The 55,829-nt window shown below is 71.1% G+C and carries 52 protein-coding genes (2 of these 52 running past the window's edge); 17 read left to right on the top strand and 35 right to left on the bottom strand.

The window, feature by feature from the left end:
• The 5 genes from ASG53_RS01540 to ASG53_RS01520 form a co-directional block, all read left to right on the top strand.
• Positions 1-246, top strand: the 3' portion of a protein-coding gene (locus tag ASG53_RS01540; RefSeq protein ID WP_056127541.1) for a polysaccharide deacetylase family protein. The gene continues 657 nt to the left of window position 1, outside the view; the window shows 246 of its 903 coding nt (coding positions 658-903); the start codon falls outside the window, past its left edge; its stop codon occupies positions 244-246.
• Positions 243-1,199, top strand: coding sequence for an SDR family NAD(P)-dependent oxidoreductase (locus ASG53_RS01535; RefSeq protein WP_235533796.1), 957 nt, complete (start codon positions 243-245; stop codon positions 1,197-1,199). The genes ASG53_RS01540 and ASG53_RS01535 overlap by 4 nt, the downstream gene beginning before the upstream one ends.
• Positions 1,196-2,293 (top strand): ketopantoate reductase family protein, encoded by a 1,098-nt coding sequence (locus tag ASG53_RS01530; protein WP_056127539.1) that lies wholly within the window; start codon positions 1,196-1,198, stop codon positions 2,291-2,293. Before ASG53_RS01535 ends, ASG53_RS01530 begins: the two co-directional genes overlap by 4 nt.
• A 67-nt stretch (positions 2,294-2,360) precedes the next feature.
• Positions 2,361-3,986 (top strand): ABC transporter substrate-binding protein, encoded by a 1,626-nt coding sequence (locus ASG53_RS01525; RefSeq protein WP_056127536.1) that lies wholly within the window; start codon positions 2,361-2,363, stop codon positions 3,984-3,986.
• A gap of 123 nt (positions 3,987-4,109) precedes the next feature.
• Positions 4,110-6,764: a zinc-dependent metalloprotease gene (locus tag ASG53_RS01520; protein WP_056127533.1), complete on the top strand. Its 2,655-nt coding sequence runs from the start codon at positions 4,110-4,112 to the stop codon at positions 6,762-6,764.
• 70 nt (positions 6,765-6,834) lie between these two features.
• On the opposite strand, the gene ASG53_RS01515 is transcribed toward ASG53_RS01520, so the two are convergent.
• Positions 6,835-7,437 (bottom strand): TetR/AcrR family transcriptional regulator, encoded by a 603-nt coding sequence (locus ASG53_RS01515; protein ID WP_056127530.1) that lies wholly within the window; start codon positions 7,435-7,437, stop codon positions 6,835-6,837.
• A 333-nt stretch (positions 7,438-7,770) separates the two neighbouring features.
• On the opposite strand from ASG53_RS01515, the gene ASG53_RS01510 reads away from it, so the two are divergent.
• Both ASG53_RS01510 and ASG53_RS01505 read left to right on the top strand, forming a co-directional pair.
• Positions 7,771-8,337: an NADPH-dependent FMN reductase gene (locus tag ASG53_RS01510; RefSeq protein WP_056127529.1), complete on the top strand. Its 567-nt coding sequence runs from the start codon at positions 7,771-7,773 to the stop codon at positions 8,335-8,337.
• Between the two features lie 244 nt (positions 8,338-8,581).
• Positions 8,582-9,565 (top strand): ABC transporter substrate-binding protein, encoded by a 984-nt coding sequence (locus ASG53_RS01505; RefSeq protein WP_056127526.1) that lies wholly within the window; start codon positions 8,582-8,584, stop codon positions 9,563-9,565.
• A 28-nt stretch (positions 9,566-9,593) separates the two neighbouring features.
• Here ASG53_RS01505 and ASG53_RS01500 read toward each other — a convergent pair whose 3' ends face one another.
• Positions 9,594-10,724: an SDR family oxidoreductase gene (locus ASG53_RS01500; RefSeq protein ID WP_056127524.1), complete on the bottom strand. Its 1,131-nt coding sequence runs from the start codon at positions 10,722-10,724 to the stop codon at positions 9,594-9,596.
• A gap of 226 nt (positions 10,725-10,950) precedes the next feature.
• Between ASG53_RS01500 and ASG53_RS01495 the strand changes: the two genes are divergently transcribed.
• The 3 genes from ASG53_RS01495 to ASG53_RS01485 all read left to right on the top strand — a co-directional run bounded on the left by ASG53_RS01495 (position 10,951) and on the right by ASG53_RS01485 (position 14,567).
• On the top strand, positions 10,951-12,276 hold the full coding sequence (locus tag ASG53_RS01495) for an amidohydrolase (RefSeq protein WP_056127522.1): 1,326 nt from the start codon (positions 10,951-10,953) through the stop codon (positions 12,274-12,276).
• Entirely contained in the window at positions 12,273-13,268 is a 996-nt protein-coding gene (locus tag ASG53_RS01490) for an ATP-grasp domain-containing protein (protein WP_056127519.1), read from the top strand. The genes ASG53_RS01495 and ASG53_RS01490 overlap by 4 nt, the downstream gene beginning before the upstream one ends.
• A gap of 69 nt (positions 13,269-13,337) precedes the next feature.
• On the top strand, positions 13,338-14,567 hold the full coding sequence (locus ASG53_RS01485) for a Fic family protein (RefSeq protein WP_056127516.1): 1,230 nt from the start codon (positions 13,338-13,340) through the stop codon (positions 14,565-14,567).
• 142 nt (positions 14,568-14,709) lie between these two features.
• Here the strand turns inward: ASG53_RS01485 and ASG53_RS01480 are convergent, their stop codons facing one another.
• Positions 14,710-15,180 (bottom strand): hypothetical protein, encoded by a 471-nt coding sequence (locus ASG53_RS01480; RefSeq protein ID WP_056127513.1) that lies wholly within the window; start codon positions 15,178-15,180, stop codon positions 14,710-14,712.
• Between the two features lie 129 nt (positions 15,181-15,309).
• Between ASG53_RS01480 and ASG53_RS01475 the strand changes: the two genes are divergently transcribed.
• A complete protein-coding gene (locus ASG53_RS01475; RefSeq protein ID WP_235533794.1) occupies positions 15,310-17,472 on the top strand; it encodes a beta-galactosidase in 2,163 nt (720 codons plus the stop codon).
• A 262-nt stretch (positions 17,473-17,734) separates the two neighbouring features.
• Here the strand turns inward: ASG53_RS01475 and ASG53_RS01470 are convergent, their stop codons facing one another.
• Entirely contained in the window at positions 17,735-19,075 is a 1,341-nt protein-coding gene (locus ASG53_RS01470) for a glycoside hydrolase family 30 protein (RefSeq protein ID WP_056127510.1), read from the bottom strand.
• Between the two features lie 78 nt (positions 19,076-19,153).
• Positions 19,154-20,455, bottom strand: coding sequence for an MFS transporter (locus ASG53_RS01465; protein WP_082543703.1), 1,302 nt, complete (start codon positions 20,453-20,455; stop codon positions 19,154-19,156).
• Between the two features lie 172 nt (positions 20,456-20,627).
• On the opposite strand from ASG53_RS01465, the gene ASG53_RS01460 reads away from it, so the two are divergent.
• Positions 20,628-21,275 (top strand): TetR/AcrR family transcriptional regulator, encoded by a 648-nt coding sequence (locus ASG53_RS01460; protein WP_056127507.1) that lies wholly within the window; start codon positions 20,628-20,630, stop codon positions 21,273-21,275.
• Between the two features lie 66 nt (positions 21,276-21,341).
• On the opposite strand, the gene ASG53_RS01455 is transcribed toward ASG53_RS01460, so the two are convergent.
• The 4 genes from ASG53_RS01455 to ASG53_RS01440 all read right to left on the bottom strand — a co-directional run bounded on the left by ASG53_RS01455 (position 21,342) and on the right by ASG53_RS01440 (position 23,855).
• Positions 21,342-22,061, bottom strand: a complete 720-nt coding sequence (locus tag ASG53_RS01455; protein ID WP_156382628.1) for a hypothetical protein — start codon at positions 22,059-22,061, stop codon at positions 21,342-21,344.
• Positions 22,062-22,216: 155 nt separating this feature from the next.
• Complete coding sequence (locus tag ASG53_RS01450; protein ID WP_056127501.1) at positions 22,217-23,113, bottom strand: ATP-binding cassette domain-containing protein; 897 nt, start codon at positions 23,111-23,113, stop codon at positions 22,217-22,219.
• The gene (locus tag ASG53_RS19965; RefSeq protein WP_235533792.1) at positions 23,110-23,562 is read right to left on the bottom strand and encodes a hypothetical protein; all 453 of its coding nucleotides are present in this window, start codon (positions 23,560-23,562) and stop codon (positions 23,110-23,112) included. The genes ASG53_RS01450 and ASG53_RS19965 overlap by 4 nt, the downstream gene beginning before the upstream one ends.
• Entirely contained in the window at positions 23,556-23,855 is a 300-nt protein-coding gene (locus ASG53_RS01440; RefSeq protein ID WP_200945441.1) for a hypothetical protein, read from the bottom strand. Before ASG53_RS01440 ends, ASG53_RS19965 begins: the two co-directional genes overlap by 7 nt.
• Before the next feature lie 443 nt (positions 23,856-24,298).
• Between ASG53_RS01440 and ASG53_RS01435 the strand changes: the two genes are divergently transcribed.
• Entirely contained in the window at positions 24,299-24,844 is a 546-nt protein-coding gene (locus tag ASG53_RS01435; protein WP_056127492.1) for a hypothetical protein, read from the top strand.
• Positions 24,845-24,873: 29 nt separating this feature from the next.
• On the opposite strand, the gene ASG53_RS01430 is transcribed toward ASG53_RS01435, so the two are convergent.
• On the bottom strand, positions 24,874-25,284 hold the full coding sequence (locus ASG53_RS01430) for a RidA family protein (RefSeq protein ID WP_056127490.1): 411 nt from the start codon (positions 25,282-25,284) through the stop codon (positions 24,874-24,876).
• Positions 25,285-25,400: 116 nt separating this feature from the next.
• Between ASG53_RS01430 and ASG53_RS01425 the strand changes: the two genes are divergently transcribed.
• The gene (locus ASG53_RS01425) at positions 25,401-25,829 is read left to right on the top strand and encodes a winged helix-turn-helix transcriptional regulator (protein ID WP_056130450.1); all 429 of its coding nucleotides are present in this window, start codon (positions 25,401-25,403) and stop codon (positions 25,827-25,829) included.
• A gap of 258 nt (positions 25,830-26,087) precedes the next feature.
• Here the strand turns inward: ASG53_RS01425 and ASG53_RS01420 are convergent, their stop codons facing one another.
• From ASG53_RS01420 to ASG53_RS01350, 16 genes are all read right to left on the bottom strand, one after another.
• Complete coding sequence (locus tag ASG53_RS01420; protein ID WP_056127487.1) at positions 26,088-27,278, bottom strand: FAD-dependent oxidoreductase; 1,191 nt, start codon at positions 27,276-27,278, stop codon at positions 26,088-26,090.
• A 44-nt stretch (positions 27,279-27,322) separates the two neighbouring features.
• Complete coding sequence (locus ASG53_RS01415; protein ID WP_056127483.1) at positions 27,323-28,420, bottom strand: LLM class flavin-dependent oxidoreductase; 1,098 nt, start codon at positions 28,418-28,420, stop codon at positions 27,323-27,325.
• Positions 28,420-29,619, bottom strand: coding sequence for an LLM class flavin-dependent oxidoreductase (locus tag ASG53_RS01410; protein ID WP_056127479.1), 1,200 nt, complete (start codon positions 29,617-29,619; stop codon positions 28,420-28,422). The genes ASG53_RS01415 and ASG53_RS01410 overlap by 1 nt, the downstream gene beginning before the upstream one ends.
• Positions 29,620-29,623: 4 nt before the next feature.
• Positions 29,624-30,364 (bottom strand): GNAT family N-acetyltransferase, encoded by a 741-nt coding sequence (locus ASG53_RS01405; protein WP_235533790.1) that lies wholly within the window; start codon positions 30,362-30,364, stop codon positions 29,624-29,626.
• Positions 30,361-31,713: an LLM class flavin-dependent oxidoreductase gene (locus ASG53_RS01400; protein ID WP_056127478.1), complete on the bottom strand. Its 1,353-nt coding sequence runs from the start codon at positions 31,711-31,713 to the stop codon at positions 30,361-30,363. Before ASG53_RS01400 ends, ASG53_RS01405 begins: the two co-directional genes overlap by 4 nt.
• Positions 31,714-31,922: 209 nt before the next feature.
• Positions 31,923-32,948 carry an ABC transporter substrate-binding protein gene (locus ASG53_RS01395; protein WP_056127475.1) on the bottom strand — a complete coding sequence of 342 codons (1,026 nt, stop codon included), beginning with the start codon at positions 32,946-32,948 and terminating at the stop codon, positions 31,923-31,925.
• A 258-nt stretch (positions 32,949-33,206) separates the two neighbouring features.
• Positions 33,207-33,986, bottom strand: coding sequence for an amino acid ABC transporter ATP-binding protein (locus ASG53_RS01390; protein WP_056127473.1), 780 nt, complete (start codon positions 33,984-33,986; stop codon positions 33,207-33,209).
• Positions 33,983-35,218, bottom strand: a complete 1,236-nt coding sequence (locus ASG53_RS01385; protein ID WP_235533789.1) for an amino acid ABC transporter permease — start codon at positions 35,216-35,218, stop codon at positions 33,983-33,985. The genes ASG53_RS01390 and ASG53_RS01385 overlap by 4 nt, the downstream gene beginning before the upstream one ends.
• Positions 35,219-35,290: 72 nt before the next feature.
• Positions 35,291-35,893 (bottom strand): GNAT family N-acetyltransferase, encoded by a 603-nt coding sequence (locus ASG53_RS01380; protein WP_082543701.1) that lies wholly within the window; start codon positions 35,891-35,893, stop codon positions 35,291-35,293.
• Positions 35,890-36,780 carry a DUF1684 domain-containing protein gene (locus ASG53_RS01375; RefSeq protein WP_082543700.1) on the bottom strand — a complete coding sequence of 297 codons (891 nt, stop codon included), beginning with the start codon at positions 36,778-36,780 and terminating at the stop codon, positions 35,890-35,892. Before ASG53_RS01375 ends, ASG53_RS01380 begins: the two co-directional genes overlap by 4 nt.
• The gene (locus tag ASG53_RS01370; protein WP_056127470.1) at positions 36,777-38,186 is read right to left on the bottom strand and encodes an NtaA/DmoA family FMN-dependent monooxygenase; all 1,410 of its coding nucleotides are present in this window, start codon (positions 38,184-38,186) and stop codon (positions 36,777-36,779) included. Before ASG53_RS01370 ends, ASG53_RS01375 begins: the two co-directional genes overlap by 4 nt.
• Positions 38,187-38,200: 14 nt before the next feature.
• The gene (locus ASG53_RS01365; protein WP_056130444.1) at positions 38,201-39,367 is read right to left on the bottom strand and encodes an LLM class flavin-dependent oxidoreductase; all 1,167 of its coding nucleotides are present in this window, start codon (positions 39,365-39,367) and stop codon (positions 38,201-38,203) included.
• Between the two features lie 897 nt (positions 39,368-40,264).
• Complete coding sequence (locus ASG53_RS19715; protein WP_156382627.1) at positions 40,265-40,561, bottom strand: hypothetical protein; 297 nt, start codon at positions 40,559-40,561, stop codon at positions 40,265-40,267.
• Positions 40,562-40,729: 168 nt separating this feature from the next.
• Positions 40,730-41,047, bottom strand: coding sequence for a hypothetical protein (locus ASG53_RS01360; RefSeq protein WP_156382626.1), 318 nt, complete (start codon positions 41,045-41,047; stop codon positions 40,730-40,732).
• A 1,250-nt stretch (positions 41,048-42,297) separates the two neighbouring features.
• A complete protein-coding gene (locus ASG53_RS01355) occupies positions 42,298-43,359 on the bottom strand; it encodes a hypothetical protein (protein ID WP_056127464.1) in 1,062 nt (353 codons plus the stop codon).
• A 129-nt stretch (positions 43,360-43,488) separates the two neighbouring features.
• Positions 43,489-44,067: a TetR/AcrR family transcriptional regulator gene (locus ASG53_RS01350; protein WP_056127462.1), complete on the bottom strand. Its 579-nt coding sequence runs from the start codon at positions 44,065-44,067 to the stop codon at positions 43,489-43,491.
• 94 nt (positions 44,068-44,161) lie between these two features.
• Between ASG53_RS01350 and ASG53_RS01345 the strand changes: the two genes are divergently transcribed.
• The 3 genes from ASG53_RS01345 (at position 44,162) to ASG53_RS01340 (ending at position 46,082) form a co-directional block, all read left to right on the top strand.
• A complete protein-coding gene (locus ASG53_RS01345; RefSeq protein ID WP_056127459.1) occupies positions 44,162-45,004 on the top strand; it encodes an alpha/beta fold hydrolase in 843 nt (280 codons plus the stop codon).
• 350 nt (positions 45,005-45,354) lie between these two features.
• Positions 45,355-45,870 (top strand): hypothetical protein, encoded by a 516-nt coding sequence (locus ASG53_RS19710; protein ID WP_156382625.1) that lies wholly within the window; start codon positions 45,355-45,357, stop codon positions 45,868-45,870.
• On the top strand, positions 45,867-46,082 hold the full coding sequence (locus ASG53_RS01340; protein ID WP_056127454.1) for a hypothetical protein: 216 nt from the start codon (positions 45,867-45,869) through the stop codon (positions 46,080-46,082). Before ASG53_RS19710 ends, ASG53_RS01340 begins: the two co-directional genes overlap by 4 nt.
• A 160-nt stretch (positions 46,083-46,242) precedes the next feature.
• On the opposite strand, the gene ASG53_RS01335 is transcribed toward ASG53_RS01340, so the two are convergent.
• From ASG53_RS01335 to ASG53_RS01295, 9 genes are all read right to left on the bottom strand, one after another.
• On the bottom strand, positions 46,243-46,503 hold the full coding sequence (locus ASG53_RS01335) for a type II toxin-antitoxin system RelE family toxin (protein ID WP_056127451.1): 261 nt from the start codon (positions 46,501-46,503) through the stop codon (positions 46,243-46,245).
• Positions 46,500-46,748, bottom strand: a complete 249-nt coding sequence (locus ASG53_RS01330; protein WP_056127448.1) for a type II toxin-antitoxin system Phd/YefM family antitoxin — start codon at positions 46,746-46,748, stop codon at positions 46,500-46,502. Before ASG53_RS01330 ends, ASG53_RS01335 begins: the two co-directional genes overlap by 4 nt.
• 111 nt (positions 46,749-46,859) lie before the next feature.
• Positions 46,860-47,795 (bottom strand): glycosyl hydrolase family 32, encoded by a 936-nt coding sequence (locus tag ASG53_RS01325; protein WP_056127445.1) that lies wholly within the window; start codon positions 47,793-47,795, stop codon positions 46,860-46,862.
• A 6-nt stretch (positions 47,796-47,801) separates the two neighbouring features.
• The gene (locus tag ASG53_RS01320) at positions 47,802-48,788 is read right to left on the bottom strand and encodes a carbohydrate ABC transporter permease (protein ID WP_082543699.1); all 987 of its coding nucleotides are present in this window, start codon (positions 48,786-48,788) and stop codon (positions 47,802-47,804) included.
• 1 nt (position 48,789) lies between these two features.
• Positions 48,790-49,755, bottom strand: a complete 966-nt coding sequence (locus ASG53_RS01315; RefSeq protein WP_056127442.1) for a carbohydrate ABC transporter permease — start codon at positions 49,753-49,755, stop codon at positions 48,790-48,792.
• A gap of 57 nt (positions 49,756-49,812) precedes the next feature.
• Positions 49,813-51,084, bottom strand: coding sequence for a sugar ABC transporter substrate-binding protein (locus tag ASG53_RS01310; RefSeq protein ID WP_056127438.1), 1,272 nt, complete (start codon positions 51,082-51,084; stop codon positions 49,813-49,815).
• Between the two features lie 110 nt (positions 51,085-51,194).
• Positions 51,195-52,202, bottom strand: a complete 1,008-nt coding sequence (locus ASG53_RS01305; RefSeq protein ID WP_200945440.1) for a LacI family DNA-binding transcriptional regulator — start codon at positions 52,200-52,202, stop codon at positions 51,195-51,197.
• Between the two features lie 447 nt (positions 52,203-52,649).
• A complete protein-coding gene (purL, locus tag ASG53_RS01300) occupies positions 52,650-54,974 on the bottom strand; it encodes a phosphoribosylformylglycinamidine synthase subunit PurL (protein WP_056127434.1) in 2,325 nt (774 codons plus the stop codon).
• A 132-nt stretch (positions 54,975-55,106) separates the two neighbouring features.
• Positions 55,107-55,829, bottom strand: partial view of a PDDEXK nuclease domain-containing protein gene (locus ASG53_RS01295; RefSeq protein WP_056127431.1) — the 3' portion only. Its footprint extends 336 nt past the window's final position; the window shows 723 of its 1,059 coding nt (coding positions 337-1,059); the start codon falls outside the window, past its right edge; the stop codon is at positions 55,107-55,109.

The raw sequence follows: 55,829 nt of genomic DNA, 5'->3' as shown, positions 1-55,829 counted from the left end.
ATGGCGCGCTACGCCGGGCTCAGGCCGCACACGGCCCCGGCCGCCGTGCTGGGCATCTGGCGGGACGAGTTCCGCGGAGCTCTCGCGGAGGGCGGGGTGTTCCAGCTGACCATGCACCCCGGGATCATCGGGCACCGCTCGCGCCTGTGGGTGCTCGACGAGCTGCTCGCCGAGATCACCGCGTCAGGGCCCGTGTGGTTCGCGACGCACGCGCAGATCGCCGACCACGTGAGGGAGACAGCATGAGCACGCCAGAGAGCAGCCAGACGGCCACGACCAGCGTCGTCGCACCGGGGCACGCAGGCCACGCGGGTCACAAAGGCCACGCGGGTCGCGCAGGCCACGCGCTCGTGACAGGCGCGGGTTCCGGCATCGGGGCGGCGATCGTCCGTGACCTCGCGGCGCACGGCTGGGAGGTCACCGGGGTCGACGTCCGCCGCGACGCCCTCGACGCCGTCCTCGCCGACGTCCGCGAGCGCTCGGGAGCCCCTGTGCACGCCCTCGTGGGCGACCTCGGTGACGAGGCCTTCGCCCGGGACGCCGTGGCCGCCGCGTGGGAGCGTCGACCGCTCGACGCCCTCGTCAACGCGGCGGGGGTGTACCCGGCGATCCCGTTCCTGGAGATCACCCCGGCGCAGTGGGACCGGGTGCAGCACGTCAACGTGCGCGCCGTGCTGCTCGCCACCCAAGAGCTCGGCCGTCGCGCGACCGCCGCGGGCCGGACTCCAGCGGTCGTCAACATCACCTCGGGGGCGGCGCGGGCCGCCCGGCCGGGGACGGCGCACTACTCGACGTCGAAGGCGGCGCTCACCCTGCTCACCCAGGCGAGCGCGGTCGAGCTGGGGCCGTCGGGCATCCGGGTCAACGCCGTCGCGCCCGGTTTTGTCGATGTCGACTCCCCAGTGAACCCGGTGACACCGGAGTACGCGGACGCCGTCCGCCGCAACGTGCTGCCCGGCCGTGCCGAGCCCAGGGACATCGCCTCGGCGGTGCGGTTCTTGCTCGGCCCGGACGCCCGGTGGGTCTCGGGCACCACGCTGTCGGTCGACGGCGGGGCCTCGGGCGGCACGACAGCCCTCCCCCAGCACTGGCCGACGACCACGAGCACCCAGCAGCCCGCCGCGGACGGTCCCGGAGCCGCGCCGACGACCGGCGCCCCGGCCGCCACCTCTCCCCACCTCTCGGAGGTCCCCGCATGAGCACCACGACAGCACGCCCCACGCCTGTCACCGCAGGCGCGCCTGCCCTCGACCCGGGTCGCCCCGAGCGCGCCGCCTACACGGTGGTCGGCGCGGGGGCGATCGGCGGGACCCTCGCCCACGCCCTGGCCCGGGCCGGGCACGCCGTCACCGTGATCGACACCGACGCCGCGCACGTCGCGGCGATCCGCGAGCACGGGCTGACGATCCGCCGACCGGACGGGCGCGACGACGTCGTGCAGGTGGCGGGGGCCTACCTGCCGGACGAGGCGCCCGCGAGCATCGACAGGGCGATCCTGGCGACCAAGTCGCAGCACACGGCGACCGCAGCGGCCTGGGTCGCACCACGCCTCGCGGCCGACGGTCTGGTGCTCTCGGCCCAGAACGGCCACAACGAGCAGACCATCGCCGACGCCGTCGGCGCGGAGCGGGTGCTCGGCGCCTTCGTCAACATCTTCACCGACTACCTGGGCCCCGGCGTCGTGAGCGACGGGGGTGCGGGTGCTGTCGCCGTCGGCCTGCCAGGCGGCGGTGCACCGGACGCCCGTGTCCTGGCCGTCGCCGAAGACCTCCGGGCCTACGGCGACGTCGTCGCGACGGCGAACCTCGCGGGGTACCGCTGGGGCAAGCAGGGCTTCGGCTCGATCCTCGGTCTGACCACCCTCGTCGACGCGCCGATCGCCGACGTGGTCGACAGGTACCGCGACCTCGCGGCGGCGGTCGCCCGGGAGAGCACCGAGGTCGCGATCCGCTCGGGCGTCGTGCTCGAGCGCTTCGACGCCTACGAGCCCTACGCCTTCTCCGACGCCGCCCCGGGCCTCACCCGCGACCGCGCGCTCACCCGCCTCGTCCGGTGGTTGCGGACCCAGCCGAAAGACCGCAGCGGGGTGTTCCGCGACATCGCCGTGCGCCGTCGGCCGCGCGAGACCGGTGGAGACCGCAGCACCTACCCCGAGCAGGCCGCGGCGGTCGGCGTCGACCTGGTGGTCGGGCCGCTCGTCGCGCGGGCCCTCGACGAGGTGGCCGCCGGGACCCGCGACTTCGGGTGGCACACCCTCGACGAGATCCGCGCCGAGCTCGCCGCACACGCCTGACCTCCTGCTCTTCCTTCCCTCCTCCCTCCCCCTCGTCCCCTCCAGTACCTAGAATGCGAGCCCGTCCATGAGACTGTCCCCGTCCCTCCTGCCCGCCGCCGCCGTGTCAGCAGCCCTGCTGCTCTCGGCCTGCGGTGGCGGCTCGACAGCCTCGTCCGGCGGCGAGGGCGCTGCTGCCGGCCCACCCGTCTCGGGCGGCACGCTGCGCTACGGCCTGCAGGCGGACCCGCAGTGCCTCGACCCGCGCCAGGGCGGGCTCACGGTCAGCCTGACGGTCACCCGGTCGGTCGTCGACAGCCTGCTCGACCAGGACCCCGAGACCGGCGAGATCGCCCCGTGGCTCGCCGAGTCGTGGGAGGTGAACGAGGACGCGTCGGCCTTCACCTTCCACCTGCGCGACGACGTGACCTTCTCCGACGGCGAGAAGCTCACCGCGGATCTCGTGAAGAAGAACTTCGACTCGGTCGCCGAGCTCGGGCCGCTCGCCGGGCTGCCGCTCCAGTACCTCACGGGCTACGAGGGCACCGAGGTGGTTGACGAGCACACCGCGACGGTCACCTTCGCGGCCCCGAACGCGCAGTTCTTGCAGGCCGCGTCGAGCATGTCCCTCGGGCTGCTGTCGAGCGAGAGCCTCGACAAGACCCCCGAAGAGCTCTGCACAGGGCAGTACGCCGCGTCGGGGCCCTTCACGATCGAGAGCTACGAGCCGAGCACGAGCGTGGCGATCGTCCGCCGCGAGGGCTACGACTGGGCTCCGGCGCGCGCCGCGCACACCGGCGACGCCTATCTGGACCGGGTCGAGTTCTCGGTCATCCCCGAGGGGTCGGTCCGCACGGGGTCGCTCGTCTCCGACCAGCTCGACGTCATCGGTGACGTGCCCACCCAGGACCTCCCCCAGCTGCAGGCGGGCGCGGAGTACCAGGTGGTCTCGCGGCCCAACCCGGGCAACGCCGGCGGGCTGCTCGTCAACACCACCCGCCCGGTCCTGGGCGACCCGGCCGTCCGGCAGGCCCTGCTCCTCGGGGTGGACCGGGCGACGGTGTCCTCGACGCTGTTCTTCGACGAGGCACCGCCCGCGACGGCCGTCTTGTCGAGCTCGACCCCCGGGTGGAGCGACCTCTCGGACGTCCTCGCCTACGACCCCGACGCCGCCACCGCGGCCCTCGACGACGCAGGCTGGGAGGTCGGGTCGGACGGCATCCGCGAGAAGGACGGCCAGCGGCTCACGGTCGAGGCCACGTGGAACCCGGCGATCGGCTGGGGCAAGCAGGTCCTCGAGCTCGCGCAGCAGGACTACGCGAAGATCGGCGTCGAGCTGACCATCCGCACGATCACCCTGCCCGAGCTCAACCAGGTGCTCGGCGACCGCGACTACGACCTCTTCTACAACTCGCAGACCCGCCCGGACCCCGACGTGCTGTGGGGTAACTTCTCGCCCGCGAACCCGGGCAACCGGCACGGCGGGACCGACGACGAGCTCGCCGCGGTCCTCGACGAGCAGCGCACGACGACAGACCCCGCGGTCCGCTCCCCGCTCGTCGAGACCGCCCAGGAGCTGATCCTCGCGGACGGCTTCACGGTGCCGATCGTCGAGAGCGTGTCGATCCTCGGCGCGGCGTCGACGGTCCAGGGCATCGACTGGGAGGCGTCGTCGAAGCCTGTGTTCTACGACATCTGGCTCTCGCAGGGCTGACCCGCCCAGAGCTGGACGGCACCACCTGCACCACCCGCCCAGGGGGCGCGGCGCCACCATAGGCCCGCCCTCTGGCCCGCACCTACGCTGGTCAGACCACCGACGACGACAGGACCTCACCCCGTGACCTCGTTCCCCACGCTCGTCCCCGCCCCCGCCTCCGAGCCCGTCGGCGAGGCCGGTGTCCCGTACGACGCACCCGGCGCTGACGGCACCGCCCTGCTCTCCGTCCCGAGGTCGGGCGGCCAGCTGCTGCTGCTCACCGGGATCGAGCGCGGCATCGGGTCGAGCGGGCTGTGGCTGGACCGCGGGCAGCCGGGCGACGTGCGGCTCGTGCAGCTGCGCGTGGTCGGCGACCGGGTGCTGCTGGTCCAGGACAACAAGCACTTCACCGTGGTCTCGGACGACCCTGCCGCGGTCCAGGCCGGCGACGACTCCTTCGCGCGGTCGGTGCTGTGGTCGGCGCCCGTCGTCGAGCACCGCGGCGACGGCAGCGTCGTCGTCGACGCCGCGTCCCTCGCGACGAGCGACCTGCTCGCCGTGAGCACGCGACTCGCCCGGGCCGAGCAGGGCGACCTGCGCCTCGACGCCAGCAGGTCCTTCCTCGTGTCGGCCACCACCGGCCCGGGCGGGCCGACCAGCCAGAGCAGGTCGGCCGACGGCAGCACGTCCTCCGGCACCACCACCGGGGACGACCGCCCCCGCACCCCCGGCTCGGTCGAGCTCTCGGCCGTGCTCACCTTCGCCGGGCGCGGCGAGGGTGCGCTGCTCGCGCAGGTCAGCCCGGACCCCGACGTCGTCTCGATCACGCAGCGCGTGAGCCTCGTCCCGCTGCCCTCGGGCTTCGTGCCGCGCCCGTTCCACCCCGGGGCGGGTGGCTACGGCAAGGGCTTCGCCGACCACGCCCTGCCCGGAGGTCGGAGCGTCGACGTGCGGCTCCAGCCCCGCTTCAGGCTCGAGAAGACGACCCCGGGCACCGCGCCGAGCACGGTCCACGAGCCCATCGTGTTCCACGTGGACCCGGCGATCCCCGAGCCGTACCGCAGCGCCGTGATCGAGGGTGGCAGCTGGTGGGCCGAGGGTTTCGAGGCTGCTGGCTTCGTCGACGCTTACAGGGTCGAGCTCCGCGCCGACGACGTCGACCCCTTCGCCGCCCGCACCTCGTCCTTGTGGTGGGTGCACAGGACCAACCGTGGCTGGTCGCAGGGCGCGGCGCTCACCGACCCGCGCACCGGTGAGATCCTCTCGGGCCGCGTGCGGCTCGGGTCCCAGCGCATCCATCAGCTCACCCTGGTCGCCGAGGCGCTGCTCGCCCCGTACGGCCACGTCGACGAGGCACGCCGTCTCGCGGCCGTCGACGAGCTCGTGCTCGCCCGCCTTCGCCAGCTCGCGGCCCACGAGATCGGCCACGCCCTGGGGTTCATGCACAACTACGCCTCGCACCAGCACCCGCAGGCCTCGGTCATGGACTACCCGCACCCGCAGGTCCGGCTGGGCGCGGACGGCGAGATCGACCTCTCCGACGCCTACCCCGTGGGCCTGGGCCCGTGGGACGTCTTCGCGGTCCGGCACGCGTACCAGGACTTCGCCCCCGGCGAGGAGGCCGCCGGTCTCGAGGCGCTGCGCCGCGAGGCCGCCGCGGCCGGTCTCGTCTACCTCACCGACGACGACGGGCACCACGCCGAGGCGGCCTCCCCGGACGCCGTCCCCTGGGTGCACGGCGCCGACCCTGTCGCCTCGCTCGAGAACCTGCTCCAGGTCCGGGCGAAGGCGCTGCGCGACTTCTCCCCGGGCGTCGTCGCACCCGACCGCCAGGCCGGCGAGATCGAAGAGCGGCTCGTCCCCCTCTACCTGCTGCACAGGTACCAGGTCCCGGCGGTCGCGCGGCTGCTCGGCGGTGTCGAGTACGGCTACACGCTGGCCGGGGAGGAAGCGACAGGCAACCGCGTGGTCCCCGGCGCCGAGCAGCGCCGCGCGCTCTCCGTCCTCACCGACCTGCTCTCCCCCCAGGTGCTGGCCCTGCCGTCGTCGGTGCTGCGGACCGTCGTGCCGCCCGCTATCCGGTACGAGCGCACGACCGAGTACCTCACGCCGCGCCGCGGCATCGTCCTCGACCCCTTCACAGCCGTAGGCGCCGGGGCCGGGATCGTCGCCGAGCAGCTCTTCGCCCCGGGGCGGCTCAACAGGGTGGCCTGGCAGGCTGCGGAAGACGCGGCGTCGGCTGTCGGGGCTCGAGGGGCCGCTGGGCCTTCCGAGGGTTCTGAGGGCTCCCAGGCTTCCGAGGCTGCCGAGGGTGGCAGCCAGCGGGCGTTGGCAGCGGCCAGCGCAGACCGGGTGCCGACGGTCTCCGAGATCGTCGCGACGGTCCTCGACGCCGTCTGGGACGCCCCCGGCACGGGTGACGCCCTCTCTGAGGCGGTCCGGCAGCAGGCGGCGTGGACCGTGCTCCAGCACCTCGTCGCCACGCTCACCGGCGGCGGTCTGCATCCCGCCGTCGCGGCGTCCGTCGCGACCTCCCTCGCAGACGCCGCCGACAGGCTGGACGAGAAGCTCGATGCGACGTCCGGGGCTGCTGCGCTCGGCGCGACGTCCGACCCTTCGGTCTCGTCGGCCGAGTCGGTCCTGCCGACTCCGTCGGCCGCGTCAGGCCGCAGGGCGGACCGGAGGACCGACCGCGGCTGGGACCACCTCGTCAGGACCGCGCGGCTCGCCGCGTCAGACCCGTCGGCGGTCGACCTCGGTCCGCTGCCGGTGATCCCGCCGGGCGCGCCGATCTGACGGGCGCGTCTGGGGAGCCTGGTGCGTGGAGGTGTGACGGCCGGCCGGTCTGCCCGTCGCAGGCAGAGCGTCAGGCTCGGGCGACCCTGCGGACGAGGTCTTCCCAGCCGTCGGCCAGCCTGTCGAGGTCGATCCGCAGGTCGCGCGTCTCGTAGAGGACGAGGGCCGCGTCGAGAGAGGAGAGCAGGGTGAGCGTGAGCACCTGGAGGTCTCCGTCGACCCCGGCCTGCCCGAGCAGCATCTGCACGTGCATCGCCGACGCGGCGTGGGCCGGCGCGGAGTACCTGTGCTCGGCCTCCGCCTCGACGCTGCGCAGCAGGTCGCCCTGGACGGTGACGAGCCGGAGCCTCTCGCGGCCGAAGGCGACCAGACGCTCGACGGGCTCGGCGCCGGGGCCGAGCGGCGGCGGGCCGGAGAAGAACCCCTCCTGGAAGGTCATCTCGGAGTCGTTGAGCAGCTCGCGCAGCAGACCCGCGCGGGAGCCGAACCTGCGGAAGATCGTGCCCTTGCCGAGCCCGGCCGCGCGGGCGAGGCCGTCCATGGTGAGACCGTCGACGCCGACATCCGCGAGCATCGCACGGGCGGTGACGAGCAGGTGCTCCCTGTTGCGGGCGGCGTCGGCACGCTCGCAGGCCGCGGTGCTCCCGGGGGCCGGGAGGTCGAGGGACGTCATCGCGGGCCTCCTCACCTGGTCGACGGTCGTGCGCTCCGGCGAGCCTATCGTCGCGGCCGCAGGGGCGAGAACCCCGCAGCGGGTGAGACGACCGACTCCACGCACCGGCCCGGGCGCGCCCAGCCCGCGGGCCTGTGGACCAGCAACGACGCGAGCGGCCCGCAGCCCGGGTGAGCGATGTCCGTCGCGGTGAGACGCACGTCACGCTGCTAAGCGGACCGTGGTCCGCTTATGCTGGGCGAGCGGTCACCGCACCGCACGCACTCTTCGCACCGCCTGCGCGGCCCGCCGCGCATCCCCCAGAACCACCCCGCACCTACGTGAGGACCTCCCATGTCAGACGTCTCCATCCTCGTCCTGGTCGGCAGCCTGCGCTCCGGCTCGAAGAACCGCGAGCTCGCCGAGGCCGCAGTCGACCTCGCCCCCGCGGGCACGACCCTCACGATCTTCGAGGGCCTGGCCGACCTGCCCTTCTACAACGAGGACATCGACCTCCCCGACTCCGCCCCCGCCGGCGCGACAGCCTTCCGCGAGGCCCTCGCCTCGGCCGACGCCGTCCTGGTCGTCTCCCCCGAGCACAACGGCACCATCCCCGCTGTACTGAAGAACGCCATCGACTGGGCCTCGCGCCCCTTCGGCGCGAGCGCGATCTCGGGCAAGCCCGTCGCGGTCGTCGGCAGCGCCTACGGCCAGTTCGGCGGCGTGTGGGCCCACGACGAGGCCCGCAAGGCCTTCGGCATCGCGGGCGCGAACGTCCTCGGTGACGTCACGCTCTCGATCCCCGGCTCGGTCGTCCGCTTCGCCGAGACGCACCCGCGCGACGACTCCGAGGTCGTCGAGCAGCTGACCGCGGTCCTCACCGCGACAGTCGAGGCCGCGCGCGGAGCCGTCGCAGCCTGACGCGAGACGCACCAGAGGACCCGCGCGGACGCGCGGGTCTGCACGAGAAGGCCGCACCGACAGCCGTCGATGCGGCCTTCTTGCGCTCCGGGCACGCCCTGGGAGCCAGCAGCAGTCCGGCCCACGAGGGCTCCGACGCCGGAAGAGCTGTGGGCCCGGCCCTCGTCCCGCGCCCGAGCAGCCCCCTCGTCTCGCCAGACGCACCCCCAGCCAGACCGGGTGGAACTGAGGCTAGCCTTACCTCATGCACAGCTTCTCCGCGCCCTCCGCGCGCGCCCTCTGGCCGATCGCCGCAGCCCTGACCAGCACGGCTCTCCTCGTCGCGTGCTCGACCACCACCTCATCCTCGACCGAGGCTCCTGCCACGTCAGGCCGGACCGTCGAGACCGTCCTCGGACCCGTCGCCGTGCCCGAGCAGATCGACTCGGTCGTCGTGATCGAGGGCCGGCGTGACCTCGACATCGCGCTCGCCCTCGACCTCCCTGTCGTCGGCTTCCCGCTCGAGGGCGAGGGATCGCTCGACCTCGAGTCTCCGCTCGCCGAGGCGCGGGCCGCAGCTGTCGCCGAGCACGGCGCCGAAGGGCTGTTCCTCGCCGACGAGATCAACATCGAGGCCATCGCGGAGGCGGCACCGAGCGTCATCATCAGCCGGTCAGACGACGTCGAGGAGATCTTCGACCAGCTGAGCGCGATCGCCCCTGTCGTCGCGATCGGCGACCAGGACACCTCGACATGGCAGGACGACCTCCGGCTCGTCGCGGAGGCGACCGGGACGACCGTCCGGGCCGAAGAGCTCGTGACCGCCTACGACGACCGCGTCGCCGACGTCGCGTCGACCTACGCAGACGTCATCGCAGAGCACCCGGTGGTCCCGCTCGGCAGCGACTCGAGCGGGTCTCAGGTACGCCCCAACCGCCTGCTCTCCACGGTCCTCCAGGACGTCGGCGCGCTGCCGAGTGAGGTCTTCGCCGAGGCGATCGAGACCGGCGACGGCATCGAGCACTCCCCCGAGCGGCTGGTCGAGGCCTACGACGACGCCGACGGCATCATCGCCCTCGTCAACGGCGCAGACGAGTGGTCGGCGACGCAGGCGAGCCCCCTGTGGTCGCGGCTCCCCGCCGTCGCCGCCGGTCACGTGGTGCGCTCCGACAAGTCCACGCACGAGGGAGGTCCGCTCACCGCGATGCACTCCCTCGACGTCGTCGAAGAGCTCTACGCGGGGTTCTGAGAGCCGCGGAGACCGGCTTGCCGCGGGCTCAGCGGGGCTGAGGCAGGATCCCCTCGGCCGCGTACCTGTCCAGGACGGCGAGCAGCGCGCGCTCGGTGCTGACGTAGCCGGTGTAGCCGGCCAGGCGTGAGCGGGTCATGTCGGCGAGCATGTCGCCCTCCCGGCCGAGGTCGCCGTCGGTGTGCCACCACGAGGCGACGCGGGTGAGGTCTGGCTCGACCAGACCGTGCTCGGCCACGACGCGCTCCCAGACGGGGGCCGCGTCGGCCATCTGCACCTCGAGCGGTGCCGGCTCGTCGCTCGGACCCTGCGGCTCGACGCCGAGGTGGGCCGCGAGCGCGGGCCAGAGCCTGCGCCACCGGACCTGGTCGCCGTCGACGATGTTAAAGGCCGTGTCGGCCGCGGCGGGGGTGGTGGCTGCCCACAGCTGGTGGTCGGCGAGCAGCGCGGCGTCGGTGAGGTCGACGAGGGAGTTCCAGGCACTCACGGATCCGGGGAACACGAAGGGCTGGCCTGTCGCACGGGCGATCGCCGCGAAGGCGCCGAGGGTCGAGGCGAGGTTCATGGCGTTGCCGACGGCGTGACCGATCACGGTGTGCGCCCTGTGGACCGACCAGGTGAAGCCGTGCGCGGCGGCGGCCGCCGACAGCTCGTCCTCCTGGGCGTAGTAGAAGTTCTCGACCGGGCGGCGCTCGGCGTCCTCGAGGAACGGGGTGTCGGGCAGGACGCCGACGCCGTAGGCCTCGAAGGGGCCGAGGTAGTGCTTGAGCCCGGTCACGAGCGTCACGTGCTGGAGCGTCCCCTGCGGGCCGAGGACGGCGAGCAGGTCGCGGACCATGCCTCCGTTGACCCGGATGTTCTCCGCCTCGGTGTCCTGGCGCGACCACGCGGTGATGAACACGTGCGTGGGACGCAGGTCGCCGAGGGCCTGCTGGAGGCTGTCGCGCGAGGTGAGGTCGGCGGCGACGTGGCCGACGCCGGCGGTCTCGACGGGCCGGCGCGACAGCCCGGTGGTCTGCCACCCGGCAGCGACGAGCTGCTCGATCAGCGCAGACCCGGCGATCCCCGTCGCCCCGACGACGAGAGCGTGCGCACCTTCCGGAGGCGTACGGACGGGAGTGGGCGCGCGGTCGGGCGCGGGGGTGGAGAGAGAGGTCATCGTCCCATCGTCCGGGCCGCCCCGGGCGGTCGCATCCCGAGGTGACGTGCCGTCGAGCACAGCGCGGTGCTGCCCGGCCCAGCGCGTCGTCTCAGCCTCCGAGAATCTGCCGTGACCGCTAGGTGGCGGTGGTCGTGCGCCTAGGGTGGCCAGAGACCTTCCGGGGCGCGGACCGCGTGCCCGGTCGCTGCACGCCCCGCCGACGCACCCCGAGAGCAGGAGCCCGATGACCGACCGCACCGCCCTTCGTCCGCCGCAGCCGAGCCGCGCCTACCTCGAGGCCCTCGACGCGACGACCCGCCGCAGGGCAGCAGCCTTCGTGCCGCTGGTCTCGGAGCACGCAGGCTCCCCCGCCGACGCCCGCGAGCGCGTCGTCGCACGGGCCGCGACGCAGGAGGGCGACGTCGTCGCGCTGGCCCACGCGGTCTTCGAGCATGCCGAGGAGGCGTTCGAGGAGGTGCAGAGCGTCGCGGCCCTCGCCGCGCTGCTGCGCGCCCACGGCCACGAGGTCGAGGTCGGGACGCACGGGCTGAGCACTTCGCTGCGGGCGAGCGCCGGCCAGTCGGACGGTCCGACGATCGCGATCGTCGCGGAGTACGACGCCCTCCCCGGGATCGGCCACGCCTGCGGGCACCACCTCATCGCCGCGGCAGCGACGGGGGCCTTCCTCGCCCTGGCCGAGGAGGACCTCCCGGGCCGGGTGCTGCTGCTCGGCACCCCGGCCGAGGAGGGCAACAGCGGCAAGGAGATCCTCGCGCGGGCCGGGTTCTTCGACGGGGTCGACGCTGCGATCATGGTGCACCCCTTCGGCTACGACGTCGTGGACCAGCCCTTCCTCGGCCGCCGCCAGCTCGTGGTCAGGTACACGGGCGTCGCCGCGCACGCCTCGGCTCAGCCGTTCATGGGCCGCAACGCCCTCGACGCGGTGACCCTCAACTACCAGGCGGTCGGTCTGCTGCGGCAGTACCTGCCGCCGAGCGACCGCGTGCACGGGGTCATCCGCGAGGGTGGGACACGCCCGTCGATCGTCACCGAGACGGCGGTCGTCGAGTACTACGTCCGCTCGGCCGAGGCGTCCACGCTCAAAGACCTGTCGCACCGTCTCGAAGACATCGCGCACGGCATCGCCCGGGCGACCGGGACCGTCGCCGAGCTCGAGTGGGACCCCGTGCCGTACACACTGCCGCTGCGCACCAACGGGCCGCTCGCGGCGCGCTGGGCCGAGCACCAGGCCGGGCGGGGGCGGACCGCGCTCGCCGGTGGGGTCGTCCCCGCCGAGCTCGCCGCGTCGACAGACTTCGGCAACGTGAGCGTCCGGATCCCGTCGATCCACCCGATGATCGCTGTGAGCGACCCCGAGGTCGCGCTGCACACCCGCGAGTTCGCTGCGGTCGCCGCGACCGAGGCCGGGGATCGGGCAGCACTCGACGGGGCGGTGGGTCTCGCACTGACCGCCCTCGACTGGTTGTACGACCCAGCGCTGCGCGCCGACGTCCGCGAGGACTTCGAGGCCGCCGGTGGCGTCGTGGACGTCGCGGGGTACTTCGCATGAGCGCCGCAGCAGCATCAGGGACGACGCCCGTGGTCCACGCGGTCCACGAGAACCCGGAGTGGTTCGAGGTCTTCGCCGAAGCCTTCGAGGCCGAGGGCGTGCCGTACTCCGAGCTCGTGCTCACTGGCGGGGTCCTCGACCTCGACGACCCGCCGCCGCCCGGCATCGTGTGGTCACGCTTCAGCGCGTCGTCCCACACCCGCGGTCACGGCCTGTCGAAGGAGCACACCCGTGCGGTCCTCGCGTGGGCCGAGGCAGGTGGGCGACGGGTGGTCAACGGGCGCGGCGTCCTCGAGCTCGAGGTGTCGAAGGTCCTCCAGCTGAGCGCGCTGCGCGCCGCGGGGATCGACGTGCCACGCACCCGCGTGGTCGTCGGCACCGAGCACCTGCTCGCGGCAGCCCGCGACTTCCCGACGCCCTTCGTCACCAAGCACAACCAGGGCGGCAAGGGGCTGGGCGTGCAGAGGTTCGACCACGTCGACGAGCTCGGCGCGGTGCTCGCGGCCGGCGGCTTCGAGGAGCCCGTCGACGGGGTCACGCTGCTCCAGGAGTACGTGCAGCCGCGCGACGGGTCGATCACCCGCGTGGAGATCGTCGGCGGGGAGCACCTGTACTCGGTGCGCGCCGACACGCTGCGCGGTGGTTTCCAGCTGTGCCCCGCGGACGCGTGCGCCGTCGACCCGACGACAGGCCGGCCGGTCCTACCCCCTGGCGCAACGCTGGCGCCCGAGCCTGGGGTGTCGCTGTTCTCGCTGCGCGAGGACCTCGACCCGGGGATCGTCGAGAAGTACCTGGCCTTCACGCGGGCGCACGGCATCGAGATCGCGGGGATCGAGCTCATCGAGTCCGTCGACGGGCGGGTGCTCACCTACGACGTCAACACGAACACCAACTACAACCCGCAGGTCGAGGCCGCCGCGCCCCGCAGCGGGCCGCGGGAGGTGGCGCGGTACCTCGGGCGGGTGCTGGCGGAGGAGATCGCGGGGGGCTGACGGGGCGGATCTGTCAACGGGCCAGCACCTTACTTACACTTCTCGCGAAAGTGTAAGTAAGGTGGACGGATGACGACAGCTCCGACGACCGAGCCTCTGCGCGTGCCACCCGTCGGCCACGACGAGCACTCGTGGGTCGCCGACTCCGACGGGCTCTCGACACGAGCCCAGGTCCGCGCGGGGTCCGGAACCTACCTGTCGACCACTCCTGCCCTGATCGCCGACCTGGTCCTGACGCTGCCCGGCGACCTCTCGTCCGACGTCGACGAGGCGACCGCAGCCCTCAGCCGTCTCGACTCCCACGCATCCTCGACCCTCGGCCCGCAGAGCGCCGAGCTCGGCCCCATGTCGTCGATCCTGCTGCGCACCGAGTCCGCGTCGTCCTCCCAGATCGAGAACCTCACCGTCGGAGCACGGCAGCTCGCCCTCGCGGAGATCGACCAGGGCGGCAGCACGAACGCACGGACCGTCGTCGCGAACGTCCGGGCGATGGAAGCCGCCCTCGACCTCGCCGACTCCCTCGACCAGCAGGCAGTCCTCACCATGCACAAGGTCCTGCTGTCCGGGCAGCGGGGCGCCGAGCAGCACGCAGGGCGCTATCGAGACTCGCTCGTCTGGGTCGGGAAGAGCGGCATCAGCCCTCTCGGCGCCGAGCACGTGGCGCCGCAGGCGGAGCTCGTCGAGGCAGCCATGGCCGACCTCATGGCCTTCGTGGACCGTGACGACCTCCCCGCACTGGTGCAGACGGCCGTCGCCCACGCCCAGCTCGAGACGATCCACCCCTTCGCCGACGGCAACGGCCGTACCGGGCGGGCGCTGATCCATGCCATGCTCCGAGCGAAGGGCATCACCCGCACCGTCACCGCGCCGGTCTCGGCAGGCCTGCTCACGGACACAGCCTCCTACTTCGAGGCGCTCACCGCGTTCCGGGGAGGCGACGCGCGACCGATCGTCGAACAGCTCGCACGGGCGAGCCGCTATGCCGCACGCACCGGGGCGCAGCTGGTCGACGACCTCGCCGCCGAGGTCGCGTCGTCACGCGCGATGCTCGGCTCCCTGCGTCCGCACGCTGCCGCATGGAGGCTGCTCCCCCATCTCGTCGCCCACCCTGTCGTCAACGCGTCGCTCGTCGAGAGGCTCCTCGCGACCAACGCCGTGACGGCCCAGCGCGCCCTCACCCAGCTCACCGACGCCGGTGTGCTGCACGAGCGCACCGGTCGCCGACGCAACCGCGTCTGGCAGCACGACGGGGTGCTCACGGTGCTGGACCTGTTCGCCCAGGGCATCCGGTGGAGGTGAGAGCAGCAACGCAGAGGCAGCTCTGGCTGGCACGCCATGACGGCCCGAGAGCAGTACTACGAGCTTCTCCCGTAGCCCGGGGTGTCGCTCGCGGCCGGCCAGTCGCCGCGCCATCACCGCGCCCCGGGGCAGCACCCCTCCGTCAGCCGAGCGCAGACAGCAGCGGGAACCAGTGCCGCTCAGCCAGCAGAGACCCGGCACCGCTCGCCTCGACCCACTCCCCGTCGACCACGGGAACGCCCGTCGCCTCCCAGACCACGAAGTGCGCGACCGGCACGGGCCACCCGTAGTCCGGCGTGTCCTGGGCGACCACGTTCCTGACGAAGCCCACCGGCACCAGCCGTGCATCCCGCCCGAGGACCTCGAGGGCGAGCTGCGCAGCCGCGACGCGCCCGTCGAGGTCGGGAGGATCGACCACCCGCGTCGGCAGGTCGAGGGCGGCCGTCTGCTCCCGCGGGACGCAGAAGACCTCGTCCCCTCGGCGCAGCAGCAGCCGCACGAGACAGGCCGGGCTCGGCGCGACGGAGGACCGCACCACCGCGGCCCGTGACCCAGGCGGCAACCAGGGAGCGTCCGGTGTCGTCCGGACCACGACGTCGGGTCTGCGGTTCATCGCGACAGGATATCGAGGCACCTCGCGCACTTATCTACCGATCAGTAGGTAAGGTGGTCTGTGTCCGACGGAGGACGAGCCGCGGGCGCACCATCGCCCGTGGCGGACGCGCGATGAAGGGTGACCACGGTGGACCAGCTGTTGTTCGGTGCGGCGTACTACGACGAGTACATGCCGACCGACCGGATCGACACAGACGTCGAGATGATGAAGGCCGCGGGCATCACCGTGGTGCGGATCGCCGAGTCGACGTGGAGCTCGCTCGAACCCCAGCCCGGGGTCTTCGACTTCACGCACGTGGACCGCGCCCTCGACGCCTTCGAGGCGGCTGGCATCCACGTGATCGTCGGGACACCTACCTACGCGGTGCCAGCCTGGCTCGTGCAGTCGTACCCGGAGGTCCTGGCGGTCACGAACCGCGGCGAGGGCCGCTACGGCGCCCGGCAGATCATGAACATCGCCAACCCCACGTACCGTTTCCACGCCGAGCGCGTCATCCGGCGCCTCATGGAGCGCACGGCGCACCGGCCGGGGGTCATCGGGTTCCAGATCGACAACGAGACCAAGTACTACGAGGCCGCCTCGAACGACGTCCAGCGCGGCTTCGTCAAGTACCTGCGCGCGGAGTTCGACGACGACCTCGGCGCGCTCAACGACGCCTTCGGCCTTGCCTACTGGTCCAACCGTATCGACGCGTGGGAAGACTTCCCGGACGTGCGCGGGACGATCAACGGCTCGCTCGGCGCGGAGTTCGCGAAGTACCGGCGCCGCCTCGTCGAAGAGTTCCTCGGCTGGCAGGCCGGGATCGTCCGCGAGTACTCCCGCGACGACCAGTTCGTCACGCAGAACTTCGACTTCGACTGGTCGCCCGGGTGGTCCTACGGCCTGCAGCCCTCGGTCGACCACTTCAAGGCTGCCGCGACCGTCGACGTCGCCGGGGTGGACATCTACCACCCGACGCAGTCGCGCCTCACCGGCAAGGAGATCGCCTTCGGCGGGGACATGACCCGCTCGATCAAGGGCGGCGCCAACTACCTCGTGCTCGAGACCCAGGCGCAGGGCCAGATCGGCTGGCTCCCCTACCCCGGGCAGCTGCGCCTCCAGGCGTACAGCCACCTGGCGAGCGGGGCCGACGGCCTCATGTACTGGCACTGGCACTCGATCCACAACTCCTTCGAGACCTACTGGAAGGGTCTGCTCAGCCACGACCTCGAGACCAACCCGACCTACGAGGAGGCCGGTGTCTTCGGGCGCGAGGCAGCCGCCGCGGGCGACGCGCTGCTGCACCTGCGCAAGGACAACAAGGTCGCGATCATGGTGAGCAACGAGGCGCTCACCGCGCTGCAGTGGTTCACGGTCGAGACCGGGTTCATCGACGGGGTCTTCGGCAGCTCGATCGGCTACAACGACGTGCTGCGCTGGGTCTACGACGCGCTCTTCGAGCTCAACGTCGAGGTGGACTTCGTCTCGGCCGACGACCCCGACCTGGGCCGTTACGCACTCGTGGTCGCACCGGCGCTCTACTCCGCTCCGGAGTCGACGATCACCCGGCTGCGCGAGCACGTCGAGGCCGGCGGGCACCTCGTGACGACCTTCCGCACGGCCGTCGCCGACGAGCACGTCACCGTGTGGCACGACCGCGCCCCGCACGGGCTGACCGAGACGCTGGGGGTCACGTACAACCAGTTCACCCGGCCGGACGGCGTGGGGCTCACGCTCCACGGGGACCTGGCCGACGCGGTCGCGGCGCAGGGTGCGGCTGTCCCGGCGGGCGCGGCTGCGCACAGCAGTGCTGCACCTGGTGCTGCTGCCGACGGCACAGCCGTGGAGGACTCTGCTCCACAGGGCGTCACCGGCTCCCTGCAAGCCCAACGCTTCATGGAGCTGCTGACCCCCGAGGGTGCCGAGGTGCTCGCCGGGTACGACCACCCTGCCTACGAGGGCTACGCGGCGATCACCCGCCACCGCCCAGTCTCGGGCTCGGGATCCGCGCTGCACCTCGGGACGATGACCTCGCCCGACCTCGTCCGCGCCGCGCTCTCCGTCGCCGTGCGCGACGCGGGAGTCTGGGACTGGCCGCACGAGCTCGCCGGGACCGTGAGCGTCCGGCGCGGCACCAACGCCCGGGGCCGCGAGCTGACCTACCTGCTCAACTACTCTGCCGAGCCGGTGACGCTCGACAGCCCGGTCGCCGGGCGGTCTGTGCTCGGCGACGGGGAGATCACCGTCGGCGACTCCCTGACCATCGGCGCCTGGGACCTCGTGGTGATCGAGGGCGACCTGCTCGCCTGACCCCCGCCATCACCGTGCCGACGGGCCGCCGCCACACCGACGGCCCGTCGGCTCGGTCCTCCTGACCTGTCGACCCAGGCAGCAGTCCAGCAGGCCCAGCACGACAGCAGGCCCAGCACGACAGCGAGATCGTGACTTTGGAGCGAGCGCGACCTTTCTAGGTCACGATCTCGCTCCGAAGTCACGATCTCGGCAGGATGCCGGCAGCGGCAGCGGCAGCGGAGGAGACAGCGGCAGCGGCGGCGGAGGAGGCCGAGCCCGGCTATGCCGGGATCACGAAGGTGTTCAGCGACCGCGCCCCGAGCGTCGCATGGAAGCTCTTCGCCGCGTCCCCCGGCACCGTGAAGGCGAACTCTTCGTCGCGGTCGAGCGCGTTCTGCACGACGACCACGATCGACCCGTCCGGGTTCTCGTAGGCCGAGCCCTGCGCGCTGAACCGGCCCGTCACACCCAGCGGCACCGCCCCGGGGCGCACGGCCGAGGAGTAGTGCTTGAGCACGTAGTACTCGGGGTTGCGCGTGAAGGTCCGCGCCTGGGTGTCCACGGTGATGAGCGAGTTCTGCGGCCAGCCCCAGGTGCTCAGACCACCGGGCTCGAGGGCCATGTTCCAGTAGGTGTAGCCGGTCGCCCCGTGCTGGAGATAGTGGCGGACCAGGTGGAAGACGTACTCCGCCTCCTCCCAGGTGTTGTCGCCAAAACCGCACTCCGACTCGGTCTGCATGATCTCGAGCTCGGGCCACGCGTCGTGCGTGCGGGCGACAGCGTGCTGGCCAGCCCACTGGTAGCCGATCCCGGCGATGTGCTTGCGGGCCTCGTCGTCGAAGAGGATGTTGTCCACGAAGCGTGCGTAGTTGGTGAGCGCCTGGCCGGTCGCCGTGAACTTCATGTCTTCGGGGCCGTTGAGGGTCCCGAGGAAGATCTTCGCCGTGAGCCCCGCAGCCTCGAAGGCGGGCCCCAGGTGATCGCGGACGAAGATCCGCAGCTGCTCGGACGTCCACACGCAGGACGGGAACTTCTGGTCGGCGAAGACCTCGTTCTGCACGTGCACCTGGCTCACCGTGATGCCACGCTCGGCGTAGGCCTGCACGAACCTCACGAAGTACTGCGCGTAGGCGTCGAGGTTCTCCTGCGTCATGACGAGGGTGCCGAAGTTGTAGGCCGGCGGGTTCTTCATCCAGGTCGGCGGGCTCCACGGCGAGCAGTGCAGCACCATGTCGTCCTGGTAGCCCTGGGCCTGCCGGATGAACGGGATCACGTGGTCTTCGTCGCGCTCGACCGAGAAGTGCTCGAGGGCGTAGTCGCCCGGGGTCTCGTCGTAGGAGTACCAGGACGCCGCGAAGTCGTTCGCGCCGACGGCCGACCTGTTCACCCGGAAGTTGAGCTCGTCCGGGCTGAAGAGCTCGCGGTAGATCGTCCCCTGGTCGTCCTCGGAGAGCGCCGAGATGGCGCGGTGACCGAGCTCGTTGAAGGTGCCGCCGAAGCCGCGCAGCGTCTGGCCGCGCGTCCCGGTGAGCGTGAGCCCGCGGGCGTCAGACGCCCCCGGGGTGGGCGCTCCCTGGTCTGTCCAGAGGGCGTCGAAGGTGGAAGCGGTCCAGGTGGTCACGAGGTTCTCCTAGCTGGTGGTGCGGGGGTGGCCGAGGCGCTCGGGCAGGTCGACCGTCGGCCGTCCCGCCCGCGGACCTCACTTCACGGACTTGATCCGCGTGATGAAGAAGGCACCGAGCAGCGCAGCCACGATGGCCACCGGGAACACGAGCCCGTAGCCGCCTGTCGACACGACGAGGGCGGAGGTCACGAGGGGCCCGACGGTCTGCCCGGCGGTCGTCGACAGGTTGAGGATGCCGAGGTCTTTGCCGGCCTGCTCCTCGTCGGGCAGCACGTCGACGTTGAGGGCCTGGTCGACCGAGGTGTACACCCCGTAGCCGAAGCCGGCGATCGCCGCGAAGAGGAACATGCCCGTCGGCGTCGGCCAGATCCACGGCATCGCGATGCCCACGGCGAACAGCAGGCTCGACACGACGACGGGCAGCTTGCGCCGACCGATGAGGTCGGAGACCGGACCGGCCGCGACAGAGCCGACGAGCGAGACGACGAGGAGGATCACCGACATCGTCGCGATGGTCTTGGCGGACTCGGCGGTCGTCTGCCCTACGTGGTCGCGGACGATGTACAGCTGGTACGCCATGATCATCTGATAGCTGACCAGCATGAAGAGGCGCCCGGCGAAAGCCAGGTAGAAGTCCGGGGCGTTGCGCGGCGGTCGGAACGAGCGCAGCAGCTCGCGGAAGCCACCAGCCGCAGGCGGCAGGTCGACCGCGGACCTCTCACGGGGCCAGACGGCCAGCGCGACGATCGCCGACCCGGCCATGAGCGCACCACCGAGGACGAAGCCGGGGAGGGCACCGGTGATGAAGGCGGCACCGACGAGGCTGCCGAGCGGCGCGCCGGCGGCGAGCCCACCGCCGTAGAAGGCGGACATCGTGCCGCGCACGCGCATGGGCACCCTGTCGGCGAGGACGGCGACCGCGGGCGCGAGCATCATGTTGAGCCCGACCATGGACACGCAGTACGCGACCATGATGAGCGCCGAGCTCGTGAGCACACCGATGAGGGTGAGCGAGACACCACCGACCAGCCCTCCGACGAGGATCCACGGCGCGCGGCGGCCGAAGCGGCCTCGGGACCTGTCCGAGAGGTTGCCGAACAGCAGGTTCGACACCAGGGACACGATGGCGGTCACGGCGCTGATGGTCCCGAGCAGGGCCTCGGGCGACTCGACACCGATGTCGAGCAGCCGCTGGGGCAGCAGGACGGCGGCGACGATCTGGAGACCGACGATCCACAGCAGACCGAAGGCGAAGAACCCGGCACCGAACCTCAGGGTGAGCGCGCGGGTGAAGGGCGCGCCGGTGTCGGGGGCGAGGTCGGTGGCCTGGGTGGTCGGGGTCGAGCCCTCGTCGGCGAGGGGGGTGCGGGTGTCCATGTGAACCTTCTTTGGTCATGGGAGTCGTGCGGCTCAGCCTTGAGACGCGGGCCTCCCGGAGGAGGCTCACCACTACCGAGTGATCGGTAGATAGGAGCAAATTACGACCGCGCGGTAAGAAAGTCAACAGCCGCCTCCGTGGGCCGTCGCGGCCAGGCGGTACGGTGCGGGGATGACCGGAACCACCACGGACGGCACGCCGAGGCGTCGCGTCCGCCTCACGCGCGAGGCCCGCACCGCGCAGATCCTCGAAGAGTCGACCCGCCTCGTCAGCCAGCACGGCTTCTACGGGCTCTCGCTCCAGGACGTCGCGAACGCCGTGGGCATCAGCCAGGCCGGCCTGCTGCACTACGTCGGGACCAAAGAGGGCCTGCTGCAGCTCATCGTCGAGCAGCGCTACGACCGCAGGTTCGACCCCGAGGCGTACATCGCGAGCGGCGACCCTGCCGCGACGCATCCCGACGGCGCGTCCTTCCCCGGGTACTGCCGCTTCCTCGTGCGCAACAACGCCGCCGAGCCGCAGCTCGTCCGTCTGTACATGGTGCTCGGTGCCGAGGCCATCTCCCCCGAGCACCCCGCGCACGGGTACTTCGACGCGCGCCCCGACGCCACCTGGGAGCTCTACTCCCGCACCACCTGGCGCCTGCCGCCCGAGGTCGGCCCCTGGGAGGACGCCCGCGGTCTCGTCGAGATGGCCATCGAGGCGATGGACGGCGTCCAGCTGCGGTCGTTCCGCTCCCCCGCCGTGAGCATGGAAGAGGGCTGGGCCCGGTTCGAGCAGGTCCTCTTCCCGTCGCCGGTGTGGGACGGGTACCGCTGACCTCTAGGACGGCGCACACTCAGCCGTCCGGCACGGTGCCCGCCGCCGGCACTCCCTGCTCACGGCTCATCTCCAGACTGGACGACGGGCCGCCGCCCCGGCGAGCACGATGACGAGCACCACCACTCCCGCACCGGCGACATAGGCTGCCGCAGACCCGCCCCCAGGGGCGACGAGATCTGGGCACCTGGGCGCGAGGCACTCGAGCGCCATCCCTCGCGACCCCTCGGCCTCAGAGACGACCAGCCCGACGAGCCTCGTCACACCGCTCCGGAAGCCGTCAGCCGCCCACACCGCAGGAGCGACGAGCTCTCCGAGCACGACATAGACGAGAACGCTCAGGATCACGACGACCTCTGACCGGGCCACGACCCCTGCGGCAGCACCGATCGACGCAGCACCGGCAACCACGAGCACCCCGCGCACGACGACGAGCAGCACACCCGTCAGCGCCACCCCGTCGGCCGAACCTCGCAGGTACGCGACCCCGAGGAGCGACACTGCAGCGACGACGAGCACCACGACAGCGACGACCGCACACCACCCGGTCCACACGACGACCGCCCGGACCGCGGAGTCTCCCCGTCGGCGCTCTGATGGCCAGGTGACATGGACGGAACGGGTCCGCCAGTCGCCTCCGCACAGGACCGCGCCAGCGAGCAGGCACACCAGCGCGAGACCGACCGTCAGGGCAGCGAGGTCGAAGGGCAGCTCCGCAGCAGCCAGGTATCGAGGCTCGACGAAAGCCGCCGCGAGGTCGAACTCTTCGCCGATCACAGGCTGCATCACGTCGACCTGCGCCTGTGCAGCCCTGAGCGCACTGTCGAGGTCTCGTGAGCTCGTCGACCATCTCAAGACCGGCAGTGCGCAGACGACCAGGCCGCACAACCACAGCTGGACGCCGACCACCCTGCGATGGAGCAGGAGGGATGCCAGGGCTCTCACGAGAGCGTCCTCTCGTCGGCGACCTCGGTGCCAGACGAGGCGAACTCGTCGAAGATGCGGTCGAACAGAGCGCGGTCGACAGTGATCTCGTGGACGACCGCGTGGCGCGCCACCACCGTCCACACCGCCTCGAGAGGGTCAGGACCGGCCACGCGTACACCGCGGGACGTCAGGGTGGCATCCATCCGCGCCTCCCGCAGCGCGCGGTAGGCGGCTCCGTCATCGGAGGTGCGCACCACGTGCCCAGCTCTCGGGACTCGCGCGGCCACGTCGCCGACGGCGCCTGTCACGGTCAGCCGCCCGTGCCGCAGGCACGTCACGGTGTCGCACACGAGCTCCAGCTGGGCGAGGTCGTGAGAGCACAGGACGACTGTGCACCCGTCGTCCCGCAACGTCCGCAGCAGGTCGAGCAGGCTGTCGATGGCCTGGGGGTCCAACCCTGTGGTGGGTTCGTCGAGGAGGAGGACACGCGCGCCCCCGAGCAGCGCGACGGCCAGAGCCAGCCGCTGCGCCATGCCCGTGGAGAGCTCGCCGCAGCGCGCGGCCTCGAACGCGCCGATCCCGGTGACCTCTCGTGCCCGGGCCATGTCTTTCCGGGACGCGAACACCAGGCGCCCGCGGTAGGCCATCAGATCGCGCACCCGTAGCTCGGCAGGGAAGCGCGAGCCGACGAAGAGCACCGACGGCTCACCTCTCGTGACGATACGTCCAGATCGAGTGGGCACCAGGCCCGAGACGGCGCGGAACAGCGTGGTCTTGCCAGCGCCGTTGTGGCCGAGCAACGCGTGCACCAGACCGGGCCCCATCGAGAAGGACACGTCCCGCACGAGCGTCCGTCGCCCGCGCGAGACAGTGACGCCGTCCAGCGACAGTGCCGGCCGGGCTGACGTCACTCGGGCTCTCCCACGGCACACAGGACCGTCGTCCCGACCCCTGACCATGTGGCCTCGTCGATCACAGAGATGAGGTTCTTGCCCGTCAACGGCTCGTCCACCTCGATGGCGTAGGCGTCGAAGGACGGCTGGCATGCCGACTGCGCAAACCCGTTGAGGATCGCAGCAGCAGGAGCGATGTCGGGAGCGTCGTCGCCCACCGCCGCGAGTCCCACGACAGGCACAGCGTCGTCAGCGCCACAGTCGACCACGGTCACCTGCCCGTCGACCAGCGGTCCGACGACGAGGCAGTCCTCTCTGGCCACCTCGGAGATCTCGACCAGCCGCCCAGGCGTCGCCTCGGGGGACTCTGCATCTGGGGCAACCCCGCAAGCCCCGAAGACACCGATGGTGACGGCCGCAGCGGCCGCCACCATCAGGCCTCGACGGCTGGGACGTCCCTTCAGCACGTCTTCGTGGAGTAGAACGTGTCCCACGTGTCGCCGTTGGACCCTCCGCTGTTGTCGGCCCACCAGGTGTAGATCACCTTTCCGGCCGAGATCGTCGTGCTCCGGATGTAGTGGTTCCCGGTGACGTGACCATGGCCGCTGGCTGTGGATGCAGCTTCAGCCCCGGACGGCTTGTTGATGGTGATGGACGAGCCGCTGCATGCCGTGGACGCCGTTGCGGTCGAGGCTGGGACAAAGAGCCCCGCCGTGACCAAGAGTCCTGTCGCCGCCGCTGCTACGAGCTTTCGTGCCATGTGGATCCCTCACTTCGGTGGTGGTCTGCGCTCGTAGACGGTTGCCCTCCGACCTCGAGGGAGCCATCACGCGAGCCCTGCTGAGAAGACGCTGATGGTCGGCACCCAGCGTCGACGGGATGTCTGGCGTGTGCACAGCACATCGCCTGGCTCCGCCGTTGCGATCCACGATGATCGCGGTCCCCTGCACCTCCTGGGAGGTGACCGATCCAAGACTTTAGTTCTTAAAACGTAGTTCCTTCTATTGAGTCTTAAAAGGGCTTATGCCCCTTGTCCTCTGTCGACACTGCTGATATCGGAGCATGGTCACCCTTGTGCACAGCTGGCGCAGACAGGTCGGTGCACCTCTCCCCATCACCAGCCCTGGCGGCGAGGCACGGGCTGGTCGACGATGAGCCTGACAGCTGGTGGAACCCAGGACCCGCCCGAGGAGGCGCAGACCGATGGCGACATGGGACGAGAAGGAGACGGCGACCCCGTCGCACCGGGACCACCTTGTCGAGATGCTCCGCCCCGTGCGGTCGCCGTCGCCCTACAGGGACGACCGCTCGGGCTCGTGGTGGGCCATCCCCTTCGCCCTCCTGGCCGGCGTCGCGCTGGTCGCGATCGGCGTCGCACTGATCCGGGCGACCGACGACGCCGGGCCGGTGATCGGCGTGGCCTTCCTCGGGTGGGGCCTGAGCTTCATCACCCAGTACGGCACCCTCGCCTGGTACGCAGTGCAGGTGGGCCGGCTCCGGCGCCGCCGTGAACAGGCCGCGCTGCGCGGCGAGCCCGCCCCCGCGCTCACCGACTTCGACGTCCGGCAGTTCCACGTGCCGATGCGTCCGACGTACTCGACCACGACCGGCGTCTTCGGTCTCGTCAACCCCGGTGACGCACCGACCCCACGACTGATGGAGGTCGCCCAGGTGGTCGGCTTCATCTCGATGGTGACGATGTGGGGCGCGGCGGTCATCGGGGTGATCGCCTCGAAGGTCGGCGGCTGAGGGGGTGCGGCGCCGGCCCCGGCCGACGCTCAGTCGAGCACAGCCGTCGCCTCCACCTCGACCAGCACGTCGGGCATGAAGAGGTACTCCACCCCGATGAGCGACGCCGGCGGCATCGGCGTCGGGAGGTCGAGCTCGGCGGCGACGCTCTCGACGCCCGCCATGAACGCGTCGATCTTCTCGGGCGCCCAGTGCGTGACGTAGAAGGTCAGCCGGACGACGTCGCGGAAGGTCGCGCCCGCGCCCGCCAGGCCCGTCGCTGTGTTGCGCAGGGCCTGCGCGACCTGCCCGGCGAGGTCGTCAGGGGCGAGCGGCGTCCCGTCGGGCCCGCGGGAGATCTGCCCGGACACGTGCACCTGACGAGTGCCGGTGCCGACCGCGACGTGGTGGTACGGGACGGGCTGGGGCATACCCTCGGGGCTCAGCAGCTGGACGGTCATGGGGGTCTCCTCGGAGGTGGGACTATCAGGTGTCCCAGAGATACCTGGTCGCCCGCGAGCACTTCAACGAGACCAGGTATCGCGCCGGAGACCACCCGACCCGGAGGATCAGCGCCATGACCAGCACGCCGACCGCCTCGCCACGACCCACCGGGCGACCTGGCCTTCCGCCCACCCAGCCCCACGCGGACCACGACCACCCCGCTGTCGGCCCCGCGCACCGAGACCTCATCGCCCAGGTCCTCGACACCTGGTCCCTCCAGGTGCTCGCCGAGCTCTGCGACAGGCCGTCGCGGTTCAACGAGCTCCGCCGGGCGATCCCCGCCGTGACGCAGAAGTCGCTCACCGCGACCCTGCGCAGGCTCGAGCGCAACGGCGTCGTCGCCCGCGAGGTCCTCGGCACCCGCCCGGTCGCCGTGCAGTACAGCATCACGCCTCTCGGCAAGACCTTCCGCGAGCCGATCGACGCCCTGCTCGCGTGGACCACCGAGCACCTGCCCGAGATCGAGCGGGCCCGCGAGCGCTACGACGACGCGGTGGACTGAGACCCGACACGGTAGCCTGTCACTTATGCCCGAATCGCCACGTCATGATGCACCGCGCCACCCGGTCGACCGAGATGCCGCCTCGACAGACATCGCCGAGACTCGGCTCGTGCGCGACGCTGCCTTCAGGCTCTTCGATGCGCTCGCCGACGCATCAGCCGCGAAAGCTCCTGCGTCCGACCTTGCCGCTGTGTGTGCTCGACTCGGTCTCGACGAAGCTGCAGTCCGCGACCGCGCGACCTCGCGCAGCTGACCTCGTCAGCCCCGCGCGGCCCCCGCGAAGCGGCCCAGCCGGAAACGCTCGGCGACCGCACCGACAGGTCCGTCGACGTCTTCGGTCGCGAGGTCGCGCAGGACCCGGCCGAGTGACGGCGCGAACTTGAATCCGTGACCGGAGAACCCTGCCGCGACGACCACGCGGCCGACCCGGTCGAGCACGAAGTCGTGGTCGGGCGTCGTCGTGTACGTGCACGAGATCGGCACGGCTGTCGACGGGTCGACACCCGGGACCCACTCCGCCACGTAGTCGAGCAGCTGGTCGAGCTGCCCCTGCTCGGGCTGGAAGCTGCGGTGGTCCGGGTCGGTGCGCGGCCCCACCCCGTGGAACCCGACCTTGATGCCCTCGCCGGGGGTCGCGAGCCCGTACGTCCCGCTCGGCCAGCGTCGGGCGGGTCCGACGAGCGACGGCCCGGGGTCGTTCGTGAAGCTCGGCCACGTCAGCTCGTCGGGTGCACCGGCGCGCAGCGCGAAGTGCGCGGGCTGCTCCTGGGTGACCACGAGCGGGAGACCGCCACGCCCGAGAGGGCCGGACGCACCACCGAGCAGCGGTGCGACGAGTCCAGCGCTCCACGCACCGACCGCGACGACGACCCGCTGCGCGAGGACGTCGCCCTGCTCGGTCCGCACCCGCACACCGCCGGGGACCTCGTCGATGCCGAGCACAGCGGTCGAGTGCCGGACCTGGGCACCCCGAGCACGCGCGACAGCCTGGAAGGCCTCGACGGCCCGGTCGGCGTGCACCCGCCCGGCGGTCTCGATCTCGTGGAGCACCCGCCCGTCGAAGCGCAGCCCGGGCCACCGTTCGCCCGCAGCCTCGGCCGAGAGCCACTCGTGCGGCACGCCGCGCGCGACGAAGGCCTCGGCGATCTCCTCGCGGCGCGCGTCGCCTGCTCCCCCGCTGACACCACCCGTGAGCGTCAGGAGCTCGACACCAGCGTCGGCCTCGAGCGAGCGCCAGTGGCCCAGCGCCTCTTGCGCCAGGTCGAGGTACTCCGGTTCCGCGTAGGTGGTCCGGTAGATGCGCGACGCGCCGTGCGAGGCGCCGCGCACGTGCCCGGGCTCGAAGCGCTCGAGGAGCAGCACCTCACGGCCGGCCGAGGCGAGGGCCCAGGCGGCGGCCGACCCCATCACCCCGCCGCCGACGACGACGGTCTCGACCTGCTCGGTCATGCTCGTGCTCCTCTGGTGCGCGGGACGGACCTGGTGCCAGGTCCTCAGACTGCAGTGAACCCCGTGGCGCGCCCGGTGTCGGCCTCGGTCCACAGGTCGGTCTTCACCTCGGCGCGGACCTGCGGCACGACCTCCTCGGCGAAGCGGCGCAGCACGTCGTGCTGCTGCTCCACGTCGAGGAGGTGGTTGACCGAGACCGACTGGAGGTCGTGGCCGTAGCTCTGGTGGTAGTCGAGGATCTTCTCGACGACCCGCTCGGGCGAGCCGACGAGCGCCGGGCCGCGCTCGACGGCCTCCTCGACGGTCCGGAAGGCTGTCACCTTGCCGACGGCCTTCGGGTCGTAGCCGCGCGCGTCGGCGCGCGCCACGGCCCCCTCGTAGATCGGCCTGTACTGCTCGACGGCCTGCTCGGTCGTGTCCGCGAGGAACAGCCCGCCGGACCCGGAGCCGACGTACGCCTTGGCCGGGTCGTGCCCGTGCTCGGCGTACTGCTCGCGGTAGCGGTCGATGAGCACCTTGTAGGCCTCGCGCGGCTGGAAGGCGTTCGCCGACACGATCGGGGCGCCCCACCGAGCGGCGAGGTCGACCGCGAAGGCCGACGTCGCCGAGCCGTGCCAGATGCGGAAGGGCCCCGCGAAGGGCCGCGGCAGCGTGGTGATCCTGTCGAGGGGGACGTGGTGCGTCCCCGACCACGTGACCTCCTCGCCCGAGATCAGCTGGCGCAGCAGCTCGTAGTTCTCCTGCAGGTACTCGTACTGCTTGGCGATGTCGAGGCCGAGCACGGGGTACTGCGCCGCCTCGTTGCCCTTGCCGATGACCATCTCGAAGCGTCCGCGGCTCAGCTGGTCGATCGTCGCGTAGTCCTCGGCGACCCGGACCGGGTCGAGGAGCGAGAGCACCGTGACCCCTGTGCTCAGCAAGATCCGTGACGTGCGCGCCGCGATCGCCCCGAGGATCACCGTCGGGGAGGAGGAGAGCACCTCCCCTGCGTGCCGCTCGCCGACAGCGAAGGAGTCGAGGCCGAGCTCTTCCGCGAGGACAGCCGTGTCGACCACGCGGTTGAGGCGGTCGGCCGGTGCCACGGTCTCACCGGTGACGGGGTGCGGTGGGTTGAAGACGATGTCGAGGACCTGGAACCGCATCAGGCGACAGCCTCGGCAGCAGCCGCGATCGCGTCCTGGCGGGCGAGCGCGGCGTGCGCAGCCGCCCGGCGCTCGGCGTCGGCCTCGTCCGATGACTCGCGCGCCAGCTCGGCGTCGCGCTGGGCGACACCCTCGCGCACGAGGGGGATGACGTATCGACCGAAGTCCGCAGCGTCGTGCAGCAGGTCGTAGCCGCGCGCCGAGAGGATCCTGACCCCGAGGTCGTAGTAGGCGAGCAGCGCCTCGGCGACCTGCTCGGGCGTCCCGACGAGTGCGTTGGAGTTGCCCGCACCACCTGTCGCCTTCGCGGGGGCGGTCCACAGCACGGAGTCGTGGCGGTCACCGCGGGCGGCGATCTCGAGCAGGCGCTGGGACCCCGCGTTCTCGGGCTTCGTCAGCGGGTGGCGCCGGCTGATCGACCCGCCGGCAGCGGCCTTGCGCGCCTCGATGCGTCCGAGGACCTGGTCGGCCTTCTCCCACGCGAGCGCCTCGGTCGGCGCGATGATCGGACGGAAGGCGGCGTGGATGCGCGGCGGTGTCGCACGGCCCGCCGCCGCAGCAGCGGCGTGCACGGTCTCGATCTGCTCGGAGGTGCTCGCGAGCGGTTCGCCCCACACCGCGTAGATGTCGGCCTCGGCTGCGCCCACCTGGAAGGCCGCCTGCGACGACCCGCCGAAGGAGATGGTCGGCACCCGGCCCTCGTAGGGCTTGATCTCCGCGACGAAGTCGGCCAGCTGGTAGTACGTGCCCTCGTGGTCGAAGGGCTCGGCGCTCGTCCAGGCCTTCTTGACGATCTGGATGTACTCCTGGGTGCGGGCGTAGCGCTCGTCCTTGGTCAGGGTGTCCCCCTCCCGCTGCTGCTCGTGGTCGTTGCCACCGGTGATGAAGTGGACCGACAGGCGCCCCTGCGACAGCTGGTCGAGGGTCGCGAAGCTCTTCGCGGCGAAGGTCGGGTACGAGACGTTCGGGCGGTGCGCCAGCAACAGCTCGACGGTGTCGAGGTGCGCGGCGACGTACGACGCGAGGACCGAGGGCTCCGGGCCGCTCGAGCCGTAGGCGAACAGCACCCGCGTCCAGTCGTTGTCTTCGTGCGCGCGGACGATGCGCAGCAGGTAGTCCTTGTCGAAGGACGCCGTGGTGCGCTCGGTGGTCTCGGAGGCGTCGGACGTGGTCGCGATGCCGAGGAACTCGACGGGCATGGTGTCAGGCCTTTGCTGTGCGGGGATGGGTGGACAGGTGGTGCGCTGGTGCTGCGGGGACCGGGCTCGCGCCGGGTGCACCGGGTCCGCCCGGCGCGCCGGGCGCCTCCGGGGTGGAGAGCTCGAGCACGAAGGCGAAGAGGCGGGTGCCGTCGTCGAGGACGCGCGTCTCCCGCTCATGGAACCTGGCGAAGCCGAGCCGGTGGTAGAGCCTGTGCGCGGAGATCATCTGCGGTCCGGAGTTCATGACGACGCGGCTCGCGCCACGCTCCCGCGCGAGGTCGAGGACGTGCCGGGTGAGCGTCTCGCCGACCCCACGCCCGCGGGCCGCCGGAGAGACACCCAAGAGCCTGAAGTCGAGCTCGCCGTCGTGGGCGAGCTCGGAGATGAGCCGCCCCGCGCGCGGTGTCGCGACGGTCCCGAGCAGCTGGTCGTCGGCGCCGACGGCCACCCACACCTGGTGCTCGGCAGCCCGCTCGGCGACGGCCGACAGGCTCGCCCGGTACTCCCCCGAGATGTCGTAGTCGCTCGTGTAGGCCTCGACGAGGAGCGCGGCGACGGCGTCGTGCTCGGAGGGCTCGACGAGCCGTACGGTGACGGGCGCGGTGTCACGCGGCGCGGGGGCGGCGTCGCGCGGCGCGGGGGCGGCGTCGCGCGGTGCGGTGGCGACGGGGTGCGGTGCGGCGGCGACGGGGTGCGGTGCGGTGGCGTCAGGGCGCGAGGCCTTCTCGTCGACCACCGTCACGAGTGCGCCCCTGACCCGACGAGGTGCGTGGCGACCTGCCCGAAGGCGTCGCTCACCGAGACGTCCTCGGCGTGCGCGGGCTCGTCGGTGCCGTGCGCTGCCGCGGCGCCACCGGTGTCCGTAGACGTAGCCGCAGCAGACGGCTCAGACCCCGCCGCACCCGCGACTGCCGCCGCCGGTGCCTCGAGCCCCCACGCCTGCGCGAGCAGCTCGGCCGAGCGCACCCTGTCAGCAGGGTCGAAGGCGATGGTCGTCGTGAGGATCTCGTCAGCCCCGGTCACGCGCTGGAGCGCCTCGAGCCGCGCGACGACCTGCTCCGGCGACCCGACGAACCGGGTCGCCGTCCGGTCGAGGACGAGCGCACGCTCGGCGTCGGTCCACTCACGGGCGAGGGCGTCTTCGGGCCGCGGATAGGCGATCGCCCCCGCGAGGCCGGTGCGGATGGACAGCACCCACTCGGCGAAGGGTGCACCGGCGAGCTCGGCCTGCGCCTCGGTCTCGGCAACGAGGACGTCGGCCGACACCACGACATAGGGCTCGTCGAGGACCCCGGGGACGAAGGCCGCCCTGTACGACGCGACGGTCTCGAGGATCGTCGCGGGGCTGACATGGTAGTTCGCGACGAGCGGCAGACCGAGCGCGCCGGCCACCTCGGCTGACTCCCCGCCGCTCGACGCGAGGACCCAGAGCTCGGCGTCGGTGCCCTCGACGGGCGCGCTCACGTGGGGCACGCCGTCGGCGTCTGTGTAGGTGCCGGCCTGCAGGCCGAGGACGACCTCGAGCTCGTCGCGGAAGGGCGCGGGCTGACGGTTGGCCGAGACCACGCGCTGCTGGCCGAGCAGCCGCTCGCGCAGCGCGGAGTCTGTGAAGTCGATCGGCGGGGCGGAAGGGACGTGCAGCCCGTCGACGTCACGCGCCGGGGCGGCGGGCTTGCGGGCAGGACGAGCCGGAGCGGCTGCGCTCTCGGATGCCTCGGCCGCGTCCGGGGCGGCAGCCTGCTTGGTCGGCGGCGTGAAGGCACGCCCCACGCCGAGGTCCACCCGGCCCGGGTGCAGCGCGGCGACCGTCGCGAGCTGCTCGGCGGCGACGAGCGGGCTCGTGGTGCTGAGCAGCACCGCGCCCGTGCCTACGCGCAGGTGCTGGGTGCGCCCTGCGACCAGCGCGGCGAGGACCGCGGGCGACGACGACGCGACCCCTGCGGAGAGGTGGTGCTCGGCGAACCAGTAGCGGGTGTAGCCGAGCGCGTCGGCCCGCTCGGCGAGCGCGACCGAGTCCCGGAGGGTCTGCGCGCCGGTCGAGCCGGACGAGACGGGTGCGAGGTCGAGGATCGAGAGGGGGACGCGGCTCATGGTGGCTCTCCTGGTGCGTGCGTGGTGCGTGCGGTGCGTGCGTGGTGCGGGAGGTGCTGTGCGTGGTGCGTGCTGCGCTGTGTCGTCCGGGGCGGACCGGGACGTCGCTGAGGTGACGGCCCGGCCCGCTCCGGGCGGGGTGGCCTGCCGACGAGCCGGGGTCGCTCCCGGGCGCTCAGGCTCCGGGGTTCTCGGGCTCGCGCGGCGGGTCAGGACTTCGGCAGACCTGCCGGGTTCGTCTCGGACTCGGTGACGGCCTCTTCGGTCAGGCCCCAGCGCTCGAGGACCTTGTCGTAGGACCCGTCCTCGATCGCGTGGTTGATCGCGGCGGTGATCGCGGGGGCGAGGTCGTTGCCCTTGAGGGTCGCGGCAGCGATCTGCGCGGTCTCGGGCCAGCCGCCGTTGACGGTGCCGACCACCTTGAAGTCCTGCGGGGCGACGGCCGCCTTGTACGCCGAGGTGGCGTTCGGGCCGAAGGTCGCGTCGATCCGCCCGGACTGGAGCGCCAGGGTCGTGTCGCCGTCGTTCTCGAAGTACTCGATGTTCACGGGCTCGAGCCCCTCGGCCTGGTTGGCCTCGTCCCAGGCGAGCAAGATCTTCTCCTGGTTGGTGCCCGAGCCCACCGCGACGGTGAGCCCGGCGACGTCCGCAGCCTCGTCGATCGACGTGATCTCCTCGTTGTCGGCCTGCACGAGCCAGCCGAGCTGGTCGACGCGGTAGGACGAGAAGTCGAAGAGCTCTTTGCGCTCCTCGGTCACCGTGACGTTGGAGATCGTCGCGTCGATGTCCCCCGACTGGAGGGCGAGGGGCCAGTCCGCCCAGGCCTTGACCTCGAGCTGGATGTCCTTGCCGAGCGCGTCGCCGATGAGGTACGCGATGTCGGTCTCGTTGCCGATCGGCGTCTTCTCGTCGTCGGCCAGGAAGGCCAGCGGCGCGACGTAGGCGCTCACCGACACCGTGAGGGTGTCGACGTCCTTGTACGCGTCGGGGAGGAGGGCGATCGCCTCGGCCGACTCGGTCGTGGTGATGCGGTCCTGGTCCGGCGTCGTGTTGACGGTGAGGCCGGCAGCCTCCGCGTCGGCGGCGAGCTGGTTCCCACCGGGCTCTTCGGCGTTGCTCGAGGAGCACGCTGCCAGGGCCGCGACGAGGGGAAGCACGAGCAGCGCTGCAGCGGCACGGCTGCGGGGGCTGCGGGGACGGCTGCCGACGAGGTTGCGGGTGGTGGGACGGGACATGAGGGTGGACCTTCCGGGTGGTCTCGCGGGGGGCGAGAGGGTACGAGCGGGGCCGCGCCGGCCGGTCGGCTGCGCGGGAGACTGTCGTGCTGCGTGCTGGTGGGCGTCGTACGGGTCGACGTCGCGTTGATCGGCGTCGCACTGGTCGGTGAGACGCGCTGAGCCGGCGGTCGAGCGGTTGCGCCGTGTGGTCCCGAGGGACCGGCGGGTGCGAGGAGCGTCGAGCGCGAGAGCCGACGACCGCGAGGACCGTCGGGCTCAGAGGACCTTGTCGAGGAACGCCTTCGTGCGGGGGTGCTGCGGGTCGTCGATCACCTGGGCCGCGGGGCCCTGCTCGACGATGCGCCCGGAGTCCATGAACACGACGGTGTCCGCGACCTCCCGGGCGAAGCCGATCTCGTGGGTGACGACCACGAGGGTGGTCCCGTCGTGCGCCAGGGCCTTGATGACGTCGAGGACCTCGCCGACGAGCTCGGGGTCGAGGGCCGACGTCGGCTCGTCGAAGAGCAGCAGCCGCGGCTTGGTGGCCAGGGCCCGGGCGATCGCCACGCGCTGCTGCTGACCGCCCGAGAGCTGGCGCGGCCGGGCGTCGGCCTTGTCGGCGAGCCCGACGCGGGCCAGCAGCTCACGCGCCTCGACCTCGACCTCGGACCGCTTGCGGCCCTGCGCGCTCACCGGTGCCTCGACGACGTTCTCGAGGACGGTCAGGTGCGGGAAGAGGTTGAAGCTCTGGAACACGAAGCCGATCTGGGTGCGCTGGGCGAGGACCGCCTTCTCCTTGAGCTCGCGGAGCGTGTCGCCGCTGCGCGAGTACCCGATGAGGTCGCCGTCGAGGGCGACGAAGCCCCTGTCGACCTTCTCCAGGTGGTTGACCACGCGGAGCAGCGTCGACTTGCCCGAGCCCGACGGCCCGAGGATCACGGTGACCTCACCCGGCTGGACGGTGAGGTCGACGTCGTGGAGGACCTCGAGGGTGCCGTAGCTCTTGTGGACGCCGTGGACCTCGAGGAGGCCGCGGGTGCCCGTCGTGGTGCTCATGCGGCACCTCCCTCGGTGCGTGCGGTGGTCGGCTGTGCGGTGCTCGGCTGCGAGGTGCTCGGCTGTGCAGCGCTCGGACGGCCTGTGCGGGTGAGGTGCCCCCGTCCGTTGCCGGTCCGCACGGCGAAGGCCGGCGGCAGAGACGGGTGCGCAGGGCGGCCTGTGAGGCGGGACCACGTGCGCAGCACGGTCCACCGGGCGACCTGGAGCGGGGTCGGCGGGAGCGTCCTGACGGCGCCCTTGGCGTAGTGACGTTCCACGTAGAACTGGATGACGGTGATGACCGTGGTGATGATGACGTACCAGATCGCCGCGACCATGAGCAGCGGGACGACCCGCTGGTTGCGTCCGTAGATGACACCGACGGTGTAGAAGAGCTCGCCGTAGGCCAGGACGTACACGACCGAGGTGCCCTTGACGAGGCCGATGATCTCGTTGACCGAGGTCGGGACGATGGTCCGCATCGCCTGCGGCAGCACGATGCGGGTCGACTGCCGAGCCCGCGGGATGCCGAGCGCCGCCGCGGCCTCGTGCTGGCCCTGGTCGACGCTGAGGATCCCGGCGCGGACGATCTCCGCCGAGTACGCCGCCTGCGAGAGCCCGAGACCGAGGATCGCCGCGCCGAACTTGTTGATGACGTCGAGGGTGCCGAACTCCGCGAAGGACGGCCCGAAGGGGATGCCCAGCGTGAGGCTCGGGTACAGGTACGCGAGGTTGTACCAGAGCAGCAGCTGGAGGATCAGCGGCACCGAGCGGAACACCCAGGTGTAGGCCCACGACACCGCGCGCAGCAGCGGCGAGCGCGAGAGCCGCATGAGGGCGAGCACGGTGCCCAGACCGAAGCCGATGATCGCCGCGACGAAGGTGAGGCGCAGCGTGCCCCACAGGCCGGAGAGGATCGAGGGCCAGGTGAGGTACTGGAAGACGACCGACCACTCCCAGCGCTGGTTCGTCACGAGGGAGCTGACGACCATCGCGAGGAGGACGGCCACGCCCGCTGTCGCGACCCAGCGCCAGGGGTGCCGGGCACCGACGACGCGCAGCGACTCGAGCTCGGCCCGGGTGGCCCGCGGCAGTGCCGAAGAGGCCGAGGGTGCCGAGGGCGACGTGGGTGCCGCGGGGGCCTTGCTGGCGGTGCTGGCTGTGCGGGCTGTGGTCTCGGTGAGGCCGGGCGGCGCGGCGGGGTTCGCCGACCTACCCGTCGAGGGCGGTGTGGAGAGTGCTGAGCTCATGGCTGACCTTCGGGTGTGCGGGGTTCCCGGGTGACCCGGGGGCGGGTGCGTCGACCGCCGGTGCGCGTGAGGTCACCTCGGACAGAGCCACTTCTCGAAGGCGAGCGGGCCCGGCCGCTCCGCCTGGACCGCCGGGTCGTAGAGCGGCGCGTAGCCGGCCGAGAGGTAGAGGCCTGCGGCCTCGGGCTGGCGGGGTCCGGTCGTCAGGTAGATGCGCTCGTAGCCGTTCTGGCCGGCGCGCCGCTCGAGCTCGGTGAGCACGAGGCGGGCGAGGCCACGACGGCGGTGCGCGTTGTGCGTCCAGATCCGCTTGAGCTCGGCCGTCGGGACCGCCGGGCTGCCGTCCTCGGTGCGTGCCGCCTCGGGGTGGGCGCTGCGCGCGAGGTCGCCGAGCTCGGGCTCGGTCCGGCGACGGTAGGCACCGCCTGCGACAGGGACACCTGCCGCGAGCACGAGGAGCAGGCGACCGTGCGGGGCTGCGAAGTCCTCGGCCGGGTACTCCGACATCTCACGGAGCAGCTCGTCCTCGGTCAGCTGGTCGCTGTACCGGGTGGCGTACTCGTGCGCGAGGTCTTCGAGCAGGGGCCGCACGAGCGGGTCGTCGAGGTGGACCTCGCGGACGTCGAGCTCGTCGCCCGGGTTCACGCCAGCGGTGCGGCGGGTCGCGGTGCTCATCGGGGGTCCTTCTCTCCGGCGGTCACGGGGAACGAGAGGTGGTTGCTGTCGACAGGGCGCGGGCACGTGCCGTAGTCGGAGAAGGCCGCGGGGAAGTTGATCGCCCGGTTGAGGTCCAGTCGCACCGTGGTGGGCAGACTGCCAGCAGCGCGGCCACCGGCAGCGTGGTCACCGGCTGCCTCGTCCACGGGAGGGAGCGAGACGACGCGCCACTCGGCGGTGTCCTGCGTCGTGTCGGAGAAGAGCACCGACCCTGTGCCCGCCTGCTGCCCGGTCACCGCGAGGGTCGCCGTCTGCCCGTCGCGCACCACGTCGACCTCGCCGACCACGTGGACGTGGTGGCGCAGGCCCGGCTGGGCGGCCCGGACGAGGGTCGGGCGGGGCTCGTCGAACCAGCAGACCGGTGCGTCGAGGACCCAGGACGGGTCGTAGGCGTAGGTCGGCACACCCGTGAACCCTGTGCGTGCCGGCGCCTTCGGGTCACGGACCCTGACGAGGTAGCGCCCTGTGCGCAGCGCGACCTCGGCCGCGACCCCGTCGGCGCCGAGGGCCGCGAGCGTCGAGCCGGCCTCCGGGACGACGACGGTGTGCTGTCCGTCGAGGGGCGTCTGGCTGGCCTCGCGCCCGGTCCGGGTGTCCCAGGCCAGCAGGCCCTCGTCGGCGGTCGCCCGGACGTGGGCTCCGTCGGCATCGGCCCACCACTCGCCTGCCAGCCCGGGGATGCTCTGAGGTGCGCCCGAGAGGAACCTGAGTGCGACGAGCGTCAACCAGCCGTGCTCGCCCGTGAGGCCCTGCTCGCGCTCTGCGTGCCACTGCGCCCAGGCGGCCTCGGGGCTCTGCTCGTCCGTGGTCGCAGCCGTCGTCGTGCGCTCGTCGGTCGTGGTCATGCGCGTGCCCCTTCGAGGTCTGCTGCCTGTGTGCCGCCGACACCGGGGAGCTCGAGGCCGAGGTGCTCGCGCAGCGTCGTGCCCTCGTACTCGGTGCGGAAGGACCCACGCTCCTGGAGCAGCGGCACCACGCTGTCGAAGAACGGGTCGAGTCCCTCGGGCGTGAGGTGCGGGACGAGGATGAAGCCGTCCGAGGCGTCTTCCTGCACGTAGCGGTCGATGTCGTCCGCCACCTGCTGGGCGGTCCCGACGAACTGGTTGCGGGTGGTCACCTCGATCACGAGGTCACGGATCGACCACCCCTTCGCGGCGGCCTTCTCGCGCCACGCGGCCACGACGGGCCCGGGGTCCTTGACGTGCCGGACCTTGCCGCGGGTCAGCGAGGCGTTGTCGACGTCCGGCTCGACGTCGGGCAGGGGACCCTCGGGGTCGTAGGCCGTGAGGTCGCGGCCCCACACCTGCTCGAGGTACGCGATCGCGGTCTGCCCGGACACCTGCTGGCGGCGGATGAGCGCGGCCTCCTCGGCAGCGTCTTCTGCGGTGTCGCCGAGGACGACGGTCGTCGCGGGGAGGATCTTGAGCGAGTCCTCGGTGCGTCCGTAGGCCGCCAGGCGGTCCTTGACGTCGCGGTAGAACACCTGACCGTCCTCGAAGGTGCCGTGCAGGGAGAAGACGACGTCGGCCGTCGCGGCGGCGAACTCGCGGCCCTCCCCCGAGTCGCCGGCCTGGAACAGCACAGGGTGCCCCTGCGGGCCGCGCGGCGTGGTGAAGGTGCCGTGCACGTCGAAGTGCTTGCCGTCGTGGTCGACCCGCTGGACCGCGCCCTCGCGCAGGAAGGCCCCGGTCTCGGGGTCGGCGTCGATCGCGTCGTCGGACCAGGAGTCCCACAGCTGGCGGGCGACGTCGACGATCTCCGCGGCACGCTCGTAGCGCTCGGAGTAGTCGAGGAACCCGCCGCGGCGGAAGTTCGCCCCTGTGAAGGCGTCCGAGCTCGTCACGAGGTTCCAGGCGGCCCGACCACCCGAGAGCAGGTCGAGGGTGGCGAACTGCCGGGCGAGCTCGTAGGGCTCGTTGAAGGTCGTGTTGATCGTCCCGGCAAGACCGAGACGGTCGGTGACCGCCGCGAGCGAGGCGAGGACGGGGAGCGTGTCCGGGCGGCCGACGACGTCGAGGTCGTGGATGCGGCCCTTGTGCTCACGGAGCCGCAGGCCCTCGGCGAGGAAGAAGAAGTCGAAGCGTGCCGCCTCGGCGCGCCGGGCGAGGTACTCGAAAGACTCGAAGTCGATGTGGCTGCGCGAGCGCGGGTCGCTCCACACCGTCGTGTTGTTGACGCCGGGGAAGTGGGCGCCGAGGTGGATCTGCTTGCGGGGACGGCCGTCCGGGCGGGGCGCGGGTGTCGTGGTCATGGGTGCTCGTCCTCTCAGGCGATCGCGGCGGCGTAGCGGTTGGCCGGGCGGGCCAGACCGAGGCTGTCGCGCAGCGTGCTGCCCGAGTACTCGCTCTTGTAGATCCCTGCGCGGCGCAGCAGCGGGACCACACCGTCGACCAGGGCCACGAGGTCGGTCTGCAGCGACGAGGGCCGGACCGTGAAGCCGTCGGTCGCCCCGGCGAGCAGCCACTCCTCGGCCGTCGCGGCGAGGTCACGGTCGGTGCCGACGTGCGTGTACGAGTCGGTGTCCCACGACACCCCGGCCAGGCCCTCGAGCAGGTCGAGGCGCGCCTGGGCGCTCGCCCGGTCCGGGCCGATGACGGCGTAGAGGTCGACGAGCACGATCACGTCGTCGGGGTTGCGCCCGTGGTCGGCGGCGGCGGCGCGGACCTGCTCGCGGAGGCCGCGGGCCTGCTCGAGGGTCGTGGCCCGGACCCGCACGACGTCGGCGTGCTCGGCGGCGACCGCGAGGGCGGCGTCGCTGTCCCCGCGCACCACCACGACGGGATGTCCCTGCGGCGGTCGGGGCGTGATGGACGGGCCCTTCACCGCGAAGTGCACGCCGTCGTGGTCCACGTAGTGCAGCTTGTCGCGGTTGACGAAGCGCCCTGTCGCGGTGTCGCGGATCTCGGCGTCGTCCTCCCAGCTGTCCCAGAGGCGGGACACCACGTCGATGGCCTCGCCGGCCTCGGCCCAGGCGGCGTCGAGGTCGGGGGCCGGGCGGCGCCCGACGTGCGCGGCATCGTCCGTGCCCGTCGACACCGCGACCTGCCAGCCGGCTCGGCCGTGGCTCGCGTGGTCGATGGTCGCGAGGGCCTTCGACACGTGGAACGGCTCGGTGTGCGTGGTCGTCACCGTCGGCACGAGGCCGATGCCGGCCGAGCGCGGGGCGAGGCGGGCGGCGACGAGCGCGGCGTCGAGACGTCCTTGGACGCCGCCGCGGTGACCGGGCTGGAGCGAGAAGGCGTCGTCGAAGAGCACGAGGTCGACGGTCCCGCGCTGCGCCGTCGTGACGAGGTCCTGCAGGCGCTCGGCGTCGAAGAGCTGCCGGGCCTGCGAGCCGAGGGTCCGCCAGGCTGCCGGGTGGGCGCCGGCGTCGGTGAGGTCGACGGCGAGGTGGAGGGTCCGGTCGGTCGGGCGGTCTGTGCTGGAGGGCATGTCGAAGAGTCCTTCGTGACGGTGGTGGGCGCTCCGCTGCCAGACCTGCACCCGCGCCGGGCGTCGCGAGACGTCGGCAGCACGGCGAGGTGGGCGGGGCGCACCGGGGTGCGGTGCAGCGAGAGGGTGCGTCTGACCGCGCGCCGTGGTCGGGCGTGAGGGGTCGGGACGCGGTTCCGGGTGGGCGGCTGCTCAGGCAGGCGCAGCGCCGGGAGGACGACTGGTCGTGGACCAGCGGTCGAGGGGGCCGTCAGGCCGGGCGGCGAGCGAGGCTCGCGGTGCTCCGGGTGCCACGCAGGTCGTGCGTGGGACCGAGTGTGACGGCGGCGCGGGTCAGGCCCGCGGGGTGACGCTCAGCTCAGCGGCGACAGGTGAGCGGCGCACCGGAGACCGGACAACAGGACAGGGACAGCCCGGGTTGCGGCTGCGCCGTGCCCAGTGTGCGTCCAGTCATGGTGTGTCTCCTCAGCAGTCCGCCGGTGCGGCGGAGCCCACGGTCGAACCCGTGGACCTCAGTGCTCCGGAAGGTATGCACCTGCGAGCACGATGTCAACGGTCTGCCCCAGGTGCTCAGATGCTGGACATTGGTCCCTTGCGTGAGACGAGGCCTCGTGCGGGTCTTCACTCCGAGGAGCTCCCACTCCCCCTGCGTCCGCCCGGGCACGTCGCTTCATCTGTGCGGAGCAACAGACACCGGGCGCTGGATTCTGAAGCTGCGCGAACGAGAGGTAGGTCAGTGGATCCTCCTCACCGAACGAACGGTCGAGTGGGATAGAGGCGCAAGACGACGGCCGATGACCACCAGGCTAGAGGGATCGGCGACAAGTCGGCGCCGCCTGTGGTGACACCGACCTCAGACCGTCCGCGGAGGGCCGGCTGGTTCGAGCCCGCTCTGCATCAGAGCAGGGGCGTCAAGAGGCCCTCGCTGTAGTACCGAACCTTCGCATGACTGAGCTCTGCTGCCACACATGCCGCAAGTCTCAAGCCGCGGGCGTCAAGCTCCCCGATCAGGTCGGCGGCTTCGACTCGTTGAGCGGCGTCCATCTGTATCACCGCCTGGTATGCGCCATTCCAACAAACAATGTCAGCTCTTAACGCAGACGATATTTCTTCCCACAAGCCAGACCGATCATCAACCGCATCATCGCGCAGCCTTGGCTCTTCATAGTCAGCGGACAGCGTCAGATACTTCATCCTGTTTTATCAGCACCCATCCAACATCGGTGGAAGATCGCGCCCGTAGCAGGACTGACCGTCATGTGGTCACAACTGGCTTTCCGTCACAATGGCCAGGCTTCCGCGACTCCTTGGTTGATCCCCTTGGCACTGTCGCCCTGGCGAGACCATCATCGAGCCGAGACCTCACCGCGCCTCACCTTCTCTTCGACGGTACACCCATCGCTCGCCGGATTCGAGCTCGCGCTCGACTTCTCCTGGCAGCGCGACGGCGGTGAGTCGAATGTCAACAGGTGGAAGAAAATCAGCGATCACGTACGTCCCTACCTCGTCAGCAATCTCCTGCTCTTCGTAGCCCACAACTTCGTAGATGAACCTGGCTTCGATGAGCGGATACGACGGCTTGATCGCAATCGCACGCAGTGTTGGTGTCACCATGTCCCAGAGGGCTCGCTGAAAAGACAACAGCACCTCTACCAGAAAATAATTCGGATCGGTCGTCACTGGAACCTTCCTGGAACTGTGTGAGTGCTTCCACTGGCGCGGTAGCAGAGGATCCCGACCATGGTCGGACCGCTCGTCCTGACCTCCGGGGTGTAGGTTCCGACGTCATTGCCGAAGTCTCTACGTTCCCTGAATCCTGCGTATCCTCTCGGAACGTCCCCTACGGACGCTCCAGCGCCAGCGCGCTGAAGGAAGATTCCTGGACTGGCCGTGAGGGCGCTGCGCCCCAGCATGAAGCTTCGGCGGCCAGGGGTGTGCTTTTCCTGATGAACCCAGTGCACTGTCCGCGGTCCGGCGACAGGCCTCGAGCGCGTGGGTGAGCCCGAGGGCCTCGGAGGCCCACTTGACCGTGCCCACGGTGATTGTCGGGTCGACCGACTTCCACCATCGGCAGACCGTGTGAAGGCGGGCTGGGCGAACACCTCCATCGTCGTGGACTCACCATCACTGGTGGTGTGCGTGCTCGGCGTCCACGACTCGATGGACAGCGCCTCTGGTACCTGAGGTGTACCCGGGTCCGGCTGAGGAGGTGCTGGTGCAGCTGCTGTCGGCCGCGCAGGTGGCGCCGGATCCGTTTGTGCCTCGGCGGGTGCGATCAGGGAAGAACCCAAGTCTGACAGCGCAGCCGCCCACGCAACTACGCGCCACCCCACTCTCCGAAAGCGCCGACCCACGCGAAGCGACATGAGGTCTCCCCTAGACACCGGTGTCACACCCTTCAGAGAAGATCGGCATCCACCGCCAGCAACTTGAGCGTCGAACGTCCAGCACCTCACGCACAGGTGGCACCTGCCTCCAGCACACCGCTTCACGTGAGAGGGGTCTGTCGCGCTTCGGACAGAGATCTTCGCGCCGTGCGGACGGTAGCGAGCCGGCACGAGCGGGCACCGATCCAGCAGAACGCGTCGCCAGGCGCTTACGGTCGTACCGCTGCGGTCAAGACGCGGACGTACCGCGGTTGATGGCCCTGGCGATGGCTGTGCGGGGTGAGCCGAGCGGCTAGGAGCCGGAGGTGAGTCGCTGCGATGAGTGCTCGAGGCGGTCGAGCGCAACGTCGCGCGCAGCCCGGTCTCCAGACGACTCGCCGACTGTCGAGCGGACGACAGGTCGGCCGAGTCGGTTCCGGCGTTCGCCCCTGTGCACGCTAGTGAGTGTGTGCCACGCACGGAGCGTCAGACCATCTGACCTGCAGCAAGGGTCACGGGGGAGGTCTACCCTCGCGATCCTCCTGCGTGCCGCTCAGACATCCGTCAGACGGCCTGCCCTGCCGCGAGCCCGACGAGCGCCGTCCGGTTGCTCGCGCTCCACGGCAGCGCCGTCCGGGCGAGCCGTTCCGCGCTCCGGCGCACGAGCAGCGCGACGCGGGCGGGCGGGTCGACGACGGCGAGCTCGGCGTCGGTGAGCACCAGCTCGACCAGGACCATCGGGAGCGCCTCGTCGACGTCCGGTGCACCTCCGTCTGCCGTCGCATCCTCGGCCGAGACCACCTCGACGCCCACCTGGCGGTGGCACAGCTCGTGCTGCGCCCCGGCCGCTCCACCGAGCGCCGTGTAGACCTCGAGGGTCGCTGCACGGCCCGCACCGGTCCAGCAGGACTCGTCGTGCACGTGGTCAGCGGGGGCGTCCCCCGACTCGTCCTCGCAGAGGATCGAGGCGTCTACGTCGATCCACGCGATCTCCGGGTCTTCGATCGAGAACCTCGTCCGCCGGGACGCCTTGGCGGACCTGAGCGTGGGCCAGCGGCGGCTCGACCCCCAACCTCCTGAGGCAGACCCGTGCTCCAGCTGCATCATGGCGCGCAGGGCCTCGGTCTCCTCGGGCTGCGGCAGCTCGCCGACCGTCGGCGCGGACTGGCCACCCAGCACCCTCGCCTCGTCGAGCAGGCGGGACAGGTGCACGAGGGCGGGGGCCGTCGATCCGAGGCTCTGCTCCGGGTCGAGCAGGTGGACCGTGTCGTAGCCGCGGACGAGCTCGGGCGCGTCGGCCACCTTCTGCACGGCGTCGGGACCGGCGAGGATCACGCGGTCGAGCACCCTGAGGAACCTCATCCTGGCGAAGGGCCGGTCCAGACCTGTGAAGGGCTCGACGGCGAGGGCCCGTCCGTGCTGCTCGGTGTCCAGCAGGGCATAGGCCTCGGCCAGCTGCTCCGCGGCCACCGTCAGCGTCTCGGCCGGCAGCGCGCGGGCCCAGCGCGACCACCTGTCGACGGCGTCCGGGGTGGTCTGCCCACCGAGCGGGACGAGAAGCTCCCAGAGCTGCGCCCACTCCTGCGGCGAGGAGGTGCGGCGGCCGAGCTTGGTGAAGAGTCCCATCTGATCATCGTGCGGGAGGACGGTGCGCCACGCCCACCGAGACGATGGTGCAGGCTCCCCATCTGTGCCTGCCCGGGCATCGCGCGTGTCAGCAGGTGGCCTGGTACGGCACCTGGTGCCGGGTGGACCTCAGGCGGCCCTGGGGTCTGCCGCCGCTCCCGCTGCGGCGACCAGCACCTCGGCCGCGCCGCGCGCCTGGGCGGCGACAGCAGGGTCCCCCGAGATCGCGGCAGTCGTCTGCGCGCCCTCGGCGAGGATCGCGAGCTGGGCGGCGAGCGCCGGCGAGGCTCCAGCCGCCTCGACGAGGCCGGCGACGAACCTCTGGAAGGACGCCTTGTGCTCCCGGACCGCCTGCGCGACGGCAGGGTTCGTCCCCCCGAGCTCGCCGAAGGCGTTGATGAACCCGCAGCCGCGGAACTCGTCGTCGCAGAACCAGTCGGCGAGGTAGTCGTAGACCGCGAGCAGCTTCTCGCGCGGGTCATCGACCCGGCCCACCCGCTCGGCCACACCGTCCTCCCACATCTGGTGGCGGCGGTCGAGCACGGCCAGCACGATCTCGTCCTTCGAGGCGAACACCGAGTAGAGCCTGCGCAGCGACACCCCGGCGGCCGAGCGCAGCTCGTCCATGCCGACGGCGGCGTAGCCCTTGGCGTAGTACAGGCTGTCGGCGGCGTCGACGATGCGTTCTCTCAGGTCGTCGGAAGTCATGCCCCCATCCTACTTGCGCAGAGAACGATCGTTCTCTAGTGTGAGCAACACCGCGAGAACGACCGTTCTCACCGTGATCTGGAAGGGACTTCCCATGGGACGCATCACCGTCGGCCAGGAGAACACCACTGACGTCGAGCTCTACTACGAAGACCAGGGCAGCGGTCAGCCCGTCGTGCTCATCCACGGCTACCCCCTCGACGGCCACAGCTGGGAGCGCCAGACCCGCGAGCTCCTCGCCGCCGGGTACCGCGTCATCACCTACGACCGCCGCGGCTTCGGCCAGTCGAGCAAGGTCGGCTCCGGCTACGACTACGACACCTTCGCCGCAGACCTCGACACGCTCCTCGAGACCCTCGACCTGCGCGACGTCGTCCTCGTCGGCTTCTCGATGGGCACGGGCGAGCTCGCCCGCTACGTCAGCCGCCACGGACACGAGCGCGTCGCCAAGCTCGCCTTCCTCGCCTCGCTCGAGCCCTTCCTCGTCCAGCGCGACGACAACCCGACGGGCGTCCCGCAGGAGGTCTTCGACGGCATCTCCGAGGCCGCCCGCTCAGACCGCTTCGCGTGGTTCACGCAGTTCTACGGCGACTTCTACAACCTCGACGAGAACCTCGGGTCGCGCATCAGCCAGCAGGCCGTCGACGCCAGCTGGGCCACCGCCGTCGGCTCGGCCCCCGTCGCCGCCTACGCTGTCGTCCCGGCCTGGCTCGAGGACTTCCGCGCCGACGTGGCCGCGGTCCGCGAGGCCGGCAAGCCCTCGCTCATCCTGCACGGCACGGCCGACAACATCCTCCCGATCGACGCGACAGCCCGCCCCTTCCACGAAGCCTTCCCCGAGGCCGACTACGTCGAGGTCGAGGGCGCCCCGCACGGCCTGCTCTGGACGCACGCGACCGAGGTCAACGAGGCGTTGCTGGCCTTCCTGGCGAAGTAGGGTCTGGGCACACCAACTCGCTCACGAGCCTATGCACGAGAGGGGCGCACCCGACCAGTCAGGTCAGGTGCGCCCCTCTCGCCCAGGGTCGACCGCCTCGAGTCAGCCTTCGGGCGAGAGACCCCTCTCACCTCGTGCGACACCCCGAGCCGCGACCTAGCACCTCGACACCACGGCCCTAGTGCGGTGACGGAAACGAGGATCGACACGAGATATCCACGTTCGGGCTCTTCGTAAATATTGTCTGAATTGAACAGATGGCGTAGTCTGGCGTCACCAGTTGCCCAAAGACGGGCAACAAGAATAAAGGGGATGTCTTGCGGCAAGCACACCGAGGTGTTGTAGCAACAGTGGTCCTGGCGCTCTCCGTCTGGGGGTCGACATCTCCAGCGGTCGCCTCCGAACCGCCCGCAGCCCAAGTCACAGCCGGCCGGGCTGCATCCGATGTCGCCCTCGGCGACCTCTCAGGACTCCCAGACGAAGAGGAACTGATCAAAGACCTCGCAGCCTCCCCGTTCCCGCGCGAGGTCTCGATCGCCGGGGGAACGCAGACGACGGTCTACACGCTCCCTGGAGGGCTTGAGTACATATCGGAGAAGCCCGCCTTCTCACCCCGCATGTCCGGTGGGAGCAACAGCTACGGCGTCTTCGTGAAATTCACGCCTACAGAGCAAGATCTCATCTACGCAGGTGGCGGGTTTGCTCTGTCCACGGCAATCTGCCTGATTCCCGCAGTCGGAATAGCGTTGTGCACCGTCAGCGGCGCAATCATCACCGCCGCCTCAGTGTTCATCGCGGCCTCCGGAAAGTGCTCCAACCGACTTCTGGTCTACCCCTTCGTCCCGGAGCGAAACCGGTGCGCATGAGTCTCTCGCATCGTCGAGGCATCGTCGGAGTCACAAGCCTGGCGGTCGAGCTGGCGATCATGACCGCGCTGATCTTCCTGGCCAACAGAACGGGCATCTCGCCGACGAACCAGATCGCGCTCTACCTCGGCGCTGGGGCCTGCATCGTGGCAGCAGGAGTCACCGCCAAGCTGACTGCGCGCGGATGCCACCGGCAGAGCTCCGGGAAATAGCTGCTCCCACCACATCGCTCGTCTCTGCCAACCAGGCGCTGCTCACCCTCCTCGCGAAGCAGGGCGCGAGCAGGGATATCTCGGAGCCCACCACAGCACAAGAGGCCGTAGCCGGCCATCAGGTCGGGTACGGCCTCTCGTTCCTGCCGATCGACCCGCGTCAGGCCTTGTAGACGTCTTGCCGCTGCCCGAGGGTCACGACGACCACCAGGAGGACCCCGTCGTCGATCGTGTAGATGATCCTGTAGCGGCCGACGCGCACTCGGTACCCGGGCCGCCCCTGGAGCGCCTTGGCGCCTGGGGGGCGCGGATCTTCAGCCAGCAGGGTGATAGCCCCACGGAGGCGGGGAACGTCTTGCGGGTCGATCTTCCGGAGCGCCCTGGCGGCCGCCGGTCGGAGCTCGACCGCGTAGCGCCTCATTCCCACCCGAGGTCGGCCTTCACCTGAGCCCACGGGATGTTGGGGCCCTCTTCGTCCATCGCCTCGTCGAAGGCGACCGTATCGGAGACCCCTTCGAGCGCGTCCATCATCAGCTCGTACTGCGCCGGGCTCACGACGACCGCAGTCGGCTGGCCCCGCCTCTCCAGGGTCACCGCTTCGCTCTGCGCGCGTTCGACGACCTCAGGAAGATGGCTGCGGGCTTCGGTCAGCGAGATCCTGTACATAGGCAGAACGTACAGTTCAGGTCGCGAGATGTACAGGAGAGCTGAGTTGGATCGGGCGTGCTTCGCCGCACCCGACCAGCCAGGTCGGGCGCGCCCCTCTTGCGCTCGCCGTCACCACGGACGCCCGAGCACCACCTCGTCCCAGGGGGTCGGGTCGGCGATGGCGCCGACGAACTCGCCGTCCACCGTGTCGACGAAGCCGTAGACCGCGGAGCGCCCGTCGACGTCCTCGACGAGCTGTGCGGCGTAGACGTCAGGGCTCGCGACGTAGGTCGCACGGTCGAGGTCCCAGGGCCCGAGCAGACTCTCCCCCGGCGCGACCCAGGTGCCTGTCGCGGCGGGATCGGCGGCATCAGGACGCAGCACGTCTTTCGGGGTGCACGAGAACATGAGCACGGGCTGCCCGTCGACCACCCGGGACTGCACGACCTCCATCTGCCCGAAGCCCGCCGGTGCACTGAGCGGCGGCTGGACGGTCCACGTCTCGAGGTCGGGGCTGGTCACGTGCCCGACCACGGCCCGACCATCAGGGTCGCCGTCCTTCGCACGGGCCGTGACGAGCATGTGGAACCCGTCGCCGCCGGGGTCGGCGAAGACGAAGGGGTCGCGCCATGCCTCGTCGGGCCACGTGCCGCCGTCGACCTTCTCGTACCACCGAGGGTCCGCGAGGATCGGCTCCGCGTCGCTGCGCGTCCACGTGAGCAGGTCGGGCGAGGTCGCCCACCCGATCGACTGGACGAGCCCGCCGTCCGCACGGCTCGTGCCCGTGTAGAACAGCCGCCACGTCCCGTCGGGCGCCTGCACGACCGACCCCGTCCACGTCGAGCGGTCGTCCCACCGGGGCCCGTCCTCGGCGACGAGGGCGTCGGCGACGAGGGTCCACGACCGACGGTCGGGTGAGACGGCGTGCCCGATCGCGGCGCGTCCGTGCCGCCTCTCGGGGTCGACGAGTGCTCTCGAGGCCCTGAGGAAGAACAGGTGGTACTGGTCGCCGTCGAAGGCGGTCCAGGAGTCCCAGACCCAGTGGTCGGAGAGGTGGAGTGGCATCGCTGGCTATCCCTTCAGCCCGCTGCTGGCGATCGACGTGACGAACGCTCTCTGGAAGACGATGAACACGATGAGGACCGGGACGGTGATGAGGGAGGCGTAGGCCATGATCTCGCCCCAGACCGGGTTAAGCTGGAAGAAGTACTGCATGCCGACGCTCGCAGGCCGCAGCGCCTCCTGCTGGACGACCATGAGCGGCCACAGGTAGGAGTTCCACGCCGGGAGCATGGTGAGGATCGCCGCCGTGGCGAACACCGGGCCGGACAGCGGCACGATGATGCGGCGGTAGATGCCGAACCACCCGCAGCCGTCGAGCCGGGCTGCCTCGTCGATCTCGATCGGGATCGTCGAGAAGTACTGCGTGAACAGGTAGACCGAGAAGGCGTTCGCGATGAACGGCACGATCTGCACCTGGTAGCTGTTGAGCCACCCCTCGTCGAGGGTGAAGCCCTGCGAGGTGAGACCGACGAGCGGGAGCTTGTTCACGAGGTAGACCATCGGGACCGCGATCGTCTCGAAAGGCACCACGAGGGTCGCGATGATGACCGAGAGCACGAGGGCCCGCCCGCGCCACCGAAGCCTCGACAGCGCGAAGCCGGCGATGCTGTTGACGAACAGCCCGAGGATGACGATCGTCGAGGTGACGAAGACGGAGTTGAGGATGAACCGGGTCGCCGGCACCCTCTCGAACACGCCCGCGTAGTTGTCGAGGGACAGTTCCCCCACGGGCAGCAGGGCCCGCGGTGAGGTCATGTCCGCGAAGATCTGCCCGTCGGGCTTGAGGCTCGAGACCACCATGAAGAGGATCGGGAGCACGGCGGCGAGGGAGCAGACCGTGAGCCCGAGGTAGACGAGCACCGTGCGGCGGCGTCCGGAGGAGGCCTTGCCGCGCGGCTCGTCGGTCGGGTCGGCGGGGCGGCGCCGTCGGGCTGTGCCACCGGTGCGACCAGCGTCACCGGCGTCGCTGTCGAGGGTCGGGAGAGCTGCGCTCATGTCAGTCCTTCTCTCGGGTGAGGTAGCGCTGGAACAGCGAGATCGCGAGGACGAGCACGAAGAAGATCAGCGAGATCGCCGCCCCGTAGCCCATGTCCTGCTCTCTGTACCCGCGTCGCACGGCGTGGTAGACGAGCGAGGTCGTCGAGTCGAGCGGCCCGCCCTGGGTCATGACGTCGACCTGGACGAACAGCCCGAGCGCCGCGATGGTGATGGTCACGAGGACGAAGATGCGGATGGCCCGCAGCCCCGGCCAGGTGACGTAGCGGAACTTCTTCCACCCGCCCGCGCCGTCGAGGTCGGCGGCCTCGTACAGCGCCGGGTCGATGGTCTGCAGCCCGGAGAGCCAGATGATCATGTGGAAGCCGACGGCCTGCCACACCGACAGCAGGATGATCGCGGGCAGCGCGGTCCCGGGCTCCTGCAGCCAGGCGATGGTCACGTCGGCGCCGCCCGTGATCATGGAGAGCGCCGAGTTGATGAGCCCGTCGTCCTTGTAGAGGAAGCTCCACAGGATCGAGACGACCACCATCGAGGTGACCACGGGCATGAAGATCATCGTCCGGAATGCCGTGACGCCCCGGACCCCGGTGTTGACCAGCACGGCGAGGGCGAGCCCCAGCGCCGACTGCACGGGCACCACGACGGCCGCGAAGACGAAGGTGTTGATGAGCGACCGGATGAATGTCGGGTCGTCCACGAAGGCCCTGACGAAGTTCTCGAGCCCGAGGAACCGCGGCGGGTTCGGCGAGATGAGCCGGGCGTTGGTGAAGCTCAGGACGACCGTGAGGCCGACGGGGACGAGCAGGAAGAGGGTGAAGAGCAGGACGGCCGGCGACACCATGGCGAGGCCGACGAGGCCCTGCCTGTCACGCCTGTGGCGGCGCTCACGCGTCACCCCAGACGTGGCTGTTCCGGTGCCGCGCTCCTGTCCCGGGGCGCGGTCGAGCGAAGACTGTGCGGACATGGTTCTCCTGTCGAGGCGGCTGGGCGTCGTCGCCCAGCCGCCGTCAGGGCGTGCGGGTCAGAACCCGTAGCCGTCGTTGCTCTTGATGTTGGCGTCGATGTCCTTGACGGCCTGGTCGAGCGTGGCCTGCGGGTCAGCACCCGCGACGAGGTCCTGCATCGCCTTGCCGAAGCTCGTCGAGATGACCGCGTAGCCCGGTGTCTCGGGGCGCACGCGGGCGAGCTGCCGGGAGATCTCCGGGAGCTCGGCGAGCAGCCCGCCCTCCTTGAAGTACTCGGCCTGCTGGGCAGCGGTGTCTGTCGCGGGGATGACCCCGACGGCGTCGGAGAACTCGACGATGTACTTGTCCTGGAGGGAGAACTCCAGGTAGTCGTTGGCCGCCTCAGGGTTGGCGCAGGTGCTCGAGACGCCGAGCTGCCAGGAGCCGCCGCCGATCACGGGACCCTCGCCGAAGTCGGGGACCGGGAGGATGATCGCGTCGTCACCGAAGGTCTCGGCGCTGTCGAGGGCCTTCCACGAGCCTCCGTAGACCATGGCGACGTTCCCCTGCGGGAAGTCCTGCCCGTCGGCTGTCGGCGTCCTGCTCGCGAGCCCGCGCTCGAACACCGACTGGAACCACTCGGCGAAGGCGAGGCCCTCGGGTCCGTTGAGCACCCCGTCGGCGCTGAGGTACGTCTCCCGGTCGACGAGGTCGCCGCCGAAGCTCTGCAGCATCGGGGAGTAGGCGTAGGACCACCACTCGTTGGCGTCCCACACCCCGAGGTCGATCGGGTACTCGAAGCGCTCGTCGGCCGACAGCGTGACGAGGGCCGCGTCGAACTCCTCGAGGGTCCACGGCTCGTCGAGCGTGGGGATGCGGATCCCGTTGTCGACGAGCGCCGACCGGCGGGCGTTGATCGTCAGGGCGGCATCGAAGGCTCCGACAGCGTAGATCTCGTCCTGGTAGCGGCCCACGGTGGACGGCAGGAGCGAGTCGGTGAGGTCCGTCGGGAGGTCGAGGGGCTGGATGTAGTCGGCCCACGCCCAGTTGGGGACGATGGGTCCGTCCATGTCGACCACGCACGGCAGGTCCCCGGAGGCCGCGGCGGCCACGACGGCGTCGTTGTAGGAGGACTGCGGGAAGGACTCGAGGACGACGGTGACCTCGGCCTGCGAGGCGTTGTAGTCGTCGACGATCCCCTGGACGACGGCGATCTCCTCGGTGCTGCCGCCTGCGTGGGACCAGACCTTGATCTGGTCGGCGCTGTCTTCGTCGGACGGGGCGCACCCTGCGACGGCGAGCGTCGCCAGAGTGACGACGGATAGCATGGAGACGAGAGATGTTCGCATGGTAGGACGTGCTCCTTCTCTTGGACGGTCTCGGCTGCAACCGAGACCAGTGGTGACGCCCACGGGCTCCTTCGCCCGCGGGCTGGTCCATCACGTGGGTGAGCTGCAACTCACCCGCGTGGTGGACCGACCGACTGTCTTCGGACGAGCGGACAGGGCATCCTGTAGGGCCATGGCCCCTCGTCCTCGACTGACAGGCCGAGCAGCCGCCGCAGCGCCCACAGGCCCATCTCGTAGTGGGGAAGCTGGACGCTGGTGAGCGGCGGGTCGAGCTCGGGCGCGATGATCTCCATGTTGTCGAAGCCGACGACGGAGACGTCGTCCGGGATCGACAGGCCGAGCCTGCGCAGCGCGCGGTAGGCCCCGACAGCCATGCGGTCGTTGTAGCAGAAGATCGCCGTCGGCGCGGCGCTCTCCCAGAGCTCGTAGGTCGCTGCCTCGGCCGCGCCTGGCAGGGCCAGCGCCCGCACGACGAGAGCGGGGTCCAACTCGATCCCCGCGTCGTCGAGCGCCGACAGGTACGCGGCGCGGCGCAGCGGCTCGGCGGCGCTCTCGTCGGAGTCGGAGAGCAGTGCGATCCGGGTGTGCCCATGGTCGACGAGCTCGCGGACGGCGTCGTAGGCGCCCTGGAACTCGTCAGGGACGACGGCCGGGACTGTGCCGCTGACCTCGTACCCGTCGAGGATCACGGTGCCTGTGGCGAGACCGTCGGGCAGCTCTACGAGCTTGTGGTGCATGCAGGCATAGACAAAACGGTCGACGTGGTGCTGACGAAGGGCGCGCACGGCGTCACGCTCGACCTCGACGTCGTCGCCCGTGTTGACGAGCATGAGCAGGTTCCCTGTCTGGCGGCACACGTCGCCCGCAGCCTCGATCATCCGGACCGCGTAGGGGGTGGTCGCGATCTCGTCGCTGATGAGACCGACGATCGAGCTGACCTGGCGGCGCAGCCCGCTCGCCAGTGCGCTGCTCGTGTACCCGAGCGCCTCGGCCGCGGCCCGGACCTTGACCGCTGTGCGCTCCGGGATGCGGGTGCCGGTGGCGTCGTTGAGCACGAGCGACACCGTGGCGGTCGAGACTCCCGCCTTCGCCGCCACATCCTTGATGGTCACCCGCATCGCACACTCCATTGTTAAACGATTTAGCAGAATCATGCAGCATGGCGGGGTGCACGTCAAGACCCGTCTCGTCAGAGTGGCCGCCGGCCACTGGGGCGTGCGGCACCACGACGAGCCCTCCGGCGCCACCGCCACTCGAACTGGCACCGGCGCCGGCACCGGCACTGGGACTGGGACTGGGACCAGTACCGGGAGGTCGGAGGTCGGAGTGAGGCTGACGCCGAAGCCGAGCGAGATCGTGACTTCGGAGCGAGATCGATGCTCGGAACCGTCGGTCTCGCTCCGAAGTCACGATCTCGACGGTCCGGCGACGGGGCGGCAGGTCGGCGGCAGGTCGGCGGCGGAGCAGCAGGGCAGCTGGCAACCTGGACGCCTGAGGGGGCGAGGCGCAGCACTGCTGCGCCTCGCCCCCTCAGGCGTCTCGCGTGCCGCTCGCGCGGCGTGGTCTCAGCCGAAGATCGCCGGGAGCGTGCGGGTGTGGACCTCGCGGGCCTCGTCGAGGGGCAGGGTGAACAGCCCGTCGATCTCGAGGGCCTCGACGCCGTCGACGTCGTGACCAGCCTCGCCGATCTTCAGGTACGGCACGCCGCGGGCGACGCAGGCGTCGACCAGGCGGACCTCTTCCCCGCGGGGCACCGAGACGAGCACGCGGGCCGTCGACTCGGAGAACAGCGCCTCGAAGTCGCTCACGCCGTCGCGCGCGGTGATCCCGGCGACCGAGACCTTCGCACCCACACCGAAGCGCAGGCAGGCCTCGATGAGGCCCTGGACGAGGCCACCCTCGGAGAGGTCGTGCGCGGCGTCGACGAGCTCGTCGCGCGTCGCGTTGACGAGCACCTCCGCGAGGGACTTCTCGGCTGCGAGGTCGAGGCGCGGCGGCACACCACCGAGGTGGGAGTGCTCGACGTCGGCCCAGGCGGAGCCGTCGAGCTCGGCGCGGGTGGTGCCGAGCAGGAAGATGGTCTCCCCTGCCGCACGCCAGCCGGAGCCCGTCGCGCGCGACACGTCGTCGAGGACGCCGAGCACGCCGACCACAGGGGTCGGGTGGATCGAGGAGTCGATCTGGCCGGGCTCGCCGGTGCCGTTGTAGAGCGAGACGTTTCCGCCGGTGACCGGGACGCCGAGGGTCTGGCAGCCGTCGGCCAGCCCTTCGATGGCCTCGACGAGCTGCCACATGGAGTCCGGGTCCTCGGGCGAGCCGAAGTTCAGGCAGTCGGTGATGGCGAGCGGGCGGGCGCCTGTCGCGGCGACGTTGCGGTACGCCTCGGCGAGCGCGAGCTGGGCACCCGTGCGCGGGTCGAGCTTGGAGTAGCGGCCGTTCGCGTCGGTCGCGAGCGCCACACCGAGCCCGGTGGTCTCGTCGACGCGGATCACGCCGCCGTCGTCGGGCTGGGCGAGCGCGGTGTTGCCCTGCACGAAGCGGTCGTACTGGTCGGTGACCCACGCCTTCGAGGCGAGGTTCGGCGAGCCGAGCAGACGGAGCGCCGTCGCACGGAGCTCCTCGCCGGTCTCCGGGCGGGCGAGGCCCGCGGCCACGACGGTGTCGGCGTTGAGGCCGTCCTGCCACGCCGGGCGCGCGTAGGGGCGGTGGTAGACCGGGCCCTCGTGCGCGACGGTCTTGGGGTCGACGTCGACGATCCGCTGGCCGTGGTGGTCGATCGTCAGGCGGCCGGAGCCGTTGACCTCGCCGACGACGGCCGTCTCGACGTCCCACTTGCCGGTGATCGCGAGGAACTCGTCGAGCTTCTCGGGCGTGACGACCGCCATCATGCGTTCCTGGGACTCCGACATGAGGATCTCGCCGGCGTTGAGCGACGGGTCGCGCAGCAGCACGTCGTCGAGCCACACGTGCATGCCGCCGTCACCGTTCGAGGCGAGCTCGGAGGTGGCGCAGGAGATGCCGGCGGCGCCGAGGTCCTGGATGCCCTCGACGACCTTGGCCGAGTACAGCTCGAGGCAGCACTCGATGAGCACCTTCTCCATGAAGGGGTCGCCCACCTGGACGCTCGGGCGCTTGGCGGGGACACCGTCCTCGAAGGTCTCGGAGGCGAGGATCGACGCACCGCCGATGCCGTCGCCGCCTGTGCGCGCACCGAAGAGGACCACCTTGTTGCCGACACCCGAGGCGTTGGCGAGGTGGATGTCCTCGTGGCGCAGCACGCCGAGGCACAGCGCGTTGACGAGCGGGTTGCCCTGGTAGGAGCTGTCGAAGACGAGCTCTCCACCGATGTTGGGCAGACCGAGGGAGTTGCCGTAGCCGCCGACGCCGGCGACGACGCCGTGCACGACGCGTGCGGTGTCCGGGTGGTCCACGGCGCCGAAGCGCAGCTGGTCCATGACGGCCACGGGGCGCGCACCCATCGAGATGATGTCGCGGACGATGCCGCCGACGCCCGTCGCCGCACCCTGGTAGGGCTCGACGTAGCTCGGGTGGTTGTGGGACTCGACCTTGAAGGTGACGGCCCAGCCGTCGCCGATGTCGACGACGCCGGCGTTCTCGCCGATGCCGACGAGGAGGTGCTTCTTCATCTCGTCGGTCGTCTTGGCGCCGAAGGTCGACAGGTGCACCTTGGAGGACTTGTACGAGCAGTGCTCGGACCACATGACGGAGTACATCGCGAGCTCAGCAGCCGTGGGGCGGCGTCCGAGGATGTCGCGGATCCGCTGGTACTCCTCGGGCTTGAGGCCCAGCGCCGCGAAGGGCTGCACCTCGTCCGGGGTGCTCGCGGCGTGCTCGACGGTGTCAAGGGTGGGCTTGCTGGGGGCGGTCATCAGATCCCTCATGGGTATGTGCCCTGCGGGGGGCGGGCACGGCTGGCCGAGACGATCGCCAGTTTAGCCGCGGAGGGATCGGCGGGGAGCCACGTCTCACCCGCGCGGGCGGGCCCGACGCCCGAGCCCCGGCTAGGCCTGGTCGCCCTCGCCGCGCTCGAGCTCCTCGTCCACGACAGCCTGGAGCTCGTCGGCCGACGGGAGGGCCGCGCGGGTGTCGGGCGGCAGCCCCTGGTAGTCGGCGACCGCGACCGGCGCGGCGGTCGATGCGAGCGCATAGGTGACGGCGGCACCCTTCTTGCCCGTGCAGAGCAAGATCCCTACCGTCGGCGCATGGATGTCCGGACGGCGCAGCTCTCCGTCGACGGCCGCGACATACGCTCCGAGCTGCCCCAGGTGCGCAGGCGTCGAGGGTCCGACCTTGAGCTCGACGACGACGTAGCGCAGCTGCTCGACGTGGAAGAGCAGCAGGTCGATGACGAACTCGTCGCCGTCTCCCAACGGCAGGCGGAACTGGCGCCCGACGAGCGACATCCCTCGACCGAGCTCCATGAGCGTGTCCTGCAGGCGGTCCATGAGGGCCTGCTCCACGTCACGCTCGCGCCTGGTGCTGACCATGGACAGGTGCTCGAAGACGTACGGGTCTTTGACGAGCTGGCGGGCGAGGTCGGAGTCAGCCGGCTCGAGGACGGTGTCGAAGTTCGACGGGGCGGCGCCGACAGCGGACCGGAGATCCGCCGTGATCTTGTGCTCCAGGACGGCTCGTGACCATCCTTCGTCAGCGGCGCGCGCGGCGTACCAGTCACGATCGTCGCGGGTGTCGAGGCGGTCCAGCAGGACGGTCACATGCCGCCA

It is taken from the genome of Sanguibacter sp. Leaf3 (assembly GCF_001425965.1).
Classification (GTDB): Bacteria; Actinomycetota; Actinomycetes; order Actinomycetales; family Cellulomonadaceae; genus Sanguibacter; species Sanguibacter inulinus.
The sequence above is the reverse complement of the archived record's forward strand: the minus strand, read 5'-3'. Positions and strand labels throughout refer to the sequence as shown.

What these genes read in the sequence shown, in the direction of transcription:
- ASG53_RS01370 (WP_056127470.1), bottom strand. Translation starts at nt 38,186, where the DNA reads ATGACCACGACACCCGCGCCCCGCCCGGACGGCCGTCCCCGCAAGCAG.
- ASG53_RS01495 (WP_056127522.1), top strand. Translation starts at nt 10,951, where the DNA reads ATGACCGACCGCACCGCCCTTCGTCCGCCGCAGCCGAGCCGCGCCTAC.
- ASG53_RS01535 (WP_235533796.1), top strand. Translation starts at nt 243, where the DNA reads ATGAGCACGCCAGAGAGCAGCCAGACGGCCACGACCAGCGTCGTCGCA.
- ASG53_RS01500 (WP_056127524.1), bottom strand. Translation starts at nt 10,724, where the DNA reads ATGACCTCTCTCTCCACCCCCGCGCCCGACCGCGCGCCCACTCCCGTC.
- ASG53_RS01395 (WP_056127475.1), bottom strand. Translation starts at nt 32,948, where the DNA reads ATGTCCCGTCCCACCACCCGCAACCTCGTCGGCAGCCGTCCCCGCAGC.
- ASG53_RS01430 (WP_056127490.1), bottom strand. Translation starts at nt 25,284, where the DNA reads ATGACCGTCCAGCTGCTGAGCCCCGAGGGTATGCCCCAGCCCGTCCCG.
- ASG53_RS01510 (WP_056127529.1), top strand. Translation starts at nt 7,771, where the DNA reads ATGTCAGACGTCTCCATCCTCGTCCTGGTCGGCAGCCTGCGCTCCGGC.
- ASG53_RS19715 (WP_156382627.1), bottom strand. Translation starts at nt 40,561, where the DNA reads ATGAAGTATCTGACGCTGTCCGCTGACTATGAAGAGCCAAGGCTGCGC.
- ASG53_RS01465 (WP_082543703.1), bottom strand. Translation starts at nt 20,455, where the DNA reads ATGGACACCCGCACCCCCCTCGCCGACGAGGGCTCGACCCCGACCACC.
- ASG53_RS01330 (WP_056127448.1), bottom strand. Translation starts at nt 46,748, where the DNA reads ATGTACAGGATCTCGCTGACCGAAGCCCGCAGCCATCTTCCTGAGGTC.
- ASG53_RS01490 (WP_056127519.1), top strand. Translation starts at nt 12,273, where the DNA reads ATGAGCGCCGCAGCAGCATCAGGGACGACGCCCGTGGTCCACGCGGTC.
- ASG53_RS01315 (WP_056127442.1), bottom strand. Translation starts at nt 49,755, where the DNA reads ATGTCCGCACAGTCTTCGCTCGACCGCGCCCCGGGACAGGAGCGCGGC.
- ASG53_RS01455 (WP_156382628.1), bottom strand. Translation starts at nt 22,061, where the DNA reads ATGCAGCCTGTGATCGGCGAAGAGTTCGACCTCGCGGCGGCTTTCGTC.
- ASG53_RS01460 (WP_056127507.1), top strand. Translation starts at nt 20,628, where the DNA reads ATGACCGGAACCACCACGGACGGCACGCCGAGGCGTCGCGTCCGCCTC.
- ASG53_RS01515 (WP_056127530.1), bottom strand. Translation starts at nt 7,437, where the DNA reads ATGACGTCCCTCGACCTCCCGGCCCCCGGGAGCACCGCGGCCTGCGAG.
- ASG53_RS01355 (WP_056127464.1), bottom strand. Translation starts at nt 43,359, where the DNA reads ATGGGACTCTTCACCAAGCTCGGCCGCCGCACCTCCTCGCCGCAGGAG.
- ASG53_RS01485 (WP_056127516.1), top strand. Translation starts at nt 13,338, where the DNA reads ATGACGACAGCTCCGACGACCGAGCCTCTGCGCGTGCCACCCGTCGGC.
- ASG53_RS01380 (WP_082543701.1), bottom strand. Translation starts at nt 35,893, where the DNA reads ATGAGCACCGCGACCCGCCGCACCGCTGGCGTGAACCCGGGCGACGAG.
- ASG53_RS01390 (WP_056127473.1), bottom strand. Translation starts at nt 33,986, where the DNA reads ATGAGCACCACGACGGGCACCCGCGGCCTCCTCGAGGTCCACGGCGTC.
- ASG53_RS01345 (WP_056127459.1), top strand. Translation starts at nt 44,162, where the DNA reads ATGGGACGCATCACCGTCGGCCAGGAGAACACCACTGACGTCGAGCTC.
- ASG53_RS01385 (WP_235533789.1), bottom strand. Translation starts at nt 35,218, where the DNA reads ATGAGCTCAGCACTCTCCACACCGCCCTCGACGGGTAGGTCGGCGAAC.
- ASG53_RS01320 (WP_082543699.1), bottom strand. Translation starts at nt 48,788, where the DNA reads ATGAGCGCAGCTCTCCCGACCCTCGACAGCGACGCCGGTGACGCTGGT.
- ASG53_RS01425 (WP_056130450.1), top strand. Translation starts at nt 25,401, where the DNA reads ATGACCAGCACGCCGACCGCCTCGCCACGACCCACCGGGCGACCTGGC.
- ASG53_RS01365 (WP_056130444.1), bottom strand. Translation starts at nt 39,367, where the DNA reads ATGCCCTCCAGCACAGACCGCCCGACCGACCGGACCCTCCACCTCGCC.
- ASG53_RS01340 (WP_056127454.1), top strand. Translation starts at nt 45,867, where the DNA reads ATGAGTCTCTCGCATCGTCGAGGCATCGTCGGAGTCACAAGCCTGGCG.
- ASG53_RS01310 (WP_056127438.1), bottom strand. Translation starts at nt 51,084, where the DNA reads ATGCGAACATCTCTCGTCTCCATGCTATCCGTCGTCACTCTGGCGACG.
- ASG53_RS01525 (WP_056127536.1), top strand. Translation starts at nt 2,361, where the DNA reads ATGAGACTGTCCCCGTCCCTCCTGCCCGCCGCCGCCGTGTCAGCAGCC.
- ASG53_RS01400 (WP_056127478.1), bottom strand. Translation starts at nt 31,713, where the DNA reads ATGAGCCGCGTCCCCCTCTCGATCCTCGACCTCGCACCCGTCTCGTCC.
- ASG53_RS01335 (WP_056127451.1), bottom strand. Translation starts at nt 46,503, where the DNA reads ATGAGGCGCTACGCGGTCGAGCTCCGACCGGCGGCCGCCAGGGCGCTC.
- ASG53_RS01440 (WP_200945441.1), bottom strand. Translation starts at nt 23,855, where the DNA reads ATGGCACGAAAGCTCGTAGCAGCGGCGGCGACAGGACTCTTGGTCACG.
- ASG53_RS01415 (WP_056127483.1), bottom strand. Translation starts at nt 28,420, where the DNA reads ATGCGGTTCCAGGTCCTCGACATCGTCTTCAACCCACCGCACCCCGTC.
- ASG53_RS01435 (WP_056127492.1), top strand. Translation starts at nt 24,299, where the DNA reads ATGGCGACATGGGACGAGAAGGAGACGGCGACCCCGTCGCACCGGGAC.
- ASG53_RS01325 (WP_056127445.1), bottom strand. Translation starts at nt 47,795, where the DNA reads ATGCCACTCCACCTCTCCGACCACTGGGTCTGGGACTCCTGGACCGCC.
- ASG53_RS01350 (WP_056127462.1), bottom strand. Translation starts at nt 44,067, where the DNA reads ATGACTTCCGACGACCTGAGAGAACGCATCGTCGACGCCGCCGACAGC.
- ASG53_RS01530 (WP_056127539.1), top strand. Translation starts at nt 1,196, where the DNA reads ATGAGCACCACGACAGCACGCCCCACGCCTGTCACCGCAGGCGCGCCT.
- ASG53_RS01505 (WP_056127526.1), top strand. Translation starts at nt 8,582, where the DNA reads ATGCACAGCTTCTCCGCGCCCTCCGCGCGCGCCCTCTGGCCGATCGCC.
- ASG53_RS01480 (WP_056127513.1), bottom strand. Translation starts at nt 15,180, where the DNA reads ATGAACCGCAGACCCGACGTCGTGGTCCGGACGACACCGGACGCTCCC.
- ASG53_RS01305 (WP_200945440.1), bottom strand. Translation starts at nt 52,202, where the DNA reads ATGCGGGTGACCATCAAGGATGTGGCGGCGAAGGCGGGAGTCTCGACC.
- ASG53_RS01420 (WP_056127487.1), bottom strand. Translation starts at nt 27,278, where the DNA reads ATGACCGAGCAGGTCGAGACCGTCGTCGTCGGCGGCGGGGTGATGGGG.
- ASG53_RS01375 (WP_082543700.1), bottom strand. Translation starts at nt 36,780, where the DNA reads ATGACCACGACCGACGAGCGCACGACGACGGCTGCGACCACGGACGAG.
- ASG53_RS01410 (WP_056127479.1), bottom strand. Translation starts at nt 29,619, where the DNA reads ATGCCCGTCGAGTTCCTCGGCATCGCGACCACGTCCGACGCCTCCGAG.
- purL (WP_056127434.1), bottom strand. Translation starts at nt 54,974, where the DNA reads ATGACCGCCCCCAGCAAGCCCACCCTTGACACCGTCGAGCACGCCGCG.